This is a genomic window from Kribbella sp. NPDC054772, from assembly GCF_053611945.1.
In genome coordinates this window covers 239,844-297,514 of record NZ_JBSHBJ010000002.1, presented here as the reverse complement: position 1 = coordinate 297,514, position 57,671 = coordinate 239,844, and the positions used below count along the sequence as shown (strand labels likewise).

Annotated in this window: 46 protein-coding genes and 1 riboswitch (2 of these 47 cut by a window edge); of the genes, 36 read left to right on the top strand and 10 right to left on the bottom strand. The window is 67.8% G+C overall.

Going from position 1 to position 57,671, the window contains the following annotated elements; all coding sequences use genetic code 11:
• Nucleotides 1-1,254, top strand: the 3' portion of a protein-coding gene (locus ACWGID_RS04260; protein ID WP_452194289.1) for a polyribonucleotide nucleotidyltransferase. It extends 960 nt beyond the left edge of the window; 1,254 of the gene's 2,214 nt are visible here — the last part of the coding sequence; the start codon falls outside the window, past its left edge; it ends in the stop codon at nucleotides 1,252-1,254.
• Nucleotides 1,251-2,564, top strand: coding sequence for a M16 family metallopeptidase (locus ACWGID_RS04255; RefSeq protein WP_452194287.1), 1,314 nt, complete (start codon nucleotides 1,251-1,253; stop codon nucleotides 2,562-2,564). Before ACWGID_RS04260 ends, ACWGID_RS04255 begins: the two co-directional genes overlap by 4 nt.
• Here ACWGID_RS04255 and ACWGID_RS04250 read toward each other — a convergent pair whose 3' ends face one another.
• The gene (locus ACWGID_RS04250) at nucleotides 2,565-3,716 is read right to left on the bottom strand and encodes a cytochrome P450 (protein ID WP_452194285.1); all 1,152 of its coding nucleotides are present in this window, start codon (nucleotides 3,714-3,716) and stop codon (nucleotides 2,565-2,567) included.
• Complete coding sequence (locus ACWGID_RS04245; RefSeq protein WP_452194284.1) at nucleotides 3,713-4,348, bottom strand: hypothetical protein; 636 nt, start codon at nucleotides 4,346-4,348, stop codon at nucleotides 3,713-3,715. Before ACWGID_RS04245 ends, ACWGID_RS04250 begins: the two co-directional genes overlap by 4 nt.
• A gap of 85 nt (nucleotides 4,349-4,433) precedes the next feature.
• Here ACWGID_RS04245 and ACWGID_RS04240 point away from each other — a divergent pair, with 85 nt between their 5' ends.
• The 7 genes from ACWGID_RS04240 (at nucleotide 4,434) to ACWGID_RS04210 (ending at nucleotide 16,218) form a co-directional block, all read left to right on the top strand.
• Complete coding sequence (locus ACWGID_RS04240) at nucleotides 4,434-5,051, top strand: TetR/AcrR family transcriptional regulator (protein ID WP_452194282.1); 618 nt, start codon at nucleotides 4,434-4,436, stop codon at nucleotides 5,049-5,051.
• Between the two features lie 151 nt (nucleotides 5,052-5,202).
• Nucleotides 5,203-6,885, top strand: a complete 1,683-nt coding sequence (locus ACWGID_RS04235; RefSeq protein WP_452194280.1) for an ATP-binding cassette domain-containing protein — start codon at nucleotides 5,203-5,205, stop codon at nucleotides 6,883-6,885.
• Between the two features lie 65 nt (nucleotides 6,886-6,950).
• On the top strand, nucleotides 6,951-8,759 hold the full coding sequence (locus ACWGID_RS04230; protein ID WP_452194279.1) for an ABC transporter ATP-binding protein: 1,809 nt from the start codon (nucleotides 6,951-6,953) through the stop codon (nucleotides 8,757-8,759).
• A complete protein-coding gene (locus tag ACWGID_RS04225) occupies nucleotides 8,756-10,519 on the top strand; it encodes an ABC transporter ATP-binding protein (protein ID WP_452194277.1) in 1,764 nt (587 codons plus the stop codon). The genes ACWGID_RS04230 and ACWGID_RS04225 overlap by 4 nt, the downstream gene beginning before the upstream one ends.
• Nucleotides 10,520-12,931: 2,412 nt before the next feature.
• Nucleotides 12,932-14,218, top strand: a complete 1,287-nt coding sequence (locus tag ACWGID_RS04220; protein ID WP_452194275.1) for a cytochrome P450 — start codon at nucleotides 12,932-12,934, stop codon at nucleotides 14,216-14,218.
• Between the two features lie 333 nt (nucleotides 14,219-14,551).
• Complete coding sequence (locus tag ACWGID_RS04215) at nucleotides 14,552-15,385, top strand: hypothetical protein (protein WP_452194273.1); 834 nt, start codon at nucleotides 14,552-14,554, stop codon at nucleotides 15,383-15,385.
• Nucleotides 15,382-16,218 carry a class I SAM-dependent methyltransferase gene (locus ACWGID_RS04210; RefSeq protein WP_452194271.1) on the top strand — a complete coding sequence of 279 codons (837 nt, stop codon included), beginning with the start codon at nucleotides 15,382-15,384 and terminating at the stop codon, nucleotides 16,216-16,218. Before ACWGID_RS04215 ends, ACWGID_RS04210 begins: the two co-directional genes overlap by 4 nt.
• Here ACWGID_RS04210 and ACWGID_RS04205 read toward each other — a convergent pair.
• Nucleotides 16,183-16,959 (bottom strand): hypothetical protein, encoded by a 777-nt coding sequence (locus ACWGID_RS04205; RefSeq protein WP_452194269.1) that lies wholly within the window; start codon nucleotides 16,957-16,959, stop codon nucleotides 16,183-16,185. The genes ACWGID_RS04210 and ACWGID_RS04205 overlap by 36 nt on opposite strands.
• Before the next feature lie 50 nt (nucleotides 16,960-17,009).
• On the opposite strand from ACWGID_RS04205, the gene ACWGID_RS04200 reads away from it, so the two are divergent.
• The 10 genes from ACWGID_RS04200 (at nucleotide 17,010) to ACWGID_RS04155 (ending at nucleotide 29,242) form a co-directional block, all read left to right on the top strand.
• Nucleotides 17,010-17,792 carry a polysaccharide pyruvyl transferase family protein gene (locus ACWGID_RS04200; protein ID WP_452194268.1) on the top strand — a complete coding sequence of 261 codons (783 nt, stop codon included), beginning with the start codon at nucleotides 17,010-17,012 and terminating at the stop codon, nucleotides 17,790-17,792.
• 292 nt (nucleotides 17,793-18,084) lie between these two features.
• The gene (locus ACWGID_RS04195) at nucleotides 18,085-19,665 is read left to right on the top strand and encodes a peptide ABC transporter substrate-binding protein (RefSeq protein WP_452194267.1); all 1,581 of its coding nucleotides are present in this window, start codon (nucleotides 18,085-18,087) and stop codon (nucleotides 19,663-19,665) included.
• Nucleotides 19,662-20,588, top strand: coding sequence for an ABC transporter permease (locus ACWGID_RS04190; RefSeq protein ID WP_452194265.1), 927 nt, complete (start codon nucleotides 19,662-19,664; stop codon nucleotides 20,586-20,588). The genes ACWGID_RS04195 and ACWGID_RS04190 overlap by 4 nt, the downstream gene beginning before the upstream one ends.
• Nucleotides 20,581-21,474 (top strand): ABC transporter permease, encoded by an 894-nt coding sequence (locus ACWGID_RS04185; RefSeq protein WP_452194263.1) that lies wholly within the window; start codon nucleotides 20,581-20,583, stop codon nucleotides 21,472-21,474. The genes ACWGID_RS04190 and ACWGID_RS04185 overlap by 8 nt, the downstream gene beginning before the upstream one ends.
• Nucleotides 21,471-22,469 carry an ABC transporter ATP-binding protein gene (locus ACWGID_RS04180; protein WP_452194262.1) on the top strand — a complete coding sequence of 333 codons (999 nt, stop codon included), beginning with the start codon at nucleotides 21,471-21,473 and terminating at the stop codon, nucleotides 22,467-22,469. The genes ACWGID_RS04185 and ACWGID_RS04180 overlap by 4 nt, the downstream gene beginning before the upstream one ends.
• Nucleotides 22,469-23,485, top strand: a complete 1,017-nt coding sequence (locus ACWGID_RS04175; RefSeq protein ID WP_452194261.1) for an ABC transporter ATP-binding protein — start codon at nucleotides 22,469-22,471, stop codon at nucleotides 23,483-23,485. The genes ACWGID_RS04180 and ACWGID_RS04175 overlap by 1 nt, the downstream gene beginning before the upstream one ends.
• A gap of 29 nt (nucleotides 23,486-23,514) precedes the next feature.
• A complete protein-coding gene (locus tag ACWGID_RS04170) occupies nucleotides 23,515-25,344 on the top strand; it encodes a hypothetical protein (protein ID WP_452194260.1) in 1,830 nt (609 codons plus the stop codon).
• A 58-nt stretch (nucleotides 25,345-25,402) separates the two neighbouring features.
• Nucleotides 25,403-26,149, top strand: coding sequence for a 4-hydroxy-tetrahydrodipicolinate reductase (gene dapB / locus ACWGID_RS04165; protein WP_452194258.1), 747 nt, complete (start codon nucleotides 25,403-25,405; stop codon nucleotides 26,147-26,149).
• Nucleotide 26,150: 1 nt separating this feature from the next.
• Nucleotides 26,151-26,594 carry a hypothetical protein gene (locus ACWGID_RS04160; RefSeq protein ID WP_452194256.1) on the top strand — a complete coding sequence of 148 codons (444 nt, stop codon included), beginning with the start codon at nucleotides 26,151-26,153 and terminating at the stop codon, nucleotides 26,592-26,594.
• A 134-nt stretch (nucleotides 26,595-26,728) separates the two neighbouring features.
• Nucleotides 26,729-29,242 (top strand): ATP-binding protein, encoded by a 2,514-nt coding sequence (locus ACWGID_RS04155; RefSeq protein WP_452194254.1) that lies wholly within the window; start codon nucleotides 26,729-26,731, stop codon nucleotides 29,240-29,242.
• A gap of 413 nt (nucleotides 29,243-29,655) precedes the next feature.
• Here the strand turns inward: ACWGID_RS04155 and ACWGID_RS04150 are convergent, their stop codons facing one another.
• From ACWGID_RS04150 to ACWGID_RS04140, 3 genes are all read right to left on the bottom strand, one after another.
• Entirely contained in the window at nucleotides 29,656-31,368 is a 1,713-nt protein-coding gene (locus tag ACWGID_RS04150; RefSeq protein ID WP_452194252.1) for an alpha/beta hydrolase, read from the bottom strand.
• A gap of 127 nt (nucleotides 31,369-31,495) precedes the next feature.
• Nucleotides 31,496-32,107, bottom strand: coding sequence for a GNAT family N-acetyltransferase (locus ACWGID_RS04145; RefSeq protein WP_452194251.1), 612 nt, complete (start codon nucleotides 32,105-32,107; stop codon nucleotides 31,496-31,498).
• Between the two features lie 54 nt (nucleotides 32,108-32,161).
• Complete coding sequence (locus ACWGID_RS04140) at nucleotides 32,162-33,352, bottom strand: DUF418 domain-containing protein (protein ID WP_452194249.1); 1,191 nt, start codon at nucleotides 33,350-33,352, stop codon at nucleotides 32,162-32,164.
• Between the two features lie 164 nt (nucleotides 33,353-33,516).
• Here ACWGID_RS04140 and paaA point away from each other — a divergent pair, with 164 nt between their 5' ends.
• Genes paaA through paaE form a run of 5 tightly spaced genes read left to right on the top strand, consistent with a single transcriptional unit; the run spans nucleotide 33,517 to nucleotide 36,996 of the window.
• Nucleotides 33,517-34,440: a 1,2-phenylacetyl-CoA epoxidase subunit PaaA gene (paaA, locus tag ACWGID_RS04135; protein ID WP_452194247.1), complete on the top strand. Its 924-nt coding sequence runs from the start codon at nucleotides 33,517-33,519 to the stop codon at nucleotides 34,438-34,440.
• A complete protein-coding gene (gene paaB / locus ACWGID_RS04130; protein WP_387773068.1) occupies nucleotides 34,437-34,718 on the top strand; it encodes a 1,2-phenylacetyl-CoA epoxidase subunit PaaB in 282 nt (93 codons plus the stop codon). Before paaA ends, paaB begins: the two co-directional genes overlap by 4 nt.
• A complete protein-coding gene (gene paaC / locus ACWGID_RS04125; protein WP_452194244.1) occupies nucleotides 34,715-35,449 on the top strand; it encodes a 1,2-phenylacetyl-CoA epoxidase subunit PaaC in 735 nt (244 codons plus the stop codon). The genes paaB and paaC overlap by 4 nt, the downstream gene beginning before the upstream one ends.
• Complete coding sequence (gene paaD, locus ACWGID_RS04120; protein WP_452194242.1) at nucleotides 35,443-35,910, top strand: 1,2-phenylacetyl-CoA epoxidase subunit PaaD; 468 nt, start codon at nucleotides 35,443-35,445, stop codon at nucleotides 35,908-35,910. The genes paaC and paaD overlap by 7 nt, the downstream gene beginning before the upstream one ends.
• On the top strand, nucleotides 35,911-36,996 hold the full coding sequence (gene paaE, locus ACWGID_RS04115) for a 1,2-phenylacetyl-CoA epoxidase subunit PaaE (RefSeq protein WP_452194240.1): 1,086 nt from the start codon (nucleotides 35,911-35,913) through the stop codon (nucleotides 36,994-36,996).
• A 49-nt stretch (nucleotides 36,997-37,045) separates the two neighbouring features.
• Here the strand turns inward: paaE and argG are convergent, their stop codons facing one another.
• Nucleotides 37,046-38,479, bottom strand: a complete 1,434-nt coding sequence (gene argG, locus ACWGID_RS04110; protein ID WP_452194238.1) for an argininosuccinate synthase — start codon at nucleotides 38,477-38,479, stop codon at nucleotides 37,046-37,048.
• Nucleotides 38,480-38,652: 173 nt separating this feature from the next.
• On the opposite strand from argG, the gene ACWGID_RS04105 reads away from it, so the two are divergent.
• Nucleotides 38,653-39,465, top strand: a complete 813-nt coding sequence (locus ACWGID_RS04105) for a metal-dependent hydrolase (RefSeq protein ID WP_452194237.1) — start codon at nucleotides 38,653-38,655, stop codon at nucleotides 39,463-39,465.
• Here ACWGID_RS04105 and ACWGID_RS04100 read toward each other — a convergent pair.
• Nucleotides 39,456-39,959 (bottom strand): hypothetical protein, encoded by a 504-nt coding sequence (locus tag ACWGID_RS04100; RefSeq protein WP_452194235.1) that lies wholly within the window; start codon nucleotides 39,957-39,959, stop codon nucleotides 39,456-39,458. The two genes, ACWGID_RS04105 and ACWGID_RS04100, sit on opposite strands and share 10 nt — an antisense overlap.
• Before the next feature lie 229 nt (nucleotides 39,960-40,188).
• Between ACWGID_RS04100 and dapA the strand changes: the two genes are divergently transcribed.
• The 3 genes from dapA to ACWGID_RS04085 are packed head-to-tail and all read left to right on the top strand — an operon-like array spanning nucleotide 40,189 to nucleotide 43,863.
• A complete protein-coding gene (gene dapA / locus ACWGID_RS04095) occupies nucleotides 40,189-41,103 on the top strand; it encodes a 4-hydroxy-tetrahydrodipicolinate synthase (protein ID WP_452194234.1) in 915 nt (304 codons plus the stop codon).
• The gene (locus ACWGID_RS04090; protein ID WP_452194232.1) at nucleotides 41,100-42,794 is read left to right on the top strand and encodes a ribonuclease J; all 1,695 of its coding nucleotides are present in this window, start codon (nucleotides 41,100-41,102) and stop codon (nucleotides 42,792-42,794) included. The genes dapA and ACWGID_RS04090 overlap by 4 nt, the downstream gene beginning before the upstream one ends.
• Before the next feature lie 37 nt (nucleotides 42,795-42,831).
• Nucleotides 42,832-43,863, top strand: coding sequence for a LacI family DNA-binding transcriptional regulator (locus ACWGID_RS04085; RefSeq protein ID WP_452194230.1), 1,032 nt, complete (start codon nucleotides 42,832-42,834; stop codon nucleotides 43,861-43,863).
• Here the strand turns inward: ACWGID_RS04085 and ACWGID_RS04080 are convergent.
• A complete protein-coding gene (locus ACWGID_RS04080) occupies nucleotides 43,837-44,937 on the bottom strand; it encodes a fatty acid desaturase family protein (RefSeq protein ID WP_452194228.1) in 1,101 nt (366 codons plus the stop codon). The two genes, ACWGID_RS04085 and ACWGID_RS04080, sit on opposite strands and share 27 nt — an antisense overlap.
• A gap of 212 nt (nucleotides 44,938-45,149) precedes the next feature.
• On the opposite strand from ACWGID_RS04080, the gene ACWGID_RS04075 reads away from it, so the two are divergent.
• Both ACWGID_RS04075 and ACWGID_RS04070 read left to right on the top strand, forming a co-directional pair.
• The gene (locus tag ACWGID_RS04075) at nucleotides 45,150-46,673 is read left to right on the top strand and encodes an alkaline phosphatase D family protein (RefSeq protein WP_452194226.1); all 1,524 of its coding nucleotides are present in this window, start codon (nucleotides 45,150-45,152) and stop codon (nucleotides 46,671-46,673) included.
• A 121-nt stretch (nucleotides 46,674-46,794) separates the two neighbouring features.
• Nucleotides 46,795-48,852, top strand: a complete 2,058-nt coding sequence (locus ACWGID_RS04070; protein WP_452194224.1) for a prolyl oligopeptidase family serine peptidase — start codon at nucleotides 46,795-46,797, stop codon at nucleotides 48,850-48,852.
• Nucleotides 48,853-48,862: 10 nt separating this feature from the next.
• Here the strand turns inward: ACWGID_RS04070 and ACWGID_RS04065 are convergent, their stop codons facing one another.
• Nucleotides 48,863-50,227: an aminotransferase class V-fold PLP-dependent enzyme gene (locus tag ACWGID_RS04065; RefSeq protein ID WP_452194222.1), complete on the bottom strand. Its 1,365-nt coding sequence runs from the start codon at nucleotides 50,225-50,227 to the stop codon at nucleotides 48,863-48,865.
• 16 nt (nucleotides 50,228-50,243) lie between these two features.
• A riboswitch (SAM riboswitch) is annotated at nucleotides 50,244-50,357 on the bottom strand.
• 96 nt (nucleotides 50,358-50,453) lie between these two features.
• Between ACWGID_RS04065 and ACWGID_RS04060 the strand changes: the two genes are divergently transcribed.
• From ACWGID_RS04060 to ACWGID_RS04035, 6 genes are all read left to right on the top strand, one after another.
• On the top strand, nucleotides 50,454-50,969 hold the full coding sequence (locus ACWGID_RS04060) for a DinB family protein (RefSeq protein WP_452194220.1): 516 nt from the start codon (nucleotides 50,454-50,456) through the stop codon (nucleotides 50,967-50,969).
• Between the two features lie 73 nt (nucleotides 50,970-51,042).
• A complete protein-coding gene (locus ACWGID_RS04055; RefSeq protein WP_452194218.1) occupies nucleotides 51,043-53,136 on the top strand; it encodes a DUF6351 family protein in 2,094 nt (697 codons plus the stop codon).
• Between the two features lie 18 nt (nucleotides 53,137-53,154).
• A complete protein-coding gene (locus ACWGID_RS04050) occupies nucleotides 53,155-53,955 on the top strand; it encodes a DUF4184 family protein (RefSeq protein WP_452194216.1) in 801 nt (266 codons plus the stop codon).
• Between the two features lie 271 nt (nucleotides 53,956-54,226).
• A complete protein-coding gene (locus ACWGID_RS04045) occupies nucleotides 54,227-56,656 on the top strand; it encodes a DNA translocase FtsK 4TM domain-containing protein (protein ID WP_452194690.1) in 2,430 nt (809 codons plus the stop codon).
• 4 nt (nucleotides 56,657-56,660) lie between these two features.
• Nucleotides 56,661-57,227: a hypothetical protein gene (locus tag ACWGID_RS04040; RefSeq protein ID WP_452194214.1), complete on the top strand. Its 567-nt coding sequence runs from the start codon at nucleotides 56,661-56,663 to the stop codon at nucleotides 57,225-57,227.
• A gap of 119 nt (nucleotides 57,228-57,346) precedes the next feature.
• Nucleotides 57,347-57,671, top strand: partial view of a helix-turn-helix domain-containing protein gene (locus tag ACWGID_RS04035; RefSeq protein WP_452194212.1) — the 5' portion only. 434 nt of this gene lie beyond the right edge of the window; 325 of the gene's 759 nt are visible here — the first part of the coding sequence; its start codon is at nucleotides 57,347-57,349; the stop codon falls past the right edge of the window.

The following is a 57,671-nucleotide window of genomic DNA, read 5'->3' as shown; positions in this document are numbered from 1 at the left end:
CGCTCGCTGACCAAGAAGCTCGTCCGGCAGCGCGTGCTGACCGAGAAGGTCCGCATGGACGGCCGCGGCCTGGCCGACATCCGGCCGCTCAAGGCCCAGGTGCGGGTGCTCCCGCGGGTGCACGGTTCGGCGCTGTTCGAGCGCGGCGAGACCCAGATCATGGGTGTCACCACGCTGAACATGCTGCGGATGGAGCAGCAGCTGGACACGCTCTCCCCGGAGACGCGCAAGCGCTACATGCACAACTACAACTTCCCGCCGTACTCGACCGGTGAGACCGGCCGGGTGGGTTCGCCGAAGCGCCGCGAGATCGGTCACGGCGCGCTGGCCGAGCGGGCCCTGGTGCCGGTGCTGCCGTCGCGCGAGGACTTCCCGTACGCGCTGCGTCAGGTGTCCGAGGCGCTCGGCTCGAACGGTTCCACCTCGATGGGTTCGGTCTGCGCCTCGACACTGTCGCTGCTCAGCGCCGGTGTGCCGCTGAAGGCCCCGGTCGCCGGCATCGCGATGGGTCTGATCTCCGGTGAGGTCGACGGCGAGACGCAGTACGTCGCGCTGACCGACATCCTGGGCGCGGAGGACGCGTTCGGCGACATGGACTTCAAGGTCGCCGGTACCAAGGACTTCGTCACCGCTCTGCAGCTGGACACCAAGCTGGACGGCATCCCGGCCAGCGTGCTGGCCGGTGCGCTGACGCAGGCCAAGGACGCCCGCCTGACGATCCTGGACGTGATGGCCAAGGCCATCGACGCGCCGGGTGAGATGAGCGAGTTCGCGCCGCGGGTCATCTCGGTGAAGGTCCCGGTCGACAAGATCGGCGAGGTCATCGGCCCGAAGGGCAAGATGATCAACCAGATCACCGAGGACACCGGCGCCGACATCTCGATCGAGGACGACGGCACGGTGTACATCGGCGCGACCGACGGTCCGTCGGCCGAGGCCGCCCGGGCCGCGATCAACGCGATCGCGAACCCGACCATGCCGGAGAAGGGCGAGCGCTACCTGGGTACGGTCGTGAAGACGACCAACTTCGGTGCGTTCATCAGCCTGCTGCCGGGCAAGGATGGCCTGCTGCACATCTCGAAGCTGCGCCCGCTCGCCGGTGGCAAGCGCGTCGAGGCCGTCGAGGACGTGCTGTCGGTCGGCCAGAAGCTGCAGGTCGAGATCGCCGAGATCGATGACCGCGGCAAGCTCTCGCTGATCCCGGTCATCGAGGGCGAGGACGACAAGAAGAAGGACGCCGAGCCGGCAGAGTGACTCGAGCGATCACCAGCACACTGCTGAGCTCGGAGGCGGGCGGTCCGGTGAAACGGACCGTCCTGCCCTCCGGGCTTCGTGTGCTCTCCCAATCGGTCCCGGGCTTCCGATCGGTCACGTTCGGCGTCTGGGTCGGCGTCGGCTCCCGGGACGAACCGGAGCAGTTGGCCGGCGCCACGCACTTCCTCGAACACCTGCTGTTCAAGGGCACCGAGCGCCGCGACGCGCTGGAGATCTCCGCCGCGATCGACGCGGTCGGCGGCGAGATGAACGCGTTCACCGGCAAGGAGTACACCTGCTACTACGCGCGGGTGCTGGACTCCGACCTCCCGCTCGCGGTCGACGTCATCTGCGACATGATCACCTCCGCCACGTTGACGAACACCGACGTGGAGAGTGAGCGCGACGTCATCGACGAAGAGATCGCGATGCACGCCGACGAGACGTCGGACCACATCCACGACCTGTTCGCCGAGCAACTCTGGGGCCGGTCACCGCTCGGCCGCTCGATCACCGGTACGCCGGAATCGGTCGCCGGACTGTCCCGCCAGCAGGTCGTCGGCTGGTACCGGCGCCGCTACAAGCCCTCGAACATCGTCGTCTCGGTGGCCGGCAACGTCGACCACGCCGACATGGTCCGCCTGGTCCGCAAGGCGTTCGAGCGGCACTGGGTCACGACCGACGCCGAGCCCGCGCTGGTCCGCAGCGGTGCGGCCAAGCGCGTTCCGACGTACGGCGGGGTGCAGGTTCACCACCGGGACGTCGAGCAGGCGCACCTGGTGCTCGGGATGCCCGGACTGATCCGGAACGACGACCGGCGCTACGTGGCCGGCGTACTGCACGGGATCGTCGGGGGCGGAATGTCGTCGCGGCTCTTCCAGGAGGTGCGGGAGAAGCGCGGTCTGGCGTACTCGGTGTTCACCTTCGGCTCGGCGTACGCCGACTCCGGGATGGTCGGCGTGTACGCCGGCTGTCTGCCGAAGAAGGCGCCCGAGGTGCTGGACGTGATCCGCGGCGAACTCGCAGCGATTGCCAACGGCAACATCACGCCGGAGGAACTGCTCCGCGGCAAGGGCCAGATGCGCGGCTCGGTCGTGATGGGCCTGGAGGACACCGGCGCCAAGATGACCCGGATCGCCAAGGCCGAACTCGTCTACGGCGAGCTCCCGACCGTCGACGAGATCCTGCACCGCATCGACTCGGTCACCCTCGACGACGTCACCCACCTCGCCACCGAGCTCTACGCCGGCACCCCCGCCCTCACCGTCGTGGGCCCCTTCGAAGAAGACACGACCGCCTTCAACGGCTGATCACGCTGCACTCTGTCGGTCGGCAAGGCTGATCGGCAGGGTCTGGTAGCCGCGTAGGACGAGCCGGTCGCGGCGGGTGGGTTCGCCTGCTGGGGTGATAGTTGGGAAGCGTTCGAGCAACCGGGGGAACGCGATCGTGGCCTCGAGTCGGGCGAGGCTGTTGCCGAGGCAGATGTGGGCCCCGGCGCCGAAGCTCAACGGCTTGTTGTCCGCTCGCCCCGCGTCGAAGCGGTCGGGGTGCGGAAACCGCGCCGGGTCGCGGTTGGCGGCGCCGAGCAGTAGGACGAGATTGCTGCCCGCTGGGATCGTTGTGTCCGCGACCGTCCGACCGGAACGCGCGACGCGGGTCGTAACCTGTACGGGCGAGTCGTAGCGCAGTACCTCCTCGACGAACGCTGCGGGATCGGTCAGTCGATCCGGTTGGTCGAGCAGGATCGCGAGCCCGTTGCCGAGTAGGTCGGTGGTGGTCTCGAAGCCGGCGACCAGGAGCAGGATCAGGTTGGCGAGCAACTCCTCGTCGGACAGCCGCTCGTCGCCCGCGTCCCGAGCGGCGACCAGAGCACCCACCAAACCGTCGGCAGCGGGATCGCGGATGCGGTCGGCGAAGTACTCACCCAACTCGCGCGCGGCCGCGTCGGCGGAGGCATCCGCGGTGTCGGTGAGCTCGAGCGCCGCGGTGAGGTCGGAGGCGAGCGGCCGGAAGCGACGGCGGTCGTACGCCGGGACGCCCAGCAGCTCGCAGATGACCGTGACCGGGAGTTGGAACGCGAACCGGTCCATGAAATCGGCCTCGACTGGGAGACCGTCGAGCAGGTCGTCGACCGCGGCCTCGACGGCCGGTCGCAGCGCGGCCACGCGACGAGGGGTGAACACCTGCGAGATCAATGACCGCATTCTTCGGTGGTCGGGAGGATTGGTCCGGAGGATCGATCGCTGCATCAGGTCCAGTGCGGGCCGGGTCGAAGGCTCTGACGGGATCTCGAAGGTCGGGCTGCGCAGTACGTCGTCGACGGCGTCGTACCCCACGACCAGATAGGCGTCGTCGGCGATCGGCAGCACGGGGCCGAGCCGGTGCGCTGCGGCGTACAGCGGGAACGGGTCGGCGCGGCCGACCGGGGACATCAGCTCCTGGAGGATCTCGAGTGCCGTCATGCCCGGCGGCCGATCAGGAAGTAGCCGACCGCGTACAGCGTCGCGCCGGCGACCTCGAAGAGCTGGATCAGGCCGAAGCGCGGGCCGGACGTGAAGATGAACAGACCGCCCAGGGTGTAGGCGACGGCGCCGACGCCGAGCAGTACGCCGGCCACTCGCAGCCCGTGGCGGCTCAGCGTCCGGGCGAGCCAGACATAGCCGAGGGGAAAGATCAGCAGCGCCGGGAACACGATCAGCGCGGCCGGTGTGTCGAGGTCGGCCGGCTCGTGCACCAGGCTCGGCGCGTACTCGGCTCGAACCGGGTTGTGTGATCCGTCGAAGATGATCAGCGCGAACCAGAACAGCGTTCCGGCCAGAGCGGCGTACCAGGAGCGCAGGTCGCCGCGTCGCGTCAGCTGGTTGCCGAGCGCAATCATGCTGGCGAGGCAGACGACCTGCAGGCCGAGCCCGAGGGCCTGGATGTCGTGGGTGAGCCCGTACCGCTCGCCGGCCGCCGCGATGCTCCAGCCGTCGCGGGCCGGATGCAGCAGTGTCCCGAGCCAGAACAACGGGCCGCCGGTGAACGCGGTCAGGCGGGCGGTGGTGCGTAGGGTCCGGCGCAGGTTGGTCGGCGCGGGCAGAGTTTCGGTCATCAGCGACCTCCGGGAGAATGTCACTAGAGTGAAGCACTAGCGAATCACTAGTGATGCGCTCTAGTCAACGGCTATGCTGGCGTCCATGGCGCGTCGAGCGGACAAGACCCAGGCGAATCGGCAGCGGATGCGGGCGGCGGCACAGGCGCTGTTCACCACCCGGGGGTACTCCGCGACGTCGATGCAGGCGATCGCCGACGAGGCCGGGATGGCCGTGCAGACGCTGTACTTCACCTTCGGCACCAAACGCGCCCTGCTCGGCGAACTCCTCGACGTGGCGGTCGCCGGCGACGACGAGCCGGTGCCGACCCTGGACCGGCCGCGGGTGCGGGCGGCGATCGCCGATCCCGACCCCGAGGCGCAGTTGCGCGCGCAGGCGCGATTGGCCCGGGAGATCTACGAGCGGGTCGCTCCGGTGCTCCAGGTCGTCGCGCACGCCGCGACTGCGGATGCCGAGATCCACGAGCTCTGGGAGACCAACAATGCCCAGCGAGCCGTCGTGATGGAGCAGCTGATCGCCGCGCTCGCGGCCAAGACGCCGTTGCGCGCCGAGCTGGACGCGGCGGAGGCGACAGATGTGGCCCTCGCTCTGCTCAGCCCCGAGGTGTATCAGTTCTTCACCGTACGGCGAGGCTGGGAACCGGCCCGCTGGGAGAAATGGACCGCGGCCGCCCTCGTGACGCAGCTCCTGCCTGATCGGTAGAGTGACGGCACAACATCACAACGTGATCTGCCACTGGATCCCTGGACGCACGGGCTGGGCCCGCTTGCTGGGATGACACGCATTTTGCGGCCTCAATCCGCGCCGGACTACCGGCGTGGATCCGGCTGCTCTTGCGTGAAAGAGGATCACCGTGCTGGATGCGTTCCGTACTGCCCGTGAATCGTTGGCCGATGCGCTCCGGGTCGCCCCCGGTTGGCTGACGACGTACTCCGTCCTCCAGCTGTTCCTGGCCGTCCTGCCCGGCGCACAGGTTGTACTGATCCGCGATCTGGTGGACGTAGGTGACGTCTGGCCACCGCTGCTCGGGCTGACCGTGGTGGTCGGGGCGATGTATCCCCTCACCCAGGTGTCGAACATCGTCGGCCAGCGGATGATGCTGCGTCTGCGGCTGTACCTTCGCGTCGAGCTCGCGCAGGCGGCGGCGCGGCTGAGCCCGAGCCGGCTGGCGGAACCTGACGTGGTCAGGGACCTCGAGGCCGGCCAGGCGGCGACGCATCCGATGAGCGACGTCGCCGGCAAACCGGTGCAGGTGCTGAGCGCGGCGGCGACGTCGGTCGTGCTGTGCCTGACGATCGCGTCGATCAACCTGCTCTCCGGGATTCTCGTGCTCGCCGCGCTGGTGCCGACCGTGCTGGCGTTCACGCTGATCTCCCGGATGGAGGCCAAGGGCTGGCCGCGGGTCGGTGCGCACGAGCGCGCGGCGGCGTACGCGACCGAGCAGTTGATCCAGCAGCGTCCCGGCACTGAGTTGGCGGTGCTCGGCTCCGCGTGGAAGGTCGCTGACCTGATCGCGGAGAGCCGGTCGCAGGCGACTCACGTCCTCGATCGGATGATCAGGACGGCGATGAACTACGAGCTGGCCGCGGCGCTGGTGACCGTCCTGCTCTTCGGCGGGGCACTGGTCGCGCTGGTGACCGGCGGCGCCAGCGGGGGAGCGGCTGCCGCGGCGGTGGCAGGCACGATCACCGGCCTCAACGCGATCCGCCAGTGCGGGTACGCGTTCGGGGGCATCGTCACCGCGGCTCCACAGGCGAGGATCTACCGGCGATTCGTCGGGAGCGTGCGGGCCGGGACGACGCAGGCCGTGGCGCCGATGGTCGAATCGGTTGCCTTGGACCACGTCAGCTTCAGCTACGACGGCAAACCCGCTCTCCGGGATGTCTGTCTCGAAGCGCGCCGCGGCGAACTGGTGGCGGTGGTCGGCGTCAACGGCGCCGGCAAGTCGACCGCGATCAACCTGCTGGTCGGCACGTTGAGCCCGGATCGCGGCCGGGTACTGATCGACGGCAAGGACGCGGCGACGATGACCGAGTCCGAACGACTCAGCAACTTCGGCCTGCTGGTGCAGGAGTTCGGGCGTTTCGAGTTCAGCCTCCGGCACGCCGTCGGTCTCGGCGCACCGCGTGCTGTCACGGATCAGGACATCCGCGGCGCGCTGGCCGGCACCTTCGCCGCGGAGCTGCCGCTCGACACGCAGCTCGGTCAGCAATGGGGTGGCACTGGGATCTCCGGTGGACAGTGGCAACGGCTGGCCCTCGCGCGGATCCGGCTGCGCGACGCCGGGGTCTGGATCCTCGACGAGCCGACCTCCGCGATCGACGCCGAGGCGGAGCGGGAGATCTTCGCCGAGTTACGCCGTACCAGCGCTGGTCGGGTGACGATCGTGGTGTCGCACCGGGCGTGGACGCTGCGGGAGATGGATCGGATCTACGTCATCGACTGCGGTTCGGTGGTGCAGCAAGGCACGTACGCCGACCTGATGGCCGAGCCCGGTGGCCGGTTCGCCCGGCTGTTCGCGGCACAGCAGGAGTGACCACTCCGCGGTGGTAAGTTGGCTGGCCCGCGTGGTGCCGGCAGACGAGATCGAAGGCGGTGGTCATGGCAGTCGGTGCCGGACTTCGGCGATTCGCCTCTGTCGCCTGGCGAGCGGGCAACGGGCTCTCGATCCTGACCGTCACGACCATCGCGCTGTCCGCGGCCGCACCGATCGGGAGCGTGGTCGCGATCGGGCAGGTCGTCGCGGGCGTTGTCGCCGCCACCGAAGACGGGGCCGGCCTTCAGCGAGCGGTGAGCTGGGCCGTTGTTGCTGGCGGGTGCCTGCTGCTCCAGTGGCTCGCCGGTGCATTGCAACGAGCGTCCGCGACCGCGCTCGGCGAGCGGGTCGACGCGCTGTTGCAGCACGACCTGATGCGAGCTGTGTCCGCGCCGAGCGGCGTCCGCCACTTGGAGGACCCCGCGACGGCGGTGCTGGTGGAAGTCGGACGAGACACCCTGAGGGCGGACTGGGCGCGTCCGGGCCGGCTCGCGAGCACGATCGGCGGCCTGGCCACCGGGCGGGTCATCCTTCTGGCATCGGGGGTGATTCTGGCTGGGTTCCACTGGTGGCTGGGCGCGGGTCTGCTTGCTGCCGGCCTGTGGGCGGCGTACGAGGACAAGGTGGCGTCGCGCACCGAGGCTGGGCACCATTACGGCGCAACGGAGTCGGCGCGCCGGATGCAGTACTTCAACGATCTGGGGACCACGCCCACCGCGGCCAAGGAAATTCGCCTGTTCGGGCTGCCGGGCTACGTCGTCGACCGCCACGGCGAGACTTGGGCGGAGACGATGCAGCGGGTCCTGACGCGACCCGGTCGTCGTCCCGCGGTCGCGACCGCAGTTCTGGGCGTTGTCGTGCTGGGCGGGATCGTCCTGGTGGTCCGCGAGGCGATGGCGGGACATCTCCCGGCCGGCCAAACAGCGACGTACGTGCAGACGTTCATGGTCGCCCTGGCCGGTATCCAGCAGTCGTCGTGGACCGGCTTGCAGACCGAGCTCGCCCTGGCGACGCTGAAGCGGTACGACGACGCGATGGACGCGGTCGCACCGGCAGCCGATCCGGCGGACCGCGGATCTCGGCCGGCCGGCGGGATGCCGAAGCGAGAGATCGCCTTCCGCGACCTGTCCTTCGGCTACCCAGGAACAGATCGACGGGTACTGCGTGAGCTCGAGCTGGTGATTCCGGCCGGGCAGTCGGTCGCGGTCGTCGGGGTGAACGGCGCGGGAAAGACCAGCCTCGTCAAGCTGCTCTGCGGTTTGTACGAACCGACGCAGGGGTCCGTGATGATCGACGGCGTCGAACTACGGGAGCTCGACATCGACGACTGGCGGCGCAGACTGGCGGTCGTTTTCCAGCAACCGCTGCGGCTGCCGATGTCGGCGTTCAGCAATGTTCGGTTCGGCAGCGTCGACGCGCCGCCGTCCCTCGAGATCGCACAGACCGCCGTCGAGCGGGCCGGTGCGACCAGCGTCGTCGAGGCGTTGCCGAACGGCTGGGACACGGTGCTGTCGTCCGAGTTCGACGGCGGTGTGGAGCTGTCCGGAGGCGAGTGGCAACGGCTCGGCCTGGCGAGAGCCCTGTACGCCGTACAGCAGGGGGCGTCCGTGCTGGTGATGGACGAGCCGGCAGCGCACCTGGACGCCCGCTCCGAGGCGGAGCTGTACCGGCGGTTCCTGGACCTGACCGCGGGACTGACGACGATCCTGATCTCGCATCGCTTCTCCACGGTGCGGCAGGCGTCCTCGATCGTGGTGCTCGACGAGGGCAGGGTCGTCGAGCAGGGATCGCATGACGAGCTGCTCGAGCTCGACGGTACCTATGCGCACCTGTTCCGGCTGCAGGCCGCTCGCTTCGACGGAGGCCAGGCATGAAGTCGTGGGTCGCCACCGCCCGGCTGCTGATCGGGCTCGGCTGGGAGATCGGTCCGGGGCTGTTCCTGCTCTACACCGCGGTCACGATGTCGAGCTTCGTCAGCCCACTGCTCCTCGCCCTCGGGGTCCGGCCGCTGGTCGACGGCGTGGTCTCGGGGGAGTCACAGCAGATAGTTGCCGGTGGCATCGCAGTCGCCGTCGCGCTCTTCCTCGTACTGGTGGCCCCGATCGGTTATCGGTGGGCAACGATCCGGATGCGCGAGAGATCCAGCTTCGTCGCCGAGCGACGGGTACTGCGGCTCGCCGCGGGTGCCCCGCAGATCCACCATTTCGAGCGGCCCGAGTTCCTGGATCGCCTGCAGTCGTTGCGGCGCGAGGCACCCGAGCTCGGTGACAGCGTGACCCTGCCGTTCATCGGCCCCCTGGTTGTCGCACAGCTGGCGATCAGCACCGTCCTGCTGGCAAATCTGAAACTCGTGCTGGTCGTGCTGCCGTTGGTCGCCCTCCCCGCGCTGTGGTTGAGCCGCGGCGCGGAGAAGCTTCGCCAACGGTCCGAGCTGGAGGCGGCATCGCAGCGCCGGCTCGCCCAGCAGCTGTTCATGCTGTCGGTCGCCGCGTCGTCGGCGCAGGAGATCCACGTCGCCTCCTTGGGTGACGAACTGCTGCGTGAGCACCGCGAGGCCGTTGGCAAGGCCAACCGAATCGTTCATGCGGCCCGCTTCAGATCCGTCGCGATCGGGGCGGCCGGTTGGGCGCTGTTCCCGCTCGCGTACGTCGGGGCGATGGTGCTCCTTCTTCGGGAGGCAGTCGCGGGACGGGTCACTCCGGGCGACGTGGCCCTCGCACTGGCCCTGGCCAGCGCCGTCGTGAGCGGGGCGAACCGGATCCTCGATCTGGCCGGGTCCGTGCTGCGCGTGCGTACATCGGCCGAACACTACTTGTGGCTCGAACGCGAGGCTCGGCGGGAGCCGGGGACCGAGCCGGTTCCGGACCGTCTGGTCCACGGGATCGAGGTGAAGCAGGTGACCTTCGGGTACGGCGCGGACGATCGTCTCGCGCTGCCCGGTACCGACCTGTTCCTGCCCGCCGGACAGACGGTCGCCATCGTCGGAGAGAACGGGGCAGGCAAGTCGACCCTGGTCAAACTCCTCACCGGTATGTACCGCCCCGTCACAGGTGAGGTGCTCGTCGACGGCGTCGATCTCGCCTCGATGGACATCGAGGAGTACCGGCGGAAGGTGAGCGCCGGCTTTCAGGACTTCGTCCGCTACCAGCTGACCGTCGGCGAGGCCGTCGCGGTCGGCGGGCTGTCCGAGTCACCGGACCAGGTGACCGCCGCACTGAAGAAGGCGGACGCGAGCTTCGTCGAGTCCTTGCCGCGCGGCATCGAGACTCAACTGGGTACTTCGTGGGTCGACGGTGTGGAGCTGTCCGGCGGTCAATGGCAGAAGCTGGCGATCGCGAGGGCGCTCGTCAGACCGGCGCCGCTGCTGATGATCATGGACGAGCCGAGTGCTTCGCTGGACCCGCAGGCCGAGGCCGCCGTCTTCGATCGGCTCGCCGACGAGGCACGGGCCGGCCGCGCCGACGGGAGGATCACCTTGCTGATCTCCCATCGCTTCTCGACGGTGCGCGCCGCGGACCTGATCATCGTGCTGGAGAACGGCCGGGTGACCGAGCACGGCACGCATGACGAACTGATGAACCGCGACGGCACCTATGCGGAGGTCTACAGCCTCCAAGCCGCGGGCTATCGCTGACCGGATCCGGTCCACACAACAACCAGGGGCGTGAACACACAGCGCACTCGTGTAAGTGCGCATTCATCAGACTCGTCGTCCTCACTGTGCACTCGTCTCCCGCATCCCGTGTTCATGGCTCAATCACCAGGACCGGCAACACCCAGGCAGCTCCGATCAGCCGCTGGTTGGGCGCAGATAGCGAGCGAGAGCTGATCGACGGAGCGGATAGGGCGGGATGCCCGGGGACGATGGTCTTGCGCAATTCGGTCTGGTGGTGCCAGGGTCCGGTCAGTTCGAGTCCACCCTGGACGCCATCAGTACCGGCGCGCAGGAGACGGTCACAGGTCAGAGACGTCAGCGAGCCGTTGGCCGACGCACTTCGCCGATCAATTTCTGCTCGCTACACAGCTCCGCCAGCAGACGGAGGCATCGGGATCTGCGGCGGCAACTGCTGGGTTTCGCCCGACGACTGTGCGTGTCATCGTCGGGCAACTACCGGCACCCCGCCCAGGTCGCGCAGCGCCCTGCCGGCGTTGCGCAGCGGGGCCGGCTCAAGCCACGAGCGATGACCAGGTCACAAGAGACCGCGTCGTCGAGGTGCGTCAAGAGCGGGGCAGATTGATCACTGCCGCGAAACGACTCCACTCCCAGCCCGCGTCGCACGTGTGGTTGGCCAGCCGACCGACGGCTTGGGTCATTCTCGCGCCTTCAAAAGCCGACGCAAGGTAGGGGCACCCGCTTGAGTGGCTCGGCGCTCGAAGCGCCACGGGTTCTTCGTTCGTCGCCATCACGCCACCTCACCCTCGTTGATCGATCGAGTCAGCCAGGCCGGCGATGATCCCGAAGCCGCGGTCAGTGTCGAGCTGTCCACACCCAGTTGCCGTGCGACCTGACGCTGTGGAACGCCACGCGTGACCTGCCGATTCCGAACCCAACCGCCAGCGAGATCACCCAACCAATCTGTCTGGGTGGCCTCGTTTCGACCGTCGCGATCGCCCGTTTCGCGCCTGTCGACAGATGTACCTCCCGCCATCGACGTCGAAGCAGGACGCGAGATCTTTAGGGAACTCCACCGCACTCAACGACACCCGCATCACGAATTCGACATTCGTTTCGGTGACGATTGCTGGACTTGTTGGGTAGTCGAGTTCAGGTGTTCGACCGTCGCAGACGTGTCCGCTTTCCACTGCCGTTGTCCCATCGGAACAGTGGGTGGCGGTGGTTCGTAGACGGCTGAGCGGAGGCCGTCGCAGATGTCTCGCCAGCGCGGGGTTCGGCTAGAAGCGATGTCCAGGGAGGTTCGTCAGTCGAAGTGCCTGGGTGGCCGGCTCCGATGGCGGAGTGGAATCGGTGATGATTCCGGAAGCGGAGTCGGGCGGGCGATGTCGGGCGCGAAATGATCGCGGTAGTGCGCGATGGCGTGGAAGAGGCTGCGTGGTGATCCGCGACCTGATCCACACCGGCATCGACGATGGCCGCTCGCCACGACGCGACAGACACGTCAGGGACACGCCGACAGCGATTGACGGCCTCTTACTTAGGCACGTAGATTCATTTCATATCAGATCTGATATATCGCATCGGGCGTGCACTTCAAATAGTCTGGGGATGGTGAAGAGATGGCAAAGCGCATGGTTCAACTCTTTCGGCGATCGATTCGGATCGGCGGACGCTACACCTGGATCGGAAGTCATTCCTAATCCTTCAGGTGGGGTCATTGTGGCAGGCGTTAGCCTGCCGGCTTGACGTTGGCGGTATGTCAGCCAGGTTTGTCGTCGTGTCCGACGGCCGGAGTTACTGCAGTTGCTGTCCCTAAGGGGTGAGTTGTTGGCACGAGTCGCGAAGTTGATCGAGTGGGAACGTGGCCCCGGCGGAGCTGGAACGCAAGCCGTGACAGAACTCGGGCAACTCGTCGTTACCGCCGAGTTCGGACCGGTTCGGCAAGTAGTCGCATTCGTTGCGAGAGGCAACTGCGTTGCCGAGTAGGCGGTCGATGCGACGTTGCAGATGGCTAGTTTCGCAATGGGTCCCAACCGGGCGCGATCTCCTGGGTTTCGTTGCTCAACAGGTGATCCGCAATCTGATCCACACCGGCATCGACGATGCCGGTCGCTCGCCACGACGCGACAGGCATGACACGGACACGCCGACAGCGATTGACGAACCATTACGCAGGCACGTAGATTTATTTCATATCAGGTCTGATATATCGCATCGGGCCTGCACTTCAAATATTCTGGGGATGGTGAAGAGATGGCAAAGCGCATGGTTCAACTCTTTCGGCGATCGATTCGGATCGGTGGACGGTACACCTGGATCAGTCAGGGTCACTAACTGGTGAATCGCAATCGCGGATGAGCGGCAGGGTGGGCGCGTGCTGCGTTGCTCACCCTGCCGTTTCACTCGAGTGCGAGACGGCGAGAAACGGGTGTGAAATTGTCCCTCCGCTCCGAACTCCAGCAAACCATCAGTATGCTGCATGCCGTACGCGAATACGACAGAGATCGCCTCGGCTACATCGAACGGCAAAGAATTCAGGCTGGCAAAAACTTCTTCGTCGGTGACGGCAATCTGATCGTCACGGATGGTAAGCTCGCGAAGAAATTGCTAGCCGAGACTAACCGGGCGAATCACATCGACGACGGAATGTACCTGCGGACTAAGCCGATCGATACAGCGAAGGCGGCTACCGAAGAATGGGCCCCCGCTCGCTCCGCCGCCCATAAGCAGATGCGCCGGAAGCAGGTCGACGACCACGCTTCGATGATCCGTGACTCGTTCAGTGGATATCTGGACCGGATGCATGGCCGTCCGGTGGACGTCGTCAGTTGCCTCAAACTGGCGTCCGGTCACGCTATGAGCGAGCTGATCCTCGGCCAAGAGGATGCTCGCGGCATTCCAGAGCTGATCGAGTCTGCAGTCGAGGCGAACTTGCCCATTATGAACAGCTCACGACTGGTTCCGAGATGGTTTCCGACCCCAAAGATGCGCGCGCATCTTCGCAACACTGGTCGACTGAGATCGGTACTTGCGGCGACCATCGACAGGCGATCGCTCGCCGCAGCGGATTCACGTGGCGAAGATTCCTCCCTGCTCGGCGTCCTTTGTCGTGACGGACGGCTGACGCCCGAGCAGCTCCGATCTGCGGTGCAGGTCTCACTGCTGGCATCTTTTGGCGTTCCGGGAGCCGCCACGGCATGGTCCTTACTGGCGATCAAGTCCTCTGCGCAACTCGAGGCCCTGGCCCGCGACGAAGCCGAATCGGTCCAAGTGGTCGACGACCTCGCGCAGCGTGCGCCAGTCATAGCCGCAATAGTCAACGAGGCATTGCGCATGTACCCGCCAGCCTGGATGATTAGTCGGCTGATTACTGAGCCATGCGCCGTCGACAGCCTGACGATCCCTCGGGGAACTACGGCGAACATTGTAATCTACAGCATTCATCGTGACGAAGAAGAGTGGGATCGACCGCACTCGTTCGAGCCTGGTCGATGGCTGGAGCCCGATCGATGGCGCAAGGGAACCTATATACCCTTCGGCAGCGGTCCGAGAGTTTGTATCGGTTCTCATCTCGGAATTATCGAAATAATGACTATGCTCTGGACATTCCTGCGAGGGTACGATCTCGAGGTGGCGCAGATGCATCCCGAGCCGACGGTTCGTGCCTTGCTTACACCAAGGACGTTCACCGGCAGAATCCTCAAGATCAATGAGTAGCCAGCCCGAGTCCCGATCGGCTGTCAGAGGACCCTCAGTTGACTTTGTTGGGTCGCGAGCCGCCGTCTGATTGAGGCATCAGTTCTGAGTACGTCCACTGAACGGCCGAGCTGACGTTGATGTCGTAGATTTAGCCGATTTCGCAGAGAATCCAGGCGTAGTGCGACACGGCGAAATCTGATCGGGAAATCTGGGCTCAGACGACGGTGCCGCACAGAGAATCAAATCGCCGATGAGAAGCCTGCGCTGGTCATCGGCTGTTTCATTGACAGTCGGCGCGCGTACTGCCTGTGGTATCTGGCCGAATCGACTCGAGTGCCCGGAGGGTCTTGTATGCATGTCGCGGTCGTGGTCATCAACCTTGGGACGACCAATCTGATGGACCTTATGCTGAGATCGTTCTATGCGCACCACCGGAGTTCTCGGCACAAAATCTCGCTGCTGCTCTACGACAACGACACTGCTGATATCGGCCAGCTCGGCTGGACGGCCGCGATGGGAGTGGAGATCAGGCAGACCGGATATACCGCGGCCGACAATTCCGGACAGATCTACAACCATGGCGAGGTGCTCCGCGATGTCGTCCTGGCCGAGCCCGAATATGACGCATATCTATTCCTGGATACCGACACGTGTTTCGTGCGCGACAACACCGTCGACGCCCTGGTGGACGATCTCGAGGCGGATGACCGGCTCTTCGCGGTTCAGGCCACCTGGCTCGACCAGGCGGGGGAACTATTCGAGGAGCTGCCTGGCGGCATCGATCCGGCGACCGGCACGGTGCCGTACACCTGGATCCGGGAGGCTTGGAGCCGCAGTGCCGATGGTCCTTGGTCTACCCCTGGCTCCTATCGCGTCGAGTTCGGCGAGCGGGTGCATTCGTTCTGCGTTCTCGTTCGAAATGACAATGTATTCAGGTCCATCGTGTCGGCAGTGGGGTTGTCGGCCGCCCGGACCTACGAGATTCGCGGCGGCCGCTGGTGGGACACCCTCGGTCTGCTGACGCAGGTTATGAAGACCCACGGTCGGACCTGGCGGGTATGTGAGACCGGAGTCATTCATTTCGGTGGCGGCAGCTACAAGGACTGGGCACGAGCAGAGCTCGACCGGACCTGTGCTCGAATGCTGGAGCAGTACGAGGTTCCTCGCCCCGAGGCGTGGAAATGAGCGCTGTTGAGCGGCAACGACCGATGGCAATGTCGTTCGGTGCCGAAGCGGAGCGGTACGACCGGACCCGGCCGGCCTATCCAGCAGACATGATCCGGCGAGTTCTCTCCGCGAGTTCGGGGCGGGACGTTCTGGACGTTGGATGCGGGACGGGGACGGTTGCTCGCCAGTTCCGGGACGCAGGCTGCCGGGTGCTGGGGCTGGAGCCGGACGTGAGGATGGCGGCTCTGGTGCGCCGTAGTGGTATCGAGGTGGTCATCTCGGCATTCGAGAGCTGGGACGCGGCCGGCAGGCAGTTCGACGTCGTCAGCTCCGGGATGGCCTGGCATTGGATCGACCCCTTGGCCGGTGCCTGGAAAGCCGCCCAGCTGTTACGTCCAGGGGGAGTGCTTGCGGTGTTCTGGCACTTGTCCGAGCTTCCGCGGACTGTGCGGACCGCCTTCTTGACCGCCTACCAGCAGGTAGTTGCCGAGCTGCAGTTGGACGTCACCGTTCCGGAGCGCGATCAACGGTCCGCTGTCGAGCGGTACCAGGAAGTCCTGTCCGATGCGGCCAACGGTGCTCGGAAGACCGGATGCTTCGCGGAGGTCGACCAGCACCATTTCGGCTGGGAGGCCGCTTACACGAAGGCTGCGTGGCTTGATCAGCTACCAAGTCACGGCGCGTTGACATTACTGCCGGCGGTCGAGCGAGCACACGTAATCGGCGAGGTCGGGGCTGCCATCGATGAATTGGGCGGCAGCATGACCGTGCAGTACCTGACCGTCGCGGTGATCGCGACCCGGAGAGCGGGCGCTTCAGGTACCGCTGGAGTGCTCAGGTGCGGTAATTGACGGAGGTGCTTGGGTGACCGCAGCCGGAATATCCCCGACTGCAACCTCGACAAACTCCTGGCAGCCGTTCTGCGCGCACTCGCAGTCGAACACGTGAACGGCCAGATGCCCGGTCGTCTTGGCCCGTCCCGATCGCGGCCTTTGAATCGCCTGGGTGGCGATCCGGAGATTGCTGAGCCGAGTCAGCGCTTGCCGCTCATCGATACTGCGTGCGGCGGGGAGGTCTGTCAGGAATGTTCTGAAGTGCTGCTCAACGGCTCGGATCGTCTGGTCGACGGTCTGGCCGTCGACCACAAGGACAGTGGCGCGTGTTGGCGCCAGTTGGCTCCGCACCAGGTCCCAGCCCATGATGTAGCCTTCGTGCACGCCAGTCGGATGCCTGCGTTCGAGTCGTGCGCTCTGCTCTGCCTTGCTCGGCATCAGCCAGACCGCGTTCCCGGCAACTCCGGCCATTGCGGGAGTGACTCCCGCACCTTCGACAAGGACCGCCGTATTCAGCGCCAGGGACCGAATGTCCTCGATGATCATCGGTCGCCGGTCGAAGTTCCCCGGACCAGTGCCCATAACATGCAGACCAGCCGCGGCCGCGCGTTGCTCGTGATCGAAGGCATAGGCATCAAGGCTATACCAGAAGAGGCCGTGCTTTCGTGCCAGCAGTCGGCTCACGGTGGTCTTTCCCGCGGCCGCCGGCCCGCCGACCCAGAGTATGTTCACCAGTTCGCCGTTCGGTTCGCTACTCATATGACTGGAGTGTAACTTTGCCGACCTCACATCCCCGAGCGCCGCTGCGTATGTACTGGTGGCGGCCGCGATCACACGACTGGGGCAATTTCGGCGACGAACTCGGGCCGTACCTGCTCGACGCGCTGTTCGGTCGGCGGGCGGTCTGGGCCGAGCCTGACGCCTGCGAGATCGCGGGGACCGGCTCCGTCATCGAGATGCTGATGGCGTTCAAAGGCAAGAATCGTCCGGTGCTATGGGGCTGCGGCATGATCTGGGAGACGAGCGGGCTGATTGCGGCCGAGGAGTTCGGAGTCGCGGCGCTGCGTGGCAAGCTGACCAGGTCGAGAGTCACGGACCTGGAAGCAGACGTCGCCCTAGGGGACCCAGGTCTGCTGGCCCACGTCCTGCTCAAGGGGTCCCCGCGCAAGGAGTATCTGCTCGGGGTTGTCCCACACTTTCTGGACGCCGAGCGGCCGGCCGTTGCTGAGTTGCGCAATTGGCCGGGCGTGACTGTCATCGATGCGACCGGGCCACCGCCCACGGTCGTGCAGCACGTCGCGCGGTGTCAGTTCGTCCTGTCCTCAAGCCTTCACGGCCTAGTAGTCGCGGACAGTGTAGGGACCCCCAACGCGTACGTCGCTTTCAGTGACGACGAGCGGATCGGCGGGCCGAACAAGTTCCGCGACTACTATTCGGCCTTCGACGACCCCGACCGGCGGATTGCCTTGTCTCTGCCCGATGTGCTCTCGGGTGACACGCGATCGGTCGTCGCCGAGGTGGATCGCCGGTACCGCCGTGCCGCCGATCTGCCGACGATCACGGAACGCTTGATCAAGGCCTTCCCGCACTGATCGACGTTCCCGATTGCGCGTTTGTGCGCACAGAGCGCAATCGATACCGCTGCCATGACGTCTGATGACTTCGCTGCTGATCTCGACTCCTCAGGCGATGCCGGTGGCCGAGCCGGGCAGGTCATCTGAGGTCTTGGATGATAACTCCTACGTGTCGAGGGGTGGATTTGTGTCTGACAACGTTGACATGCGCAGTTTCGACCAGCCACCATGACGCTTGTTCCGTCCGCTTAGCGGCCCTCCCGCCGAGGAAGTTGGTTTGACCGTGCGACGTCTGAGTGGGGTTGTGGGGGTGGCACTTGGCCTTGCGCTGGTGCTCGCCTCTTGTGGAGACGGCAAGAGCAGCAGTGGAGGCGGCTCTGGCACCAAGAGCGAGGTCATCGCGATGGCGGCCGACCCGCTGGAGTACATCAACCCATTGAACGACAACAGCACCCCGGGTATCGGGGTCTCGATGGCGATCTTCGCCCCGCTGGTGACCACCGATCCGGAGACCGGCAAGCTGCAGAACGTGATGGCCGACTCGGTCACGCCGGACAAGACCAGCCAGACCTGGACGATCAAGCTCAAGGCCGGCAACACGTTCCAGAACGGCCAGGCGATCACCGCCAAGGACTACGTCGACAGCTGGAACATGACCGCCGAGGGCTCGAACGCCTGGAAGAACAACGGCTTCTTCTCCAAGGTCGACGGGTACGACGCGCTGAACCCGCCGACGGCGGACGGCGCCACGCCGAAGCCGACCGCGGTGAAGACGCTGAGCGGCCTGAAGCAGGTCGACGACCTGACCTTCACGGTGAAGCTCAAGGTGCCGTTCTCGCAGTTCGGCCTGACCCTGCAGTACCTGGGTCTGGCGCCGCTGCCCGAAGAGGTGCGGAAGAACCCGGACGCCTACAAGCGCAAGCCGATCGGCAACGGCCCGTACAAGCTGGCCGCCGACTGGAACGCCGGTGACGACATCAAGCTGGCCAAGTGGGACGGCTACAAGGCCGGCCCCGCGCCGCAGGCCGACGCCATCACGTACCGGTTCATCCCGAACGCGGACACGGCGTACAACGAGTTCCTGGCCGGCAACATCGACTTCGTCGACGTCCCGTCGACCAAGGTCAAGAGCTTCAAGACCGACGCACCGGACCAGTGGGTGACCAGCGTCAGCTCGGGCGCCAACTACCTGGTCTTCCCGGCGTGGGACGCCCGGTTCAAGAACCCGAAGCTGCGGCACGCGTTCTCGGAGGCGATCGACCGCAAGGCGTTCGCCGACCTGGTCGGCCTGTCCGAGCCCGCCAAGGGCCTGGTCGCGCCGGACATGAAGGGCTACCGCGACAACGCCTGCAAGTACTGCGACTTCGACGCCACCAAGGCGAAGGCGGACCTGGCTGCGGCCGGCGGCTTCTCCGGCGTGCTGAACATCAACTACAGCACCACGTCGGCGACCGGCCAGATCTTCGCCGAGGCGATCGGCAACATGCTGCGGCAGAACCTCGGCCTGCAGGTGAAGTACACCGGCAAGCAGAGCTCGGAGATCACCGAGCTGGCCGACAGCCGCAAGCTGGACGGTCTGCGGTTCAGCGGCTGGGGTCACGACTACCCCTCGATCGAGGACTACCTGACGCCGATGTTCAAGTCCAACGGTGACGCGAACTTCTCCGGCTACGCCAACCCGGCGCTGGACGCCGTCCTGGCCAAGGGCGACGCCGAACCGGACCCGGAGAAGGCGATCACGCTCTACCAGCAGGCGGAGGACATCGCGCTCGAGGACATGCCGCTGATCCCGCTGTACACCAAGTCGAACGCGTACCTGCACTCGCAGAAGATCGAGCCGCGAGTCTCGAAGTACGTCGGTGTCTCGGCGCTCTGGGCAACTTTCAAGTGATTCGCTTCATTCTGCGCCGCATCCTCGCGGCGATTCCGATCGGCCTGATCGTCACGCTGGGGGTCTTCGCGCTCGTCTTCGCGATGCCCGGAGACCCCCTGCGGGAGCTGGCCGGAGACAAACCGATCCCGGCCGCGGTGCTGGCCGCCAAGCGGGCTCAGTTCCACCTGGACGACCCGTTCATCGTTCAGTACCTGCTCAGCATGAAGGACATCTTCACCGGGCATTTCGGGACCACGTTCGCTGGCGCGGACATCGCCGACCAGCTGAGCCTGCGCATCCCGGTGACGCTGAAGCTGGCGTCGATGAGTCTCGTTTTCCAGTGGGTGTTCGGTCTGCTGTTCGGCCTGTACGCCGGATTCCGCCGCAACGGCGTCGTTGACCGGCTGTTGCTGCTGGCAACACTTATCGTGCTGGCGGTGCCCGGCCTGGTGCTGTACTTCACCGGCCAGTACCTGTTCGGTGTCCAATTGAAGTGGCTTCCGGTGTCAGGGATCCGTGACGGCTGGCCGCTGTCCTACTTGCTGCCGGCGCTCTGCATCGGCGTCACGGCCTTCGCCGGCTTGGCGCGTCTGACGCGGACCTCGATCGTCGATACCGCCAACGCGGACTTCGTCAAGACCGCGCGAGCCAAGGGACTGCTGGAGCAGCGGATCCTCTGGCATCACGTGTTGCCGAACGCGCTCCTGCCGATGGTGACGCTGATGGGCATCGATGTGGCCGGGATCTTCGCCGGTGCGGTGCTGGCAGAGAGCATCTTCAACCTGCCAGGCCTTGGCCAGTTCATGTTCCAGGCGATCAAGCTGAAGGAAGGTGGCGTCGTGATGCTGCTGTCCACGCTGGCGTTCCTGATGTTCATCCTCATCAACCTGGTCGTCGACGTTGTATACGGCGCGATCGATCCGAGGGTGCGTAATGTCTGAGACCCAGCAGGTTTTCGGGGCCGAGTCACAGGACCTCGAAGGCCGGACACTGTCCAACCGCGAGCTGCTCGTTGCGCTGCTGCGCAAACCGCAGTTCGACATCTGTCTGCTACTCGTGCTGGCCTTCTTCCTGATGGCCGCGGTGCCGCGGGTGTTCACTTCGGTGGACCCGCGGTTCTGCGAGCTCGCCAAGAGCCAGCACGGGCGCGAGCCCGGGCACCCGTTCGGCTTCGACATCCAGGGCTGCGACTATCTGGCCAACGTCATTTACGGCGCGCGGCCGTCGGTGCTGGTCAGCCTGGTAGCGGGGCTCGGCGGCTTCGTCGTCGCCGGGTTGCTCGGATTGCTCGCCGGATACTTCCCTGGGCTGGTGGACACCGTCATCTCACGAGTCGCCGATGTCCTGTTCGCCCTGCCAGGGCTGATCGCGCTGATCGTGATCCTGAACTCGGTGCCGAACCGGAGCATCTGGATCATCGTCGCGATCATCTTGGTCACCGGGTGGCCGCAGGGGATGCGAATCATGCGATCCACGGTGTTCTCGGTGCGCAATCGTGAGTACGTTCTGGCTGCGCGATCGATTGGTGCGCCGCCGTTGCGAATCCTGCGCAAGCACGTGTTCCCGAACGCGATGGCGCCGCTGCTCGCGATGACGACGCTCGGCATCGGTGGTCTGATCGGTCTGGAGGCCTCGCTGACGTTCCTCGGAGTCGGCCTGCAACCGCCGTCGATCTCGTGGGGATCGCAGTTCGGCGTGGCCGCCTCCTTGCGGGAGACCCCGCACCTGTTCATCTGGCCGGCGTTGTTCATCTCCACGATGACGATCTCGTTCATGATCATCGGCGACTCCATCCGGGACGCCCTCGACCCGAAGTTGATGCGATGAGTATTGGCGAAGTACTGCTCAAGGTCGAAGACCTCTCCGTGGAGTTCGACACTCCCCGGGGTGCGGTCAGGGCCGTCGACGGGGTGTCCTGGCAGGTTCGGGCCGGGGAGACGTTGGCGATCCTGGGGGAGTCGGGGTCGGGCAAGAGTGTCTCGACCCAGGCGCTGACCGGGATCCTGGAGATGCCGCCCGGCCGGATCGTGTCCGGTACGGCGGAGTACCGCGGTGCGGACCTGATCTCGATGACCACCAAGGAGCGGCGCAAGATCGTCGGCGACCGGATCACGATGGTGTTCCAGGACTCGCTGTCGGCGCTGAACCCGGTGCAGTCGGTCGGGACCCAGATCGCCGAGTGCTACCGGGTGCACCGCGGGCTGTCGAAGCAGGACGCGATGAAGCGTGCCGCGGAGATGCTCGACCAGGTGCGGATCCCGGCCGCGGCGAAACGGGTGCGGGACTATCCGCACGAGTTCTCCGGCGGTATGCGGCAGCGCGTCATGCTGGCGATGGCGCTCGCGCTCGATCCCGACGTACTGATCGCGGACGAGCCGACCACGGCGCTCGACGTGACGGTGCAGGCGCAGATCCTGGAACTGATCGCGGAGCTGCAGGCCGAGCGGGACATGGGGGTCGTACTGATCACCCACGACCTCGGCGTGGTCTCGGACGTCGCCGACAACGTCGTGGTGATGTACGCCGGTCACGTGGTCGAGCGGGCCGCGACGTCGGCAGCGCTGGAACATCCCGTGCACCCGTACACCGAAGGCCTGCTCGGCTCGATGCCTTCGGCCGACCTGAAGGGCCGGGAGCTACCGACCATTCCGGGAACGCCGCCGTCGCTGCGGGCGATCCCGTCCGGGTGCGCGTTCCGGCCCCGGTGCCCGATCGCGATCGACGACTGCGCCACCGAGGTGCCGCCGTTGCTCACCGTGGGACCGGGGCGTGATGCCGCGTGCATCCGGCGTACGACGCTCGAGGCGAAGGAGGCGGTCTGATGCCGGAAGAGTTGCTGGTGGCAACGGATGTCCAGAAGCACTACGACATCAGCCCGGCGCTGAACTTCGGCGCCAAGACTCTGGTCCGCGCGGTGGACGGTGTCGACCTGACGCTGCGCAAGGGCGAGTCGCTCGGCATCGTTGGTGAGTCCGGTTGCGGGAAGTCGACGCTGGTCCGGCTGCTCGCGGCGCTCGAGAAGCCGACGTCGGGACAGATCGCGTACGGCGGTGTCGATGTCAGCAAGCTGCGGGGTCGCGAGCTGCGGCGCTGGCGGCGGAACGTGCAGGTCGTGTTCCAGGACCCGTACTCCAGCCTGAACCCGCGGATGCGGGTCGGCGAGATCGTCGCCGAGCCGTTCGAGGTGCACCCGGACGTCGCGAAGGGGATCGACATCCGGTCCCGGGTCCGGGAGCTGCTCGAGATGGTCGGTCTGCGGCCCGAGGACGAGACGAAGTTCCCGCACCAGTTCTCCGGCGGTCAGCGGCAGCGGATCGGGATCGCGCGGGCGATCGCGCTGAATCCCGACGTACTGCTGTGTGACGAGCCGGTGTCGGCGCTGGACCTGTCGGTGCAGGCGCAGGTGGTGAACCTGTTGATGCGGCTGCAGCGCGAGCTCGGCCTGAGCATCATCTTCGTCGCGCACGACCTGTCCGTGGTCCGGCACGTCTCCGACCGGGTCGCGGTGATGTACCTCGGCAAGGTCGCCGAGCTGGGCGAGCACCAGCAGGTGTACGACGTCCCCGCGCATCCGTACACGCAGGCGCTGCTGTCCGCCGAGCCCGGTCTGGCTCGGCAAGGCCGGGAGCGGATCGTGCTGGCCGGTGACCCACCGTCGCCGGTGTCGCCGCCGTCGGGTTGCCGGTTCCACACCCGGTGCCTGCGGGCGGAGGCGAAGTGCAGCACGGACATCCCCGTGCTCCGGGAGATCGGGTCCGGTCAGACCGTTTCGTGCCACTTCGCGGAAGATGCGCAGAACGCCTACTCGGCCGGTGTGAAAGAGCAGCGCGCGGGATAGCTGTCGAGTGATGGCCTAGGGTTGCGGCCGTGAGTACGGTTTCGCCGGCGGGTAGACGTTTCGTGCTGCTCGTCGGGGTGATCGCGATCGCCGGTGGCCTGGCCGTCTGGTGGATCATCACCGCCGCCCGGGCCGCCCGCGAGGGGTTCGACATCACCGACGAGGGCTATTACCTGCTCTCGTACCGGTGGTGGGACAGCAACCCGCTCGCGTTGACGGGCGTGCAGTACCTGTACGGACCGGTTTTCGAGTGGTTCGGGTACAACATCGTCGCGCTCCGGGTGTTCCGGCTGGTGACCGTGGTGCTCGTCCATCTGGGCTTCGGTTACAGCTTCATGCGGTGGCTGCGCGGCCGACGGCCGGGCATGCCGCCGACGAAGCTGTGGGAGCTGGCCGGGATGGCGGTCATTCTCGCCGCGGGCGGTATGTGTTACAGCTGGCTGCCGAAGTCTCCTGGCTACAACGACGTGGTCCTGCTCGGCGCGCTGACCCTGGTCTCCTGCGTGCTCTGGATGGCGACCGCTGTCGATCGCGGTCGCCCGGCGCCGTTCTGGGTGTTCGTCGCGGCCGGTCTGGTGATCGGCGCGATGGTGCTGGCGAAGTGGACCTCGGTCGTGGTGATCGGGCTGATCGTGATCACCGCGATCGTCGTACTGGCTGGGCAGGGCCGGCGGTCCGTTGCCCGCGGCATCCTTTTCGCGCTCGGTGGACTCGCGCTGGCGGCGCTCGTCGTCCAGCTGTTCGTCGTCCGGCTGAACGTCGCGGTACCCGGGATCCTGACCGTCAACAAGTTCATCGCGGGTACGTCGTACTCGCCGGCCGAACTGCTGCAGCTCTACTGGACGAGCACGATGAAGTTGCTCGGGCGGACATTGTTCGCGCACGGCCTTCTCCTGGTCGCGACCGCGCTGGCCGTCATCGCCCGCTGGCGCTGGCTCCGCATCGCCGCCGCCGTACTCGCCGTGGTCGCGCTCGCTCTGTCGGTACGCCGGGTGATCGTCCACGACGGCGCACTCGGTGGCTCCCAGCACACCGCGATGTACGCCGAGACGCTGCTGGCCGCCGTACTGGTCGCGGTGGTGGCTGCCGTCGGCGCGGTGCTCGCGGGTCACTTCGGTGTGACGGACTGTTCGCGTCTGAGCCGGGAGAACCTGCGGACCTGGATCATCCTCGCGCTGCTCGTGCTGCTGCCGCTCGTGCAGGCGTTCGGGACCAACACGCCCCTGTACACGATCGGCTTCAACGGGTTCGCCGCATGGGCCGCGGTCATGATCGCTGTGCTGACCGGGATCTGGGCTACGCCGATCGCCGCGCGCGCCACGCTCGGGCTCGTGCTGATGGGCTCGCTCGTGGTGACGGCGACGATCGCGTACACGGGTCTGTTCCGCTACCCGTACCGCTCGGTCGGGCACTCGCAGTTGACCGCGCCCGCGACGCTGCCCGCGTTGCAGGGCCTGCGCCTGTCGCCGCCCGCCGAGCAGAACTTCAGTCGGCTCGCCAACGACCTGCGCCCGTACACCGAGCCGAGCGGTCGGCCGATGCTGGCCTTCGACAAGATGGCCGGGCTGGTGCTGATGCTCGGTGGCCGGCCGGTCGGCGAGGCCTGGATCGCACCACTGGAACGTGAACGGACCGCGGCCGGGATCGAAGAGGTCTGCCGCAAGGGTCGCCCGTGGGACGGCGGCCGCCCGCCGCTGATCATCCTGAACCGGGAGATCTCGGACCTGGAGATCAACGCGCTGCACACCTGCGGCCTGGACTTCCACGCGGACTACGAGCAACTCGCGCCGGCGCGGCAGACGATCGGTCTGCAGGTGTGGATACCGAAGGGCGAGCGCCCCGCTCCGGCGGCCGGATGAGATCCTGTCTCTCGATCGGACAGGCGGCAGACAGACGTTCGGGACGGGAAGGTTGCGCATGATCAAGGTCGGTGTGCTGGGGGCCAAAGGCAGGATGGGCGCTCAGACGTGCCTCGCGGTCGAGGAGGCCGCCGACTGTGAGCTGGTCGCGCGGCTCGACCAGGGTGACGATCTCGCCGCGCTCACGCAGGCCGGCGCCGAGGTCGTGGTCGACTTCACCCGGCCCGAGGTCGTGATGGACAACCTCGCCTGGTGCATCGAGCACGGCATCCACGCGGTCGTCGGCACGACCGGTTTCGACGACGAGCGCCTGGCCACGCTGCAGTCGCAGCTCGCCGCGAACCCGGGCACCGGCGTCCTGATCGCCCCGAACTTCTCGATCGGCGCCGTGCTGATGATGCGGTTCGCCGCGCAGGCCGCGCGGTACTACGAGTCCGTCGAGATCATCGAGCTGCACCACCCGGACAAGGTGGACGCTCCCTCCGGCACGGCCCGTCGTACGGCGGAGCTCGTGGCGGCCGCCCGCCGGGAGGCCGGCGCCGGACCGATCCCGGACGCGACCACGACCGCGCTCGACGGGGCCCGCGGCGCGGATGTCGACGGCATCCGGGTGCACGGCGTCCGGTTGCGTGGCCTGATCGCGCACCAGGAGGTGCTGTTCGGCGACGAGGGCGAGACGCTGACGATCCGGCACGACTCGATGGCCCGGGTCTCGTTCATGGCCGGCGTTCTGCTCGGCGTCCGCAGCATCGGCACCGCCCCCGGCCTGACCGTCGGCCTCGAGAACTTCATGGATCTAGCCTGAGATGACCGCTAAAAGGACCGCGTTCGTCCTGGCGGCGGTGTTCGTCGCGTACGCCGGGTTGATCGGCTGGCGTGGCGTCCTGCTGATCCGGGTCGGTACGCCGGTCCCTGTCGTGCTCGGGCTCGCGGTCCTGGTCATCCCGCTGGTGGGCGCGTACCTGGTCTGGCGCGAGATCCAGTTCGGCCGGCAGACCGAAGTACTGGCGCGTGAGCTGGAGGCAGCCGGTGGGCTGCCGGTCGACGATCTGCCGCGCCGGCCGTCCGGACAGGTCGAGCGGGCGGCCGCGGACGAGGCCTTCGGGAGGTACCGCGCCGAGGCCGAGGCCTCGCCCGTGGACTGGCGGGTGTGGTTCCGGCTGTCGACGGCGTACGACGCCGCGGGGGACCGCAAGCGCGCGCGGGAGACGATGCGGAAGGCGATCGGGCAGCACGGCGCCCCGTCCTGATCCGGTGAGTTCCCTGCGAGTTCGCTGGGAACGGGCCGAGATGACTGACAATGCGTGGCCGGACGGGATACCTTCGGTGCGGAAGGTACGTGGCAGCCGCCACGTACAGGTCGGAGACTGGGTGGGGCCGTCCTGTGCCATCAGACGGGTCTCGCCGCGGCTCGGACGACGTGCAGGTGGACGGGTTCGGCGGCTTGTTGCGACGGCATCGGCGGGAGGCCGGGCTGTCGCAGGAGGCGCTGGCGGAACTCGCCGGTCTGAGCGTCGACGCGATCGCGGCCTTGGAACGCGGACGCCGGCGTGCACCGCGAGCGCATACACTGCGCCTGCTCGCGGACGCGCTGCGACTCCGCGAGCCCGACCTGTCGCTGCTCACCGCGGCGGCCCGCCAGGAGGCCGACCCCGGCCGCCCGCCGATGCGGCAACCGCCGGCACCGACCAACGAACTGATCGGGCGGACGACCGAGCTGACCGCGGCGAGTCGCGTGCTGGGCCAGCGAATCACTCGTTTGCTCACCTTGACCGGCCCGGGCGGCGTCGGCAAGACGCGCCTCACGATGGCGGTGGTGGCCGAGGTCGCCGACGCGTTCCCGGACGGCGTCTGCTGGGTGCCGCTCGCGACGTTGACCGACTCGTCGGCCGTCGTACCGGCGATCGCGGCGTCGCTCGGCCTGCACCCGATGGAGAGCACCCGGCTGGTCGAGGAGATCGCCGAGCGGATCGGCCGCGGCACGATGCTGCTGACGTTCGACAACTGCTCGCACGTGGTCGCGACGGTCGGCCAGGTCTGCGCCGCCCTGCTCGAGTACTGCCCGAACCTGTCGATCCTGGCGTCCAGTCGCGAGCTCCTGCGACTGCCGGGGGAGAGCGTGTACGTCGTACCCGCGCTCGGACTGCCGCACGACGACGAGCTGGAATCGTCCGGGGCGGTCCGGCTGTTCGTCGAGCGGGCCAGCGCGCGCGGCTACGACCCGACCGGCGAGCTGGACCAGGTCGCGCGAGTGGTACGCCGGCTGGAGGGCATGCCGCTCGCGATCGAGCTGGCCGCGGCCCGGACCAACGTGATGACGATCGAGGAACTCGCCACCGAGCTGGAGACATCGTTCACCATCCTGGCCGGTGGCTCGCGCACCGCGACGCCACGCCAGGCCTCGATGTACGGCGCGATCGAATGGAGCCACGCGCTGCTGACCCCGGCCGAGCGCGACGTGTTCGCGCAGCTGTCGGTCTTCGTCGGCGGGTGGACGCTGAACGCGGCGGCCACGGTGATGTCCGGGCAGACCGATCCGGGGCCTGCGGAGCGCGCCGAGGCGGTCGACCTGATCGGACGGCTCGCGGACAAGTCGCTGATCCGGGTCATCCGGCGGGGCGGCGTCGCGCGATACCACATGCTCGCCGTCATCCGCGAGTTCGCCAACGAGCGGCTGCGGACCGCGGGTCACGCCGAGGAGGCATCCGGCCGGCACGCGCAGTTCTTCCTGCGACTGGCCGAGGAGTCCGAGGAGCACCTGCGCGGTCCACGGCAGGGGGAGTGGCTCGAGCGGCTGGAGCGCGAACTCGACAACCTGCGGTCCGCGATGGCGTGGGCGCTGCGGACCAACTCGGTCGCCCAGGCCCTGCGCCTGGCGAGCGGGCTCTGGCAGTTCTGCTACCTGCGCGGGCATTACGCCGAGGGCAGCCGATGGCTGGAGCGGGCCCTGGCGCTCGGCGACGCGACGCCGTCCGACGTGATGGCCGACCTGTCCGACGCCTGCGCCAAAGCGAACCTGGGGGCCGGAACGCTTGCCTTCCTCCAGTGCGAGTACGACGTGGCGACCGAACGGCTGCAGGCCGCCCTGCAGCAGTACAAGGACCTCGGCGACAAGGTGGGAACGGCGCAGGTGCTGCAACGCCTCGGCGGAGTCGCCCGCGAGCGCGGCGACTACGAGACCGCGGAGGATCTGCACTGCGAGAGCTACGACCTGTATGAGAGCCTCGGCGACCGGGCCGGGATGGCGTCGGCGCACAATCACCTCGGCCTGGTCGCCTGGCTGCGTGGCGATCTCGAGGTCGGCGCCCGGCGCTGCCGGCGCGCCCGCGACAGCTTCCGGGTGGTCGGCGACGGCGAGGGCCTCGCCTGGTCCCTGATCAGCCTGGGCGCGATCGCGCAGTACGGCGGTGAGCTCGTCGAGGCCGAGGATCTCCTGCAGGAGGCCCTCGCGCTCGCGCAGCGGCTCGGCTACCGCGAGGGCGTCGCCTGGTCGCTCAACCAGCTCGGCATCATCGAACGCCGCCGCGGCCTGACCGAACGCGCCGTACACCTGCTCGACGAGAGCCTGGCCGAGCACCGCGATCTCGGCGACCGGTGGCGGTCGGCCAGCGTGCTCGAGGAACTGGCGGCGGTCGCCCAGCACCGCGGCCGCAGCGAGTACGCCGCGTTCCTGCTCGGGGCCGCGGACGGGGTCCGCGAGGTCATCCAGGCACCGGTACCTGCGATCGAGAAGGCCGACTGCGACGCCACCCGAGCCGCGGTCGAAGCGTCGCTCGAACGACGGGAGTTCCGGGTCGCCTGGTCGGCAGGTCGGGCCGCACCACTGGCGGCGGTCGCCGACGGCTATCCGCCACCTGGCTCGACACCCGCCGCGGGCTGGACCCGCGATCCGCTCTGAGGCCGATTCCGGTCCGTGCAGCCGATCCGGGCGCCGATCCTGGTCGGACGCCTGCCTCGCGGAGCACCACGACCTGGGGGATCGACGATGCCCCGCGAGGGATCTGAAGGCGCGGTTCGAGAAATGTGACCCGGCCGGCTGTGTCCTCTGTCTGACCCCCCAGGCAGTCCCCCCACCCCACCGCCGGCCGAAGCCACGTCGGCGACGGCACCGTCATCGAGCCCTCCCGGTCGACGGCCGGTTCCTCCGCGCTGAATCAAGGTTGCCGTGATCACGCAGCGTCGCACAGGGACGCAACCCTGACATCGCCCTGACAAATTTGTCCTGACAACGAAAGCGCCAGGCCATTTTCGCCGACGGTGACCGGATTCTTTCGGTGCGTAGGAGAATACGCGGCAGGATTCAAACGCTCGTCACGGCAGATATCCGGAAATAGCTTTTGTGAATCCGGCGATCTTTCGTAAAGGAGCACCGTGCGCGTAGCCGGTCGTGTCCCCGAGTCCGGGCTGCTCGCGGTCCGGTGCCGGGATCCCCTCGCCGCGGCAACTGGCGTCCTTGGCCGGTGCGACCCCGGTGGTGAGGAACGTGTTGACGATCCGGTCCGCGCACTTGTTCACGCCGCCGTAGACGCCGTGGTCACCTTCGCCCGTGACGGTGAGCAGCCGCGAGCCGGCGTACCTGCTGTGGGCCGCGGTGGCGAGGCCGTAGTTGGTGGCCGGGTCGTGCAAAGACTGCACCATCAGCGTTGTGGGCAAGCCTTTGCCGGTCGGTGTCGGCATCGTGAGGTTCGGGCGGTCCCAGTAGAAGCACGGGTTCTCGGTCATCGTCCAGCCGACCAGCGGGTAGTGCGGACCGAGGCGGGCGGCGAGCTGCTCGCCGTACTCACGGCCCTGCGGCCAGGCGGTGTCGTTGCAGGTGATCGCGGTGAAGGTGGCGTCCTCGGCGTCGTCCGCTCCGAGCATTCGCAGGCCGACCGGGGAACGGTTCGCGCGCTGCACGAGCTGCCGCTGGCGGGCCGTCGAGAGCGCGTCGACGCGCCGCTGCGCGGCCTGCGGACCGCCGTGTTCCTGGGCCGCGGAAAGGTCGCGGAGAAATGCCAGGTCGACCGCCAGGGAATGGAAGTCGAGCTTCGAGTACATATCCTCGGTGACCATCTGGTCCAAGGTGTTCTGGTCATAGGTGACCTGGACCCCGGCGTCCATGAACTCCTCGGTGGCCGGCCGCTCCTTCAGCGACCGTCGTAACCGTTCGTAGGCACGGACGACCGCACCGGGTGACGATCCGAGGTGCAGCTGGTCGTCGTACTTCGCCGCCCAGGTCGCGAAGTCCTCGCGGAACCGGCGCTCGAACGCCTGCGGCTGGCCGGCGAAGGTGTCCAGCCAGGTCCTGGTGAAGTCCGTGTTCGAGTCGAGGACGAAGCGGCCGACGTGCTCGGGGAAGTAGGTCTGGTAGTAAGCGCCGAGCCAGGTGCCGCCGGAGTACCCGACGTAGTCGATGGTGTCGAAGCCGAGCAGCCGCCGGATCAGGTCCATGTCCTGCACGGTCTGCGCCGTGGTGATGTAGGGGAGCAGGCCGCGCGACTGGCGGTCGCAGTACTGCTGGGCCATCTCGGACGCCTCGGAGATCAGGTCGCGGTTCGCGGGGTCGCGGTCGCGGGCGTCCATCGTGTAGCCCGGGCTGCCGTCGCAGCTGACGTTCGAGCTGCCTCCCGTGCCCCGAGGGTCGAAGCCGACGGCGAGGTGGTCCTTCGCGAGCGCCGCCTGACTGGCCAGGTACGGCGCCATTCCGAGGCCGGCACCACCGGGCCCGCCCGGGTTGCCGAACACGACCCGGCTCGGCTTGTTGCCCTTGGCCGGCGCGACCTTGCTGACCGCGATCTGCAGGTCCTTCGCGGTGTACTGGTTGGCCCAGTCACGCGGGACGGTGATCTTCGTGCAGTACGTGCGGAGCTCGGTGTCACCGCAGGGGATCCACTGCGGTTTCTGGTCCAGGTACTTGTTCGCGACCTGGTGCGGTGCGTCGACGACGGTCGTCGCGTTCATCGACGCGGTCGCGCCCGAGCCGGGGACGACGAGGACGGCGACTGCGGAAAGCCCTAGGCCGACGGCCAGGGTGAGGTACTTCATGCAGACTCCAGCGGATGGCCTTGCGTGATCGGACCGTGACAATCTGTCATGCCACCCACGCGCGGTCGAGCACCACCCCCGGCTCGTCGCCGTTCACGAGCCTGCTAGGGCGCTGGTACTGCGGGAGCTACTCGGTGCCGGGGTCCGTGTGCAGGCGGATCTGCTTGATCCGGACCGACTCGTCGCCGTACAGATCGAGCTCGCGGTGGGCGCCGTCGGGAGCCCACCCGGCTTCGGTGTAGAAGGCCCGCAGTACGTCGTCGGTGGAGTTGACCCAGACCGTCACGCGGCCGAAGCCGTCGGCGCGGATCGTGTCGACGACCGCGTTCAGCAGCCGGGACCCGTGGCCGGCGCGGGTCGCCTCGGGGCTGACCGCGAGCTCGGCGATCAACGCGTCCCGCTGCGCGTCGGCGTCCGGGTCGTCCGACGGCGTGATGGCCGCGAACCCGACCAGCGTGCGGCCGGCCAGCGCGACCATCACCCGGTTGCGTGCCTCACCCGGCGCGAGCAACGCGGCCCGCCACTGGGCCGCGAACTGCGCCGGGTTCAGGTCGGCGAGGACGTCGGCGGGAAGCAGTCCGGCGTACGACGTCCGCCAGGCCGCGACCTGGATCTCGCCGATCTCGTTCGCCTCCGCCGGAAGGGCGAGGCGGACGCTCGTGTCGGCCACCGGGGAGTCGCCGGACGCGCCGGACAGATCCGAGAGGTTGGCGGGTTCCGGAACGCCGAAGTCACTCATGCCCGCCATCCTCCCAAACCCCTCCGCTGCCCTTTTCCCCACCCTCAAAGAGCTTCAGTAGACGAGCTTGCGGAGCAGCGTCTCGGCTGGGCCGCGGTAGGAACGGCGGCTCATCGCGTACGACCCGAGCACCGAGATGATCCAGACGCCGATCGCCACCAGCGCCGCGGTGTACGCCGTGCTGCCGAACCGCAGGTCCAGCATGAACGGGGCCAGCAGCACCGTCCACGCAACCGACTGGAACAGATACCCGGACAGCGACCGCTGGCCGAGCGCGGAGATCGCGCGGACCGGGAGCGACTGCTTCTTGATCCGGGTGACCAGCAGCGCGAACAGAGCGACGTACCCAGGACCGCCGAACATCCCGCTGACGTGCGAAAGGGTGCCCAGGGCATCGACAGCGGCCTTGCCGACGTGCAGCCAGCCGGCGCCGACCAGCGCGAGCGGCAGACCACCGAGGACGGTCAGCCCGAGCCCGCCGGCGGCGACCGACTTCAGCAGGGTCTTGTGCGCGCCCGGGTTCTCCAGGATCTGCTTGCGGGCTGCCCAGATGCCCAGCCAGACGATGACGGTGACACCCAGCACGCTGGCCGCGTGCATCGGGTACTCGTGCAGCCGGTCGACCATGCTCGCGAAGTAGGAGGTCGCGCCGAGGGACGGGTTGGGGGAGTTGGTCAACGGCTGCGCGGGACCGGAGTTGTTGACGATGGCGAGCACGGCCTTGGCCCCGAACGCGACGGCCTCGACCGCCATCAGCGCCCAGATCACGAAGACGATCCGGTGGAACTTGTCGCTGCGGTTGAGCAGGAACAGGGTGCAGAGGATGCCGACGACGCCGTACGCGCCGAGGAAGTCACCGAAGTACAGCAGCGTCGCGTGCGCCAGTCCGAAGGCGACCAGCCAGGCGTTGCGCTTGAGCAGGATCCGCCGTACGGCGCCGGGGGTGGCGCCCGCGGACCGCTGCCGCCGGGCCAGCTGGACCAGGCCGTAGCCGAACATCACCGCGAACACCGGGTAGGCGCGGGCGTCGACGAGGGTCAGCTTGAGGAAGTTCAGGATGCGCTCGAAGCCGTGCGGCGCGCTCTCCAGGCCGGGCTGGCCGGCGAAGGCGAAGTTGGCGCTGTTCGCGAGCCCGATCAGCAGCAGCATCGCGCCGCGGATCAGGTCCGGCGCCAGCGCGCGCTCGCGGCCGGTGACCGGACCGCGGTGGTCGACGGCCGGGGCGGCGGTAAGGGTGGTGGTCACGGGGTCCTCCGGGAAACTGTTAAGCCCTTGAACGGATAACAGAATCCTCGCGCCGCCCGGCCCGGCGCCCCAGTGCGTCACCCCCACTTCGCGGGGTAGGTCCAGATCCACCTTTGTGACAGTTTCTGTTGATTCTGAGAAAAAGTGTCACATATGCTGGGGGTATGGACAGCTTCCAGGCGACCATCGACGCCGACGGCCGGATCGAGCCGCGGGACGCGATGCCGGAGGGGTACCGCAAGACCCTGATCCGGCAGATCGCGCAGCACGCGCACTCCGAGATCATCGGCATGCAGCCCGAGGGCAACTGGATCAGCCGCGCGCCGTCGCTGCGCCGCAAGGCGATCCTGATGGCCAAGGTGCAGGACGAGGCCGGCCACGGTCTCTACCTGTACGCCGCCGCGGAGACGCTCGGCGTGGACCGCGCGGACCTGCTCGACCTGCTGCACAGCGGGAAGCAGAAGTACTCCAGCATCTTCAACTACCCGACCCTCACCTGGGCCGACATCGGCGCGATCGGCTGGCTGGTCGACGGCGCCGCGATCGTCAACCAGGTGCCGCTGTGCCGCTGCTCCTACGGGCCGTACGCGCGGGCGATGGTCCGGGTCTGCAAGGAGGAGTCGTTCCACCAGCGGCAGGGCTTCGAGATCCTGCACACGCTGTGCAACGGCACGCCCGGGCAGAAGGCGATGGCGCAGGACGCGCTGAACCGCTGGTGGTGGCCGTCGCTGATGATGTTCGGCCCGCCGGACTCCGCGTCCACGCACTCCGAGCAGTCGATGGCGTGGGGCATCAAGCGGCACAGCAACGACGAACTGCGGCAGCGTTTCGTCGACATGACCGTCCCGCAGGCCGACGTACTGGGGATCCGGGTTCCGGACGACGGGTTGTCGTACGACGCCTCGACGGGGCACTACCGGTTCACCGAGCCGGACTATGCGGAGCTGTATGAAGTTGTCAAGGGCAACGGTCCGTGCAACCAGCAGCGGTTGGCGCGCCGGGTCCAGGCGCACGAGGACGGCGCGTGGGTGCGAGAGGCGGCGGCTGCTTATGCGTCGAAGCAAGCTTTGAAGGCTGGTGCCGCATGAGTGTCGAGCCGCTGTGGGAAGTTTTCGTGCGGTCGCGCCGCGGGCTGTCGCACACGCACGTCGGGAGTCTGCACGCGCCCGACGCGACGATGGCGTTGCGGAACGCGCGGGACGTGTACACCCGCCGCCAGGAAGGCGTGTCGATCTGGGTGGTGCGGGCCGCGGACATCACCGCGTCGAGCCCGGACGAGAAGGACGAGTTCTTCGACCCGGCCGCCGACAAGGTGTACCGGCATCCGACGTTCTACGAGGTCCCGGAAGGCGTCGAGCACCTGTGAACGACCTGTCCGCCTACACGCTCCGGCTCGCCGACGACGCGCTGATCGCGGCGCAGCGGACGGCCGAGTGGATCGCGTCCGCGCCGCAGCTCGAGGAAGACGTTGCGCTCGGCAACATCGGGCTCGACCAGCTCGGACAGGCCCGGTCGCTGCTGCAGTACGCCGGCTCGCTCGACGGCCGCACCGAGGACGAGCTCGCCTACTTCCGTGACGAGCGCGACTTCCTGAACCTGCAGATCTGCGAGTTCCCGAACGGCGACTTCGGCTTCGCGATGGCCCGGTTGCTGTACTTCGCGACGTACCAGCACCTGTTGTACGACGAGTTGCGGTCCGGCACCGACGAGACGCTGGCCGGCGTGGCGGGGAAGGCGGTCAAGGAGGTCGCGTACCACGTCGACCACGCGACGCAGTGGGTGCTGCGCCTCGGTGACGGGACGGACGAGAGCCACCGGCGGATGCAGGCCGGGCTGGACGCGCTGTGGCCGTACACGGGGGAGATGTTCGAGTCCGACGAGCTGGTGCGGCGGTTGCCGGTCGCTGTCGATCCGTCGACTCTCCAGGAGGCCTGGCTGCAGCGCGTGCTGGCGGTCGTGGACGAGTCGACGTGTGAGCGGCCGACGTCGGCGTACCAGCACAGCGGCGGCCGCGAAGGACGCCATACCGAGCACATGGGCTACCTCCTCGCCGAGATGCAGCACGTGGCCCGTTCGCATCCAGGTGCGACATGGTGACCGATGCGGCGGTGTTCGAGGCGGTCGGTGAGGTCACGGACCCCGAGGTGCCGGTGCTGACGATCGCCGACCTCGGTGTCCTGCGCGGGGTGCGCCACGAAGGCGACGAGGTGGTCGTGACGATCACGCCTACGTACTCGGGTTGCCCGGCGATGGATCTGATCCGTCACGAGGTCGAGCTGACGCTGAACCATCTGGGTGTCGACGGCCGCGTCGAGACGGTTCTGTCTCCGGCGTGGACGACCGAGTGGATGAGCGAGGTGGGGAAGGCCAAACTCACGGAGTACGGCATCGCGCCGCCGACCGGCACGGGGCCGGTGATGGTGAGCCTGAGCGTGCGCTGCCCGCTGTGTGGGTCGCTCGACACGAGCGAGCTCAGCCGGTTCGGGTCCACCTCGTGCAAGTCGCTCTGGCGGTGCAACTCCTGCCGCGAACCCTTCGACCACTTCAAGGCGATCTAGATGACCACGATGGCTCCCCGGCGGCGCGCGACGTTCCATCCGTTGAAGGTGGTGGCGATCGATGCGATCACCGACGACTCGGTCGCGATCACGTTCGCCGTACCGCCGGAGCTGGCGGGGGAGTACGAGTTCACCGCCGGGCAGCACCTGACGATCCGCCGTACCGGGGAAGAGGTCCGCCGGAGTTACTCGATCTGCTCGGCGGAGGGATCGGGCGTACTGCGGATCGGGGTGAAACGGATCCCGGGCGGCGACTTCTCGTCGTACGCCGCGAAGGAACTGCGGATCGGTGACGAGCTCGAGGTGATGACGCCGCTCGGCCGCTTCGGGACGACGCTTGATCCGGCCAATGCGAAGCACTACGCGTTCGTCGCCGCGGGGAGCGGGATCACGCCAGTACTGTCGCTGGTCGCGACGATCCTGTCGGTCGAGCCGGCGAGCCGCGTCACGCTGCTCTACGGCAACCGCACCGCCGGTTCGGTGATGTTCGCCGACGAGCTCGCCGACCTGAAGGACCGGTACGCCGAACGCTTCCACCTGGTGCACGTCTTGTCGCGCGAGACGACCGAGGTGGAGCTCTTCAGCGGCCGCATCGACGGGGACCGGTTGCAGCGGATGTTCGCGACCATCCTCCCGCTGGACTCGGTCGACGAATGGTTCCTCTGCGGTCCGTACGCGATGGTCGTCGGCGCTCAGGAACTCCTGCTGGGCGAGGGTGTTGCCCGCGAACACGTGCACGCCGAGCTCTTCCATGTCGGCGACGAGGCCCCTCAAGCACCGGTCGAGGAGTCGGCGACGGACGAGGACGCCGCGCAGGTCACGATCATCCTCGACGGCCGTCGCTCCACGTTCGCGCTGTCCGAGCACGCCAAGGCCGTCCTCGACGCGACGCTCGCGGTCCGCTCCGACGCTCCCTTCGCCTGCAAAGGTGGCGTCTGCGGCACCTGCCGGGCCAAGGTCCTCGACGGCAGCGTCCGGATGGACACGAACTGGGCCCTCGAGCCCGACGAGATCCGCGCCGGCTACGTCCTCACCTGCCAGTCCCACCCGACCACGCCGACCGTCACGCTCGACTACGACGCATAAGAACAGCCGGCCTCCCACCTGAAGGAGGCCGGCTGTTCTTGTGCGGGTCTCAGTCGGTGCCGGCCTCCATGGCGGCGCGGTCGAGGAGTTCGTCCTCCTCGGTGGCCTCGCCGCGGGAGGCGATCGCCTCGGCGCCGCCGGTCGGCAGCTCGCCGATCAGGTCGGTGGAGGACGCCAGCGCCGGGTTCGAGGAGCCGAACATCCCGAGGCCGGCGTACTGCTCGAGCTTCGAGCGCGAGTCGGCGATGTCCAGGTTCCGCATGGTCAGCTGGCCGATCCGGTCGACCGGGCCGAACGCCGAGTCCTCGATCCGCTCCATCGACAGCTTGTCCGGGTGGTAGCTGAGCGCCGGACCGGTGGTGTCGAGGATCGAGTAGTCCTCGCCGCGCCGCAGCCGCAGCGTGACCTCACCGGTGACCGCCGTACCGACCCAGCGCTGCAGGGACTCCCGGATCATCAGCGACTGTGGGTCGAGCCAACGACCTTCGTACATCAGCCGGCCGAGCTTGCGGCCCTCGGTGTGGTAGCTGGCCAGCGTGTCCTCGTTGTGGATCGCGTTCACCAGCCGCTCGTACCCGGCGTGCAGCAGCGCCATCCCGGGGGCCTCGTAGATACCCCGGGACTTCGCCTCGATGACCCGGTTCTCGATCTGGTCCGACATCCCCAGCCCGTGCCGGCCGCCGATTGTGTTGGCCTCCAGCACCAGGTCGACCGCGGAGCCGAACTCCTTGCCGTTGATCGTCACCGGCCGGCCCTGCTCGAACCCGAGCGTGACGTCCTCAGCGGCGATCTCGACCGACGGGTCCCAGTGCTTCACGCCCATGATCGGGTCGACGGTCTCGAGTCCGGTGTCGAGGTGCTCGAGGGTCTTCGCCTCGTGCGTCGCGCCCCAGATGTTCGCGTCGGTGGAGTACGCCTTCTCGGTGCTGTCGCGGTACTGCAGGCCGTGCGCGACCAGCCACTCCGACATCTCCTTGCGGCCACCCAGCTCGTGCACGAACTGCGCGTCCAGCCACGGCTTGTAGATCCGCAGCTGCGGGTTCGCGAGCAGGCCGTAGCGGTAGAACCGCTCGATGTCGTTGCCCTTGAACGTCGACCCGTCGCCCCAGATCTGGACGTCGTCGTCGAGCATCGCCCGGACCAGCAGCGTGCCGGTCACGGCCCGCCCGATCGGGGTGGTGTTGAAGTACGTCCGGCCGCCCGACCGGATGTGGAAGGCGCCACAGGCCAGCGCCGCGAGACCTTCCTCGACCATCGCCGTACGGCAGTCGACCAGGCGGGTGATTTCCGCCCCGTACGCCGTGGCGCGGCCCGGCACCGACTCGATGTCAGGCTCGTCGGCCTGCCCGAGATCAGCGGTGTACGTGCACGGGATCGCACCCTTGTCCCGCATCCACGCAACCGCAACCGACGTGTCGAGACCACCCGAGAAGGCAATCCCGACCCGCTCACCGACCGGCAAAGAAGTAAGCACCTTGGACACAGGAAGAGTATGCATCACCCTGCATGATTATGCAAAGCCGCCTCGTCCTTGTGCCCCCACCAACCGAATCTCGCCGCCGATTGCGGGTGGTGGGGCTCAAGGAGTGGGTGGCTGGTGTGACGGGTGGGGTGGATGGGGGAGGATGTGGGTCGAGTGAGGGGAGTGAGGCGCCGATGATGGGGCGGTCGCATGCGTTGTCGGGGTGGTGTGCCGGGCTGGCGGTGGCGCCGTTGGTCGGGCTGACCTCGATAGCGGAAGTGGTGCCGTTCGCGGCGGCCACGGCCGGGTACGCGTTGGTGCCCGACCTGGATCATCCGGGCGCGAGTGCCTCCCGGCTGCTCGGGCTGGTGACCCGGCTGGTGTCCGGAGCGGTCCGGGCCTTCTCCGGTGTCCTCTACAACGTCACCAAGGGCCCACGTGACGAGGACAGCACCGGTAAGCACCGCCACGCGACCCACACGCTCGTCGCGGCGATTCTGCTCGGCATGCTCGCGGCGAGCCTCGGTGACCGCGGCAAATGGGCCGTACTGGCGGTCGCGCTGACCGGACTGGTGCTCGCGGCCGACGCGCTCGGAGACTGGATCGTGCTCGCCGTACTCGGGGCCGCCGGCTGGTCTGTGGTCAGCACCACCGGCGCAGGTACGGCGCTCCCGGGAACCGCGGCTGCTGACGCTCTACAAACAGGTCTGACCCAGATCGGCGGCTGGATCGGAGTGTCCGTCGCGCTGGGCATGTTCGTGCATTGTCTCGGCGACAGCCTGACGCGCGCGGGCTGCCCCTGGTTGTGGCCGCTCCCGATCGCGGGCGAGACCTGGTACGAGATCCGCCTGCCGAGGTTGTTGCGATTCCGCACGGGCAGTTGGGTCGAGCACCTGGTCATCGTCCCGCTCCTGGGCGTCGGCGCCGTACTGCTCCTGCCTGGCGCTCTCCAGGTGGTCCAGCGGTTCTTCGACGCGACCTCGGTCTGGATCGCCGGTCAGTCCTGAAGCCGCCCACCCAGGTACGACGGAACGCCCCGCGACTCGAGTGACGCGGCGAAGCGCTGCTGGTTCCGCGCGCTCGGCCACACCTCCAGGAGGGCCAGCGGCAGCGCGAGCACGGCTCCGATCAGCACCACCCAGAAACTCTGTACGACGAATGCCAGCGCGACCGAGACCAGGAACACGCCCTCGCACAGTGCGAACCGGGTGAACGTCGACGCCGTGAACCGCCGCCACGACTCGGCCTCGATCTCGGCGGCGGGGCGACCGGAGTGCTCGAGCGCGGGCGTACGGAAGCCGGCCAGCTCGCAGAACGTGTACGCGGCGGCGGCTGCAGCCAGCACCACGAGCGGCGCCCACGTCGCTGGGAACTCGCCGGTCCCGTCGGTGGCGAGCACGAACCACAGCACCAGGGTGATCATCGGGATCGCGCCTGCCATCGCTGCGCAGATGATGGTGAGGCTCTGCTGCGCTGCTGGAGGCTTAGTAGATGTCGACACGCGGATGACCCTAGCGGTCTCGAAAGTCACCGATTTATCGACACAGAGCACTCGTTTCATCACCCAGAGTATTTGCAGAAGTTTTTCCGGACTTTTTTGCTGGAAGCTGTAACGACTCCCGGGTCGAGCCCGATAGGACGAGTGAGCCTGGTGGCTGCCCGGACCCCCGAGCGGACAGCCACCAGGCCTACTCATTTCTTCAGGGTCCAGGAGCGGTAATCTGAGGCTCATGTCCTCGCCAGAATCCACGCCCTCGCCGGCGCTGCCGTTCGGCCGCCTGACGACCGCGATGATCACTCCGTTCCGGGCCGACGGTGCGCTCGATCTCGACGCCGCCCAGCGGGTCGCGACCTACCTCGTCGACGGCGGTAACGACGCCCTGGTGCTGAACGGGACCACCGGCGAAGCGCCGACCACGTCGGACCAGGAGAAGGTCCAGCTGATCGAGGCCGTCCGCGAGGCGATCGGCGACCGCGCCTTGATCGTCGCCGGGGTCGGCACCAACGACACCGCGCACACGATCGAGTGCGCAAAGCAGGCCGAGGCCGCGGGCGCGCACGGTCTGCTCGTCGTCACGCCGTACTACAACAAGCCTCCGCAGGACGGGCTGCGCGCGCACTTCACCGCGGTCGCCGACGCCACCGGCCTGCCGAACATGCTGTACGACATCCCCGGCCGGTCCGGCGTCGCGATCAAGACGGAGACCTTGATCACGCTCGCTGAGCACCCGCGGATCGTCGCGGTGAAGGACGCGAAGGGTGACATCGCGGGGACCACCAAGGTGCTGGCGAACACCGATCTGTTCTACTACTGCGGTGCGGACGAGCTGAATCTCGCCTCCTTGGCGATCGGCGCGGTCGGCATCGCGAGCGTGGTAGCCCATGTCGCGAGCCGGGAGTACCGGCAGCTGATCGACGCCGTGGTGGCCGGCGACCTTGCCACCGCACAGGAGATCGACCGACGGCTGGTGCCCGCCGTCGAGACGATCATGACCAGGACCCAGGGCGCCATCATGGTGAAGGCCGCCCTCAAGCTGGCCGGTGTCATCGAGCACGCGACCCTCCGGTTGCCGTTGGTTGAGGCGACCGCCGAGCAAGTGGACTGGCTCACCACCGACCTCAAGACGGCAGGACTGATTGCATGAGCCATCCCCATCCAGATCTCGACGCGCCCGGACCTCTCGCTCCGGGCGCTTTGCGGGTCATCCCGCTCGGCGGCCTCGGCGAGGTCGGCCGGAATATGACGGTGTTCGAGTACGACGGCAAGTTGCTGATCGTCGACTGCGGCGTCCTCTTCCCGGACGAGAACCAGCCCGGCGTGGATCTGATCCTGCCGGACTTCGAGCCGATCCGGCACCGTCTCGACGACATCGTCGCGGTGGTCCTGACGCACGGCCACGAGGACCACATCGGCGGGTTGCCCTACCTGCTGCGTGAGCGGGGTGACATCCCGGTCGTCGGGTCTCAGCTCACGCTCGCGCTGCTCGAGGGCAAGCTGAAGGAGCACCGGCACCGCAACGTGCCACAGCAGACCGTGGTCGAGGGCGAGAAGCTCCAGATCGGGCCGTTCGTCTGCGAGTTCGTCGCGGTGAACCACTCGATCCCGGACGCGCTCGCGGTGGCGATCAAGACGCCGGCCGGCGTGGTGCTGCACACCGGTGACTTCAAGATGGACCAGCTGCCGCTGGACAACCGGATCACTGACCTGCGCGCGTTCGCCCGGCTCGGCGAGGAGGGCGTCGACCTGTTCATGGTCGACTCCACCAACTCCGAGGTGCCCGGTTTCACCACCCACGAGCGCGACATCGCGCCGGTGCTGGACCGGGTCTTCACCAAGGCGAAGAACCAGCGCATCATCGTCGCCTGCTTCGCCTCGCACGTGCACCGCGTCCAGCAGGTGATGGACGCCGCCGTGAAGCACCGCCGCAAGGTCGCGTACGTCGGCCGCTCGATGGTCCGCAACATGGGCGTGGCCCGCGACCTCGGCTTCCTGACCGTGCCGGGCGACACGCTGATCGACATGCGCGACCTCGACAACTACCCGCCGGAGCAGGTGGTGCTGGTGTCGACCGGTTCGCAGGGCGAGCCGATGTCGGCGCTGTCCCGGATCGCGGCCAACGACCACAACGTCGTCCACCTGCAGCCGGGTGACACCGTCGTCCTCGCGTCGTCGCTGATCCCGGGCAACGAGAACTCGGTCTACCGGGTGATCAACGGCCTGGTCCGGCACGGTGCGAATGTCATCCACAAGGGCAACGCGCTGGTGCACGTCTCCGGCCACGCGAGCGCCGGCGAGCTGCTGTACTGCTACAACATCGTGAAGCCGCGCAACGTGATGCCTGTGCACGGTGAGGTCCGGCACCTGCACGCGAACGCCGACCTGGCGGTGCAGACCGGCGTACCGCGGGAGAACGTGGTGGTCGTCGAGGACGGTGTGGTGGTCGACCTGATCGACCGCAAGGCCGTGGTGGCGGGCAAGGTCGACTGCGGGTACGTGTTCGTCGACGGCTCGACCGTCGGTGACATCACCGAGACCTCGCTGAAGGACCGCCGGATCCTCGGGGACGAGGGCTTCATCTCGGTGATCGCCGTGATGGACTCGGTCACCGGCAAGCTCACCGCTGGGCCGGAGATCCAGGCGCGCGGGTTCGCCGAGGACGACACCGTCTTCGACGACCTGAAGCCGAAGATCGAGGCCGAGATCGAGAAGGCGATCGGCGGCGGGGTCGACGACATGTTCCAGCTGCAGCAGGTGATCCGCCGGGTGGTCGGCAAGTGGGTCAGCGACACCCACCGCCGCCGCCCGATGATCATTCCGGTAGTTGTCGAAAGCTAGTAACGTCGGCGCGACTAGACGAAGGGGTGGGCCGGCGATGAGTGTCAGTGGAGTGAACGGGACGGGCCAGCGCCGGCCCACGATGAAGGAGGTCGCCGCCCGGGCCGGGGTCGCGTTGAAGACCGTGTCCCGGGTGGTGAACGAGGAGCCGAACGTCAGCCCGGAGCTGACCGCGAAGGTCCAGGCCGCGATCAAGGAGCTCAACTACACCCCGAACGAGTCCGCCCGGATGCTGCGCCGCGGCAAGACCGGGACGATCGCCGTCGTGATCCGCGACATCGGCGACCCGTTCTTCGCCTCGCTCGGCCGCGCGGTCGAGCTGTGGGCGCGCTCGTCCGGCTCGGTGGTGATGATCGGTCTGACCGACGAGGACCCGGAGCGCGAGAAGGACGTCTGCCTGGAGTTCGTCGCCCGCCGGCCGGACGCGCTGATCATGGCCCCGATCGGCGAGACCCAGGACTACCTGGCCCCGCACGTGGACGCCGGGATGGCGGTCGTCACGATCGACCGTCCCGCGCACGGTATCGAGGCCGACGCCGTACTGGCCGACAACGCGGGCGGCATCGATCAGGCGATCGACCACCTGGTCCGGCAGGGCCATCGGCGGATCGCGTACCTCGGTGACGACGAGCGGATCTTCACCGCTCGCGAGCGGGTGGTGGCCTACCGGGCGGCGATGGCGAGGCACCGGATCGACGTCGACGAGGACCTGGTGCACCTGTCCGAGCCGACCACCGAGGGCATCGGCATCACGCTGTCGGCCGTCCTCGATCGAAGTGATCCTGCGACGGCGTTGCTGTCGGCCAACAACATGACCACTGCCGAGGTGCTGCGCGGTCTGGCCGGGCGGCGGGATCGGGTCGCCCTGGTGTCGTTCGACGACCTTCAGTTGGGCGACCTGCTGAGCCCGGGGCTGACCGCGGTCGCGCAGTCGGCCGACGTGATGGCGCGGACCGCGATCCAGTTGATGACCGAGCGCCTGCCGGAGCCGCATCGCCCCGGCCGCACGGTCCGCGTCCCGGTGAAGCTGACGATCCGCGGTTCAGGCGAGATTCCGCCCGCTCACTGATCGGAGTTCCGCGGCCAGCGGGCAGTCGAACGGGTCACGGGCGCGAAGTCCCACGTTGTTCAGATAGCCGACGACGATCCGGTACGACGCGAAGAAGCTGACCTCGGTGTAGGCCACGTCGTGCAGCCCGCAGTACTCGCGGACGATCGGCTGCACCCTCCGCAGCGTCGGCCGTGGCATGCTCGGGAACAGGTGGTGCTCGATCTGGTAGTTGAGCCCGCCCATCGCGAAGTCGGTCAGGATCCCGCCGCGGATGTTGCGCGACATCAGGACCTGACGCCGGAGGAAGTCCAGCTTCATCGTCTTCGGTACGAGCGGCATGCCTTTGTGGTTGGGCGCGAACGAACCGCCGAGACACACCCCGAAAACGGCGAGCTGCAGGGCGAGGAACGCGCCGGCCTTGCCGATCGGCAGCAGGATGAGCAGCACGGCCAGGTAGCCACCGATCCGGCCCGCCACGATCGCGGCCTCGACACGCTCGACCGAGGTCGCCCCCCGGCGCAGCAGGTGCCGCATGCTCGAGACGTACAGGCTGAGGCCCTCGAGGGTCAGGAGGGGAAAGAACAGCCAACCTTGGCGACGGGTCAACCAGGCCTGGAAACCCCGGCGCCGGCCGGCGTGCTCCGGGGTGAACGCGATGACTCCGATCGCGATGTCCGGATCCTTGTCCAGCTGGTTCGGGGCGCCGTGGTGGCGGCTGTGCTTCGATCGCCACCAGTCGGCGCTCATTCCGACCAGGCCACCGGCCAGCAGACGCGCGGTCCAGTCGTTCCAGGCAGCGGAGTCGAAGATCTGCCGGTGCGCACTGTCGTGGCTGAGGAACGCCACTTGAGTCAGGACGAGCGCGAGGGCACCTGCCATCAACAGCTGGAACCATGAATTGCCGAGCAGACCGACGCCGACCCAGACCGCGATGAAGGAACCGACCACCAGGGCGATGCGTGTCAGGTAATAGCCGCGGCGCCGGCGCAGCAGCCCAAGCTCCCGGACGGTTCGCAGCAGGTCGGTATAGAGGTGCGTGTACCTGTGCTGCGCGCGCAGGGGATCGTCGTCGTCGGCAAGCAGCTGTGACAAAGGAATCGCCCCGGCTCCGGAAGTGCATCGGTCGATGCGCTACCGGGGTACCGGGGCAGCGTACGAGAATGTGCTGAGACCCTCAACGGAACCACGTCGGGTAACCGTACGCAAGGCTGGCGCGGGTCGCGCCGCGCGAGTCCAGGGTGATTTGACGCCCAGTTCGCTCGGCTTTCATCTGAGCGTCACCAGCGAGGCGCACCTTCGGGGACATGAAACTGAGCCGCCGCCAGCTCCTGGCCGCATCCACAGTCGCCGGTGCCTCCCTCGCCGTACCCGGGGTGGCCGCCGCGGCGCCGAACCTCGTCCGTCGCGACCGTCCGGCGCTGCCGTCCGGGATCGCGAGTGCTGACGTCACGCCTAACTCGGCCGTCGTCTGGTCGCGCACCGACCGCCCCGGCCGGCTGGTCGTGCAGCTGACCAGCCACGGACGCTTCGACAAGGCGATCAACCTGCGTGGTCCGAAGACCGACGCCGCCGACGACTTCACCGCGCGGCTGCCGCTGCGTGGCCTGCGGCCCGGCCAGCGCTACGACTACCGGATCGGTTTCGAGGACGCGCAGGGCCGGATCGGCGAGACCCTGGACGGCTCGTTCAGTACGCCGGGCCGCAACAAACCGGTGTCGTTCGTGTTCACCGGTGACACCGCGGGCCAGGGGTACGGCATCAACCCGGACCTCGGCGGCATGGTCGCGTACCGGGCGATGCACGACACCCGGCCGGACTTCTTCCTGCACTCGGGCGACAACATCTACGCCGACGGCCCGATCCAGGCCGAGCTGAAAGTTGCCGACGGCACCATCTGGAAGAACGTGGTGACCGAGGAGGTCGCGAAGGTCGCCGAGACGCTGGCCGAGTACCGCGGGCGGTACAAGTACAACCTGCTCGACGACAACGTGCGCTCGCTGTACGCCGACGTACCGCTGATCGCGCAGTGGGACGACCACGAGACGCTGAACAACTGGTACCCGGGGGAGATCCTCACCGACGACCGGTACACCGAGAAGCGCGTCGACGTCCTCGCGGCGCGGGCCAAGCAGGCGTTCCTCGAGTACCTGCCGATGGAGCACGTCGCGGACCGGGACCGGATCTACCGCAAGGTCAGCTACGGGCCGCTGGTCGACGTGTTCTGCCTGGACATGCGGACGTACCGCGGTGCGAACCCGGTCCCGTCGACGGCCGGACCGGTCGCGATGCTCGGCGCCGAGCAGGCCGCCTGGCTGGTCCGTGAGGTCGCGGCGTCCAAGGCCACCTGGAAAGTGATCGCCAGCGACATGCCGATCGGCCTGCTGGTGCCGGACGGCGACCTGATCGAGGCGGTCGGGAACGGGCTGCCCGGTGCGCCCGGCGGTCGCGAGCACGAGATCGCCTGGGTGCTGAGCCAGTTCAAGAAGCGCAAGGTCCGCAACGCGATCTGGCTGACCGCGGACGTGCACTACGCCGCGGCCCACCACTACGACCCGGCGCGCGCGGCGTTCACCGACTTCGACCCGTTCTGGGAGATCGTGGCGGGCCCGATCAACGCCGGGACGTTCGGGCCGAACGGGCTGGACAGTACGTTCGGGCCGCAGGTCGTGTGGTCGAAGGCGGCCGACTTCCCGAACCAGTCGCCGGCCGGCGGCAACCAGTTCTTCGGTCACACAACGATCGACCCACGGACCGGCGTGTTCACCGTGTCGTTGCGGAACCTGTTCGGCAAGGTGCTCTGGTCGAAGGACATCAACCCCACCCGATAGAGCCTGGTTGAGAGGCCCGTCACTGATGGGTCCGTCGTACTCACCCGGCCCCGGCGCCTGCGCGGGATGCCGCCCACCGGGGCCGGTGAGTACGACGCGTTCTCCGGCTAGGTTTGGATTCATGACCTATCCGGAGAGCCGCCGCGACGACGTGGTCGAGACGATGCACGGACACCAGATCGCCGATCCTTACCGTTGGTTGGAAGACCCTGACGCGGACGACACCCAGGACTGGGTTCGCCGGCAGAACGCCTTCACCGAGGACGAGGTGTCGGGCTACGCGGAGCGCGCGTGGTTCCAGGACACGCTGTCCGCGATCCTGGCCAGGCCACGCGCCGGTGTGCCGGTGAAGAAGGCGGGTTGGTACTTCGCCGGGCGCAACGACGGCACGCAGGCGCAGGACGTGATCTACGTGGCCGAGTCGCTCGACGAACTGCTCAGCGGCGGCCGGGTGCTGATCGACCCGAACACGCTGTCCGCGGACGGCACCGACTCACTGGGCTCGTTCACCGTCAGCCCGGACGGCAAGTACTTCGCGTACGGCATCAACGAGAGCGGCAGCGACTGGACGACGTTCCGGCTGCTCGACATCGCCACCGGTACGCCGGTCGACGACGTGGTGTCCGAGGCCAAGTTCTCCGAGGCGACGTGGCTCCCGGACAGTTCGGCGTACCTGTATCTGCACTACCCGGTCAGTGGGCGGAACGAGGGGACCGAGACCACCTCGCTGGCTGCTGGGCGGCTGATGCTGCACAAGGTCGGTGCGCCGCAGTCCGAGGACGAGCTGGTGCTGAGCATCCCGGACAAGGAGCAGTACTTCTACACGCCTGAGGTGTCCGACGACGACCGGTACCTCGTCGTCCACATCACCGAGGGGACCGACCCGAGCACGCGGCTCTGGGTCTACCCGATCACCTCCGACGGGCTGGGCGAGCCGGTCAAGGTCGTGGACGAGTTCAAGGACGAGATCGCCTTCGTGCGGATGTCCGGGGACCACCTCGTCCTGCGGACCGACCGCGACGCGTCACGAGGCCGAGTGGTGCTGTCGACGCTGGCAGGCGAGTTCACCGACCTCATCCCGCAGGGCGAGGCGACGCTGCAGGCAGTCCGCGGTACGGCGAACGGCCTGGCCACGCTGACGCTTGTCGACGCGCAGTCGGTGCTGACGCTCTATGCGTTGGACGGATCCGGTGCGCGTGAGGTCGACGTACCTGGCGGGGGAGTGGTGGGGCTCAACGCGTCACCGGAGTACGACGAGCTGTTCGTCGGGCTGTCGACGACGACCGACCCCACGCTGTCGTACGTCGTGTCGACCGGGTCAGGCGACGTACGTGCACTGCCGGAGCTGGTCCGCGGCTCCGGTGGCTTCACGCCGCCGCAGGTCACCGTGACGCGCCGGATCGCTCCCGGACGCGACGTGCCGTACTTCCTGATCACCCGGTCCGACCTGGACTTCTCCGCACCGCGCCCGACCCTGATGTGGGGGTACGGCGGATTCCGCATCCCGATCCAGGCGGACTACCGTCCCGGCTGGCCGGCGTGGCTCGCCGCCGGCGGAGTACTGGTCATCGCCAACCTGCGTGGTGGTGGCGAGTACGGGACCGACTGGCACGATGCGGGGCGGCTCAAGAACAAGCAGAACGTGTTCGACGACTTCATCGCGGTCGCAGAGCACCTGCGCGACACCGGCGTGACCACTCCGGAGCAGCTGGCCATGCACGGCCGCAGCAACGGTGGACTGCTCGTCGGAGCGGTCATGACGCAGCGACCGGACCTCTTCGCGGTCGCACTGCCCGGTGTGGGCGTGCTGGACATGCTGCGGTTCCACAAGTTCACCGTGGGAGCGGCGTGGGCGTCCGACTACGGTCTGCCCGATGACCCCGAGCAGTTCGAGGACCTGTTGGCGTACTCGCCGCTGCATCGCGTCAGCGACGGGACGGCGTACCCGGCGACTCTGGTGGTCACTGGTGACCATGACGACCGCGTGGTGCCGTTGCACAGCCACAAGTTCATCGCGACCCTGCAGCATGCGCAGTCCGATCCGCGGCCTGTCTTGACTCGCGTCGAGGTCAACACCGGCCATGGCTTCGGAAAGCCCGCCGCGATGGTCGCTGCGGAGTGGGCGGACCTACTGGCGTTCGCTGCTCACCATGTAGGTCTCGTACCTCCCGAGCAGTAGGAGCGCTGCTTCACCAGATGCGCGGCGCGTGGAGGTCGCGGGGATCGTCGGCCGGCTGACAGCCGTGGGCGCTCTCCGCGTACTCCGTCCGCGGGCCAGTGGTGGCCAGCGTGCGTACGGCGTTGACGAGGCGGTCCACGTGCTCACGGGTCGTCCCGAGGCCGAGGCTGGCTCGGACCGCCGTACCGTGTTCGCTGCCGGTGGTGAGCAGGTGGCCGACCAGGAGGTGGGCGCAGAACTTGCCGTCGCGAACACCGATGCCGTACTCGGCGCTCAGCGCGGCGGACACCAGCGTCGAGGTCAGACCCTTGACGGTGAAGCAGACTGTGCCGACGCGGTCGGCGTCCGCACCGAAGATCGAGTACGTCGTGACGCCGTCGATCTGCGCGAGTCCGGTGCGCAGGCGGGCCAGCAGGCTGCGCTCGTGCTGCTCGATGGCGTCGCGGTGCTTGCTGATCGCGGCGCACGCGGAGGCGAGGGCGATCGCACCGATGACGTTGGGGGAGCCGCCCTCGTGCCGCGCCGGTCCGGTCGACCAGACCACGGTGTCGCTGGTGACCGCGTGGGTCGCGCCACCGCCGTACAGGTACGGGTCGGCGGCGTCGAGCCAGTCCGAGCGGCCGATCAGCGCGCCGGCGCCGTACGGGGCGTAGAGCTTGTGACCGGACAGGGCGACCCAGTCGACATCCAGTGTGGCGATGTCGACTGCGCGGTGCGGCGCGAGCTGGGCGGCGTCGAGGCAGACCCGGGCACCATGCGCCTTGGCGACGGCGGCGATCTCGGCAATCGGGAAGATCTCGCCGGTCACGTTGGACGCGCCGGTCACGACCACGAGGCGCGGGCCTTCAGGCGCCGCCCGCAGCGCGTCGGCGACGTTCGTCACGGCCTCGGTGGGGCTGCTCGGCGCGGCGAGCCGAATGGTCCGCTCGGCCGGCCAGGGGAGCAGCGCCGCGTGGTGCTCGGACTCGAACACGATCACGGTCGCGTCCGCCGGCACGGCGTGCGCCAGGAGGTTCAGCGCGTCGGTGGTCTGCCGGGTGAAGATCACCTGGTCGTCGGTCCGGGCACCGACGAAGGCGTGCACCTCGGCGCGTGCCCGCTCGTACCACTGGGTGGTGATCCGCGAGGCGTACCCGTTGCCGCGGTGCACCGACGCGTACGACGGCAGCGCGGCCTCGACGCTGTTCCGCACCGACTCCAGACACGGGGCGCTCGCACCGTGGTCGAAGTTCGCGTAGTCGGTGACCCGGCCGTCGGCGAGCGGGACCAGCAGGTCCGAGCCGACGGTGGCGGGGATGCTGCCGGTCGCGAGCCGGGCGACGGTCGGTCGGTTGGACGTCGTACTGGCCGGCTCGAGGATGGAGAGGATCGACATGCTGGTGCTCCCAGGAAGTCCGCGCTTGCCGAACGGGGTATCCGCACGGCCTGGTCTTCACCCGGGGCACCCCACCGCGGAGGAGGGTTGCCGGCCAGCGAGCCGGGGCTTGTCGCTGGCACTCATGACCTGCCGTGAACGGTAACGAACGGGATACGGGGTCCGCCAGTGCATATCTCATGTGATGAGATAGATGTACACAATGTGGGACAACGTGAGGATGGCAATGACCTGGAACGCACCTGCGGTCGAGCGGCCGGACGGCTCGCTGACTGCTCCCGAACGCGAGCTGCTGCAGGGTTATCTGGATTTCTATCGCACCACGCTGCTGTTCAAGTGCGCGGGGCTGACCGCCGAGCAGTTGGCGGCCCGCCCGTCGCCGCCGTCCAACCTCTCGCTGCTCGGCCTGATCCGGCACCTCACGAAGGTGGAGCGGATCTGGTTCCGCATCCACTTCGCCGACGCGCCCGCCGAGCCACTGTTCGCGCCCGAGCTCGGCAAGGACGCGGACTTCGAGCTGATCGATCCCGCTGACGCGCAGGCGGCGTACGAGGGTCTGATCGCGGAGTGGAAGCTGTCCGACGAGGCGGTCGCCGGTCGTTCCCTGGACGATCGCTTCACGTTCGGCGGCACCGAGTCGTCGCTGCGGATGATCTACATCCACCTGATCGGCGAGTACGGCCGGCACTGCGGCCATGCCGACCTGCTCCGCGAGCAACTGGATGGCACCACCGGCGCGTAAATGGTCCACGGCAGGTGGAAAACGGTTGCCGTTCACTCTTCCCGGCGCGGACTTACCGTGCTCAACTCGTCACATGAAGCGAACGACCGCCCTCGTGGCGCTTGCAACAGCGATGATTGCCGCTGTCCTGGCGTTGCCCGCCAGTGCGGCGTCCGGGGTGCGGATCGAGGTGCTGTCCGCACCCCGCCCCGACATGGTCAGCGACGGCAACGCGCTGGTCTCCGTCTCCGGCCGGCACCTGGAGGACCTGAAGGTCCGGCTGAACGGCCGTGACATCACTAGTACCTTCACCCGGACCGCGGACAAGCTGGTCGGCGTCGTCCAAGGCCTCGTCGACGGCCGCAACACGCTCACTGCGGCCGATGCGCGGCTCGAACTCACCAACCATCCGCGGACCGGCCCGATGCTCGCCGGCCCGCACGAGACGCCGTTCGTTTGCGGTACGGCGACCTTCATCACCCTCGCGAAGGTCCCGCTCGGCCCACCGACCGACGCGAACTGCTCGGTGCCGATCCGCGTCGACTACCTGTACCGCTCGACCGTGGACCGCTCACTGAAGGTGCTCCCGGCAACGAAACCGGCGGACCTCGCCACCACCACGACCTCGGACGGCCGGACCGTGCCGTACGTCGTCCGCGTCGAGACCGGCGTGATCAACCGGTCGATCTACGAGTACGCCGTACTCAACGATCCCGCCGCGGGTGAACCGAGCGCGCTGAAGGCGCCGACCGGCTGGAACGGCCGCCTGGTCTACACGTTCGGCGGCGGCTGCCCGGGTGGTTGGTACCAGCAGGGGAGCGGCACCGGCGGCGTCAACGACGACGTACTGCTCGGTCGTGGGTACGCCGTCGCGTCGTCGAGCCTGAACGTGTTCGGGGTGAACTGCAACGGCGTACTCGCGGCCGAGACGATGTCGATGACCCGTGAGCACATCCTCGAGAGCATCGGCGTACCGAAGCAGACCATCGGCTGGGGGTGCTCGGGCGGTTCGTACCAGGTGTTCCAGATCGCCGAGAACTATCCGGGCCTGCTCGACGGGATCATGGCGTCCTGCGTGTTCCCGGAGGTCGGCTTCGCGACGCTGCACACGATCACCGACGCGTTGCTGCTGGACCACTACTTCAAGTCCGCGACCGGCTGGACCGACGAACAGAAACGGGCCGCGTCCGGGTTCGGCATGGTCACCACGATCGCCAACCTGGCTGGCGCCGGCCGACGGATCGACCCGCGGGTCTACTGTCCCGCGCAGCTCCCGGTCGCGCAGCGCTACGACCCGGTCAGCAACCCGGACGGCGCGCGCTGCGACGTCTACGACCATCAGGTCAACATCTGGGGCAAGAACCCAGCAACCGGTGCGGCCCGGCGCCCGCTGGACAACGTCGGGATCCAGTACGGCCTCGACGCGCTGAACGCGGGCAAGATCACCGCGGCGCAGTTCCTGGACCTCAACCGCGCGATCGGCGGGTTCGACACCGACGCGAACTTCGTACCCGCCCGGACCGTCGCGGACCAGCGCGCGATCGACACGGCGTACCGGACCGGTCAGCTGATCAACGGTGGTGGGGGACTGGCCAGTACGCCGATCATCGACTACCGCCAGTACTGGGACCAGTTGCCGAACGGCGACATCCACCTGATCTTCCACTCGTTCTCGCTCCGCGAGCGGTTGCAGAAGGCGAACGGCGACTTCGGCAACCACGTGATGCTCGTCCAGGCCGGAGACGCGGCGGGCGGCTTCAGCACCAAGAACCCGGTGCTCACCAACGCACTGGACGCGCTCGACCGGTGGATGGACGCGACCGACGCGGACCAAGGGCCCGGCTCGCCGCATGAACGTCTGCTGCGCAACAAGCCGACGTCGCTCACGGACGCGTGCTGGAGCCCGCAGAACCAGAAGATCGTCGAGACGCAGGTCGACGGCATCGGAACGACCAAGTGCAACACGCTGTACCCGGTGTGGCCGGCGCCGCGTCAGGTGGCCGGCGCCTCCGTTGCCAACGACGTCATCAAGTGCCGCCTGCATCCGATGACGCGGTCCGACTACAAGGCCAAGCTGACCGCAGCGCAGTGGAAGACGCTGCGTCAGACCTTCCCCAACGGCGTCTGTGACTGGTCGAAGCGAGGTATCGGCCAGCAGGACCCGGGCCCGAGCTGGCCAACCTTCTGACCTCCTAGGCTGCGGGGTGTGCCCTTCACGCTGGCCCACCCCGCGGCCATCCTCCCGCTGATCCGCCGGCCCCTCGTCGCATCGGCCCTGATCGCCGGCGCCGTCGCACCAGACCTGCTGTACGTCGACCCGCTCTATCGGTTCGCCACGCAGCAGGTCAGCGGCAACTTCACTCTGACGCTCACGCACGAGTTCACGTCCGCGTTCTGGCTGGACCCGCTGTTGGCGCTCCTCCTGCTCGCCGTCTTCACCGTCCTCCTCAAGCGCCCGCTGATCGCGCTCGCGCCGCCGTCGCTGGCTGCGCGCCTCCCGTCCCCGCGGCGCATTCCTCGGGTGCCAGGCGTTCGGGTGCTGCTGTGGACCGTCGTCTCGGCCGTCCTCGGCGCCCTGACCCACGTCATCTGGGACTCCTTCACCCACGGCGACGGCTACTTCGTCCAGCAGTTCCCCGACGTCTTCCGCGCCACCGTGACCCCGGCCTGGGACGTCAATCGGATCCTGCAGTACGTCAGCACCGTCGGCGGCTGCCTGGTCCTCGCCGTCTGGCTCTACCGCTGGTTCCGCCGTACGACGCCGGCTCCCGTCACTCCGGGTGACCAGGTCGCCCCCTGGGTCCGGTACGTCGTACTCGCCGCCGGGACCCTCCTCGCAGCGACCGGAGCGATCATCGAACTCGGCCGCGCGGACGGTGAGCTGGGCGGCGAAATCGCCGTACGACTGCTGCTCTCCGGCCTCGTGTCGGGAGGCCTGGCCGCCCTCGGGTGGTACGTCGTGATCTGGCATCTGGTTCGGTTCCGGAGGCGGGTCGCGACACTGTGACGCTACGGATGGGGCAGCGTGACCGGCGTGTGACACGTGGGACTCGAGAGGTGATCGGGGTAGCCTCAGGAGTATGGCGACCCGCACGTCTTCCCCGGCGCGGGCGCAGAAGTCGGCAGCTAAACGGCCCAGTACGGCTCGTTCGGCTGCTGGTGGACGCTCCCGTCCGTCAGCCGCCCAGAAGCGAGGGCAGAGCACGAAGCGCGGTGGATCCACGGCCGCGCGGACCAGCACGCCCAAAAACAGCGGACCGGGTCCGTTCGCGGCCGCCATGCTCGCTCTGTGTCGCGGAGTGGTGAAGGTCTGGATCGGTATCGCGCACCTGCTCGGCAGGATGGTGCGGGGGATCGGCAACAGCGCCCGCGACCTCGAGCCGGAACACCGCCGTGACGGTGCCGGGCTGTTCCTGATCGGTCTGGCGCTCGTAGTGGCCGCCGCGATCTGGTGGGACCTCCCGGGCTCGGTCGGCAACGCTGTCCGCACGGTCGTCGGCGGCAGCATCGGCATGCTCGGTTGGGCATTGCCACTGCTGCTCCTGCTGATCGCGATCCGCACGCTGCGTGACCCTGAGCGCAACGGCCCGGCAGGCCGCCAGGTCATCGGCTGGACAGCGGTCACCCTCGGCGTCCTCGGCCTGATCCACATCGCGAACGGTCTGCCCCGGCCCAGCAACCCGGCCGACGGACCGCTGAGCGACGCCGGCGGCGCGATCGGGTACTTCATCTCGTCGTTCCTGTCCGACCTGCTGACGCAGTACGTCGCGGCGCCGCTGCTCGTGCTGCTGTCGATCTTCGGCGCGCTGGTCGTCACCGGTACGCCGGTGTACTCGATCCCGCTGCGGTTCCGAGCGGCGTTCGACGTACTGATGGGGCGGACCGAGCTGCCCGAGGACGCGCCGTCCGTGCAAGCCGCGCCGACCGACGACACGGTCCGGCTGACGCGCAAGCAGCGCCGCGCGAAGGCGGAACTCGAGGACGACGACGACCCGACGGTCAAGCCGTACGACTCGCCGGTGCTCGAGAGCCGCGAGATGGCCAAGCGCGGCCGGAAGACGAAGGCCCGCGAGCCGGAAGAGGACGCCTACGACGTCGACTCCGAGAGCGCTGCTTCGGCACCGGAGTCGGTCGACGAGGCGCCGGCCGCCTCGAAGAAGGCCTCGTCGCCCACGCCGCCGCCCGAGCCGCCGCCACACACGCCGCTGCCCCAGCGGGTCGAGCAGCTGAGCCTGTCCGGCGACATCACGTACACGCTGCCCGACGGCCAGATGCTCAGTCCCGGTTCGGTGCACAAGGCCCGCACCAAGGCCTCCGACCAGGTCGTCGACCGGCTGACCGAGGTGTTCGAGCAGTTCGGAATCGACGCCCAGGTCACCGGCTACACCCGTGGCCCGACCGTCACGCGGTACGAGGTCGAGCTCGGCTCCGCTGTCAAGGTCGAGAAGGTCACCGCGCTCTCGAAGAACATCGCGTACGCCGTGGCGTCGGCCGACGTCCGGATCCTGTCGCCGATCCCGGGCAAGTCCGCGATCGGTATCGAGATCCCGAACACCGACAAGGAGACCGTCAGCCTCGGCGACGTGATCCGGTCGGCGACCGCCCGCAACGACCACCACCCGATGGTGGCCGGCCTCGGCAAGGACGTCGAGGGCGGCTTCGTGGTCGCGAACATGGCGAAGATGCCGCACCTCCTGGTCGCCGGTGCGACCGGCTCGGGCAAGTCGTCGTTCGTCAACTCGCTGATCACCTCGATCCTGATGCGCTCGACGCCGGACGAGGTCCGGATGATCCTCGTCGACCCGAAACGGGTCGAGCTGAACAACTACGAGGGCATCCCGCACCTGATCACGCCGATCATCACCAACGCCAAGAAGGCCGCCGAGGCGCTGCAGTGGGTCGTCCGCGAGATGGACATGCGGTACGACGACCTCGCGGCCTTCGGGTTCCGCCACGTCGACGACTTCAACAAGGCGGTCAAGGCGGGCAAGGTGAAGCCGCCACCAGGGTCCGAGCGCGTGCTCTCGCCGTACCCGTATCTGCTGGTGATCGTCGACGAGCTCGCCGACCTGATGATGGTTGCACCGCGCGACGTCGAGGACTCGATCGTCCGCATCACCCAGCTGGCGCGTGCCGCCGGTATCCACCTGGTGCTCGCCACCCAGCGGCCGTCGGTGGACGTCGTGACCGGTCTGATCAAGGCGAACGTACCGTCCCGACTGGCGTTCGCGACCTCGTCGCTGGCCGACAGCCGGGTCATCCTGGACCAGCCCGGCGCGGAGAAGCTGGTCGGTCAGGGTGACGGTCTGTTCCTGCCGATGGGCGCGAGCAAACCGATGCGGATCCAGGGCGCGTGGGTCACGGAGAACGAGATCCACACGGTGGTCGAGCACTGCAAGGAGCAGTTGCAGCCGACGTACCGTGAGGACGTCACCGCGGCGCCGGGGCCGAGCAAGGATCTGGACGACGAGATCGGGGACGACCTCGACCTGGTGGTGCAGGCGGCGGAGCTGATCGTTTCCACCCAGTTCGGCTCCACGTCGATGCTGCAGCGTAAGCTCCGCGTCGGTTTTGCCAAGGCCGGCCGGCTGATGGACATCCTGGAGAGCCGCGGCGTCGTCGGTCCCAGTGAAGGTTCGAAGGCCAGGGACGTCCTGGTCAAACCCGACGACCTAGAGGACTTCATCAGCACCCTCCGAGGAGAGTGAGACCGTGACCGCGGCGAGCGCACTGCCCAGGCAGGAACGATTCGACGTCGACCCGAAGCCGACGCCGTTCACCGTGCACGCTTCCCAGAAGGTGCACGGCGGCCTGGCCGTCGGGGCCGCGCTGGTGGCGATCGGTTTCGCCGCCTCCGCGTCCACGAGTCCGACCGGCATCCTGCGCTGGATCGTGGCGGCGGCCTTCGCCGCACTTGCCGTCGTGTGCGCCCGCGCCCTGACGGTGGGGGACATGCTGGTCGCCGACGACGTCGGCATCCGCCTGCGGATCGGCAACGAGTGGATCGGTACGCGGTGGGAGGACATCGAAGAGGTGACGGTGCTGCAGCGCCGGCATCCGCTCGACGACGGGCGGATCGCCGTACATCTGCAGGATCCTGGGCCGATCCTCGGTGCGATGCCGAGTTCGACACGCAAGCGAACCGATGCCAACCGGCGGCTGACCGGATCGTCACTCGCGATACCGTTCGGGTTGACGGCTCGGCCGTCGAATGGGGAGGTTGTGCAGGCTCTGCACATGCTGGCGGATGCCAGATGTCCGGTCAGAGAACAACTCTGAGTAGTCCGTGACCCCGTCGTACCAACGGCGTTGAGTTGGTGTCGGCGGACCGGTCGCCGACTAGGCGGGCGTCAACGCTCCGCGCGATAACGCCGAGCGAAGGAGAGGATGGTGGGGACGTGAGCATCGGCAGCGAGCTCACGGCGGCCCGCGAACGGGCCGACATGACGATCGAGCAACTGAGCGCCGCGACCCGGATCAGAACCGGGCTGCTGATCGCCATGGAGGCCGATGATTTCTCCCGCTGCGGCGGGAATTTCTACGCCCGTGGACATATCCGGTCGATCGCTCGCGTGGTCAAGGCCGACCCCGCGCCACTGCTGGCCACCTTCGACGCTGAGCACGCCGCCGAGGAGGAGAAGTCGCGGCGCGAGGAACGCGCCGCGGTCAAGGGCCCGACCCTGCGCCCGGCCCGGCCACGCTGGGCCCTGGTGGTCGGCGCGA

Coding starts and splice junctions, on each gene's coding strand:
- ACWGID_RS04250 (WP_452194285.1), bottom strand. CDS start 3,716: ATGACGGCACTCGAGATCCTCCAGGAGCTGATGTCCCCGGTCGGCCGC.
- ACWGID_RS04245 (WP_452194284.1), bottom strand. CDS start 4,348: ATGACCGAAACTCTGCCCGCGCCGACCAACCTGCGCCGGACCCTACGC.
- ACWGID_RS04240 (WP_452194282.1), top strand. CDS start 4,434: ATGGCGCGTCGAGCGGACAAGACCCAGGCGAATCGGCAGCGGATGCGG.
- ACWGID_RS04230 (WP_452194279.1), top strand. CDS start 6,951: ATGGCAGTCGGTGCCGGACTTCGGCGATTCGCCTCTGTCGCCTGGCGA.
- ACWGID_RS04225 (WP_452194277.1), top strand. CDS start 8,756: ATGAAGTCGTGGGTCGCCACCGCCCGGCTGCTGATCGGGCTCGGCTGG.
- ACWGID_RS04215 (WP_452194273.1), top strand. CDS start 14,552: ATGCATGTCGCGGTCGTGGTCATCAACCTTGGGACGACCAATCTGATG.
- ACWGID_RS04210 (WP_452194271.1), top strand. CDS start 15,382: ATGAGCGCTGTTGAGCGGCAACGACCGATGGCAATGTCGTTCGGTGCC.
- ACWGID_RS04205 (WP_452194269.1), bottom strand. CDS start 16,959: ATGAGTAGCGAACCGAACGGCGAACTGGTGAACATACTCTGGGTCGGC.
- ACWGID_RS04200 (WP_452194268.1), top strand. CDS start 17,010: ATGTACTGGTGGCGGCCGCGATCACACGACTGGGGCAATTTCGGCGAC.
- ACWGID_RS04185 (WP_452194263.1), top strand. CDS start 20,581: ATGTCTGAGACCCAGCAGGTTTTCGGGGCCGAGTCACAGGACCTCGAA.
- ACWGID_RS04180 (WP_452194262.1), top strand. CDS start 21,471: ATGAGTATTGGCGAAGTACTGCTCAAGGTCGAAGACCTCTCCGTGGAG.
- ACWGID_RS04175 (WP_452194261.1), top strand. CDS start 22,469: ATGCCGGAAGAGTTGCTGGTGGCAACGGATGTCCAGAAGCACTACGAC.
- dapB (WP_452194258.1), top strand. CDS start 25,403: ATGATCAAGGTCGGTGTGCTGGGGGCCAAAGGCAGGATGGGCGCTCAG.
- ACWGID_RS04160 (WP_452194256.1), top strand. CDS start 26,151: ATGACCGCTAAAAGGACCGCGTTCGTCCTGGCGGCGGTGTTCGTCGCG.
- ACWGID_RS04150 (WP_452194252.1), bottom strand. CDS start 31,368: ATGAAGTACCTCACCCTGGCCGTCGGCCTAGGGCTTTCCGCAGTCGCC.
- ACWGID_RS04145 (WP_452194251.1), bottom strand. CDS start 32,107: ATGAGTGACTTCGGCGTTCCGGAACCCGCCAACCTCTCGGATCTGTCC.
- paaA (WP_452194247.1), top strand. CDS start 33,517: ATGGACAGCTTCCAGGCGACCATCGACGCCGACGGCCGGATCGAGCCG.
- paaB (WP_387773068.1), top strand. CDS start 34,437: ATGAGTGTCGAGCCGCTGTGGGAAGTTTTCGTGCGGTCGCGCCGCGGG.
- paaD (WP_452194242.1), top strand. CDS start 35,443: ATGGTGACCGATGCGGCGGTGTTCGAGGCGGTCGGTGAGGTCACGGAC.
- paaE (WP_452194240.1), top strand. CDS start 35,911: ATGACCACGATGGCTCCCCGGCGGCGCGCGACGTTCCATCCGTTGAAG.
- ACWGID_RS04105 (WP_452194237.1), top strand. CDS start 38,653: ATGATGGGGCGGTCGCATGCGTTGTCGGGGTGGTGTGCCGGGCTGGCG.
- dapA (WP_452194234.1), top strand. CDS start 40,189: ATGTCCTCGCCAGAATCCACGCCCTCGCCGGCGCTGCCGTTCGGCCGC.
- ACWGID_RS04090 (WP_452194232.1), top strand. CDS start 41,100: ATGAGCCATCCCCATCCAGATCTCGACGCGCCCGGACCTCTCGCTCCG.
- ACWGID_RS04085 (WP_452194230.1), top strand. CDS start 42,832: ATGAGTGTCAGTGGAGTGAACGGGACGGGCCAGCGCCGGCCCACGATG.
- ACWGID_RS04075 (WP_452194226.1), top strand. CDS start 45,150: ATGAAACTGAGCCGCCGCCAGCTCCTGGCCGCATCCACAGTCGCCGGT.
- ACWGID_RS04070 (WP_452194224.1), top strand. CDS start 46,795: ATGACCTATCCGGAGAGCCGCCGCGACGACGTGGTCGAGACGATGCAC.
- ACWGID_RS04065 (WP_452194222.1), bottom strand. CDS start 50,227: ATGTCGATCCTCTCCATCCTCGAGCCGGCCAGTACGACGTCCAACCGA.
- ACWGID_RS04060 (WP_452194220.1), top strand. CDS start 50,454: ATGACCTGGAACGCACCTGCGGTCGAGCGGCCGGACGGCTCGCTGACT.
- ACWGID_RS04055 (WP_452194218.1), top strand. CDS start 51,043: ATGAAGCGAACGACCGCCCTCGTGGCGCTTGCAACAGCGATGATTGCC.
- ACWGID_RS04045 (WP_452194690.1), top strand. CDS start 54,227: ATGCTCGCTCTGTGTCGCGGAGTGGTGAAGGTCTGGATCGGTATCGCG.